Here is a 57,671-nt window from a genome sequence, read left to right on the forward strand (position 1 = left end):
AAAAGGATTCGAAAGAAGCTGTTAATGGAGGTCAGTTACATGATTACACAGAACAGCAGATGAAGACGGTTCTTGAAGATGCGAAGAAATATACGGATGATCAAGTCAATAGTTTTGTCAATAATGGCGTTAACGAGGCGAAATCCTATACGGATATGAAGTTTGAGATGTTAAATTATGCTGTTGAGGATGTTCGCAAGGAAGCAAGACAAGCAGCGGCGATTGGTTTAGCAGTGTCTAATTTACGTTACTATGACATACCAGGATCTTTAAGTGTTTCATTTGGTAGTGGTTTGTGGCGCAGTCAATCCGCGTTTGCTATTGGAGCTGGTTATACATCTGAAGATGGAAATATTCGCTCGAATGTATCTATTACGAGTGCTGGAGGTCACTGGGGGATAGGTGCTGGAATTACTCTGAGGTTGAGATGATAATAGAAAAAATGGCTGTTATTGTAAAAAAGAGAAGTATGTTAGTAACGGTTCTGTTCGCTCTTGCCTTAATAGGCAAGAGCGAAAGCTTTGCTAGCGAGAACAATAATATTTATACAGTGCATCCACCGCACTTATCGATACCTAAAGGAGAACCTGGTGAAACACGTCGAATTATTATGCAGTTTTATGATTGGACTTTGATTTGTGACGAAAAACAAAAGCTTAAACATAAGCAAGGTATATGTAATGTGACACAGACTGTTCATGATCAAGAAGGAAATACCATTTTTAGTTGGTCTCTTGTGTCTACGACAAGTGGTCAAGCAGTGATGCTTTTTCGAACATTGCCAAATTCTGATATAAATGTTCCGATTCAAATGTTTGTAAAAGGTGTTAAAAAACCTGTTCTTATTCATTATACGCAATGCAATGAAACCGTTTGTTTGGCCCAGTCGCCTGTAGGGCCGGTTTTGACTAAACAAATAGAGCAGGACAATAAAGTACGTATTTCCTATAAAATTAAAGAAGGAAAGGTATTTTCTTTTACTGTACCATTTAAAGGGTTAAATGCGGCACTTAATTCTTTACGTCCTTAGAATCCATCGAGTATTTTTAACAAGAGTCATTTTTTCATAAATCGTTGTATTATATTTTTGAGTGTAAATTATAAGGTCAAATAAGTAAGAATTTTTATATAATATGATATCGAGGTGATTTATTGGAAAGAGTGAGAGTTTTATGAATGTAAAGTCACAATAAGTTCTTTATATGTAATAGAAAATCAAGTTAGTATTTTCCATAAAGCTTAAAGAATGATTTCGTTAGTTATTAAAAGTAAAAAAGATTAGAAATATTCGATTTAAAATAATTAAAAAGATGGCTTCCTTACAATAATAAGTAGGCTCAATTCTTTTTTAAAGCTTAAAATGGATTTTCAGAGCGGTCTGATTAAGCATTAATATTTTTCAGATAAATTTATAATCCTAGAGAGTTTTTTGAACGACAGTTTTTATTGGTATTCACAAAATAACAGCTATAGTAATTGCATTTTGTAGTACTACAGAACTTTTATTCCAGCATAATCAAAGCCACTTCATTGCATACAACAAACGAGGCTTGTGTGTGGATAACGAGATTGAAAAAAAAGAAAAAATTTTTTATAAACCTTACTAATGTATAGGTTGTTGTGACCTTAAGAGTCAGCAAATAGTATGATAATGTAGGTTTGTTACAATAAAGGTGTGCTCCGTGTAAATGGTATAAAGAAAAGAGCAAAATTTATAAAAATTGATGCGAACGTAAACGATTAATTTATAGTTTTAAGTTCATAGAGGGAAGCATGATTTCACGGAAACAACCAAAAGATTATCAAAAATATGAATGATGCTAGCGTGGAAAATTTTAATGATAGGTAAAGAAAGAATGATTTTTTGTATTTATCATTTGATGCTGCATTGTTGCTTTATTTAGGAATGAACAGAAGAGTTTTCGCGTTTATTTATTGGGGGAAACGCTCAAGGGATAAGAGAAATGACCCCGTTAAATTATGGTTCAAAAGAGTTAAAGCGAGGAGAAATATACGATACCAAAGCAGATCAGTTGTATGATCAGTGCAGTAGTAATACAAATAATCGTTCCGCATTGTCACGAACAGAGGCGTACTCTGTCTTTGTTGATATAAAGAGACAACAGAGAAAAAAACATTATGAACAGAAACAGTTTTTTGTTCAATCTGAGACAGCTTTTGAGTTTCATAATCAGATAATGATAGGTGCTCAAAAAACAAAAAAACTCAAAGCGCCTTTTCTTCGACGGTTCCCTCCAGTAAAATCTCCACCTCTTTATGCGGCACTTGACCTCGGAACGAATAATTGTCGTCTTCTTATCGCATCTCCTAGTAAACCTGGATATTTTCGTGTTGTTGATGCTTTTTCTCGTATTGTACGATTGGGAGAAGGTTTAATAAATAACGGTTTTCTTAATACACGAGCTATGGATCGTGCGATTGAAGCATTAAAGATTTGTTATTTAAAGCTAAAACAAAGGCATATTAAGCGTTATCGCTTGATTGCAACAGAAGCTTGTCGTTCTGCAGAAAATGGTAGACATTTTATTCAGCGTGTTTTGGAGGAGACAGGTCTTGAATTGGAAATTGTTGATCGGCAAACAGAAGCGCGTTTTGCTGTTACAGGGTGTAGTACACTTGTTGAACCAAATACTGACGCAATTGTACTTTTTGATATTGGAGGAGGATCATCAGAAATTGTGCTACTTGATGTTTCTCAAAAGCGTTCTTTTCGTTTAGCTAGACAAATTATCGCTTGGACTTCTCTTCCTGTTGGTGTTGTTACGCTTGCTGAACGTTTTGGAGGGAAGAATATTAGCTTAGACGATTTTGAAAAAATGAAAAGCTATGTGCGAGGGTTATTAAATAAATTTTCAGATCGTCATAAATTAGGAGAGTTAGCGCAAGGTTCGAAGTTTCATCTTTTGGGAACCTCCGGTACGGTTACGACTTTAGCAGGAATGTATCTTAATTTAGAGCGTTATGATAGGAAAAAAGTGGATGGCACTTGGATGAATGATGCAGACATTACTCTTATGACACAACGCTTATTATCATGGGATATAGAAAAACGTGTCATAAGTCCTTTTATTGGGCGCGAGAGAGCAGATTTAGTTTTAGCTGGTTGTGCAATTTTAGATGTTATTCGGGAAGTTTGGCCAAGTCAGCGTTTAAGAGTTGCTGATCGTGGATTAAGGGAAGGAATCTTGATAGAGCTGATGTTACGCGATGGGGTATGGTGTCGTCATAGAAAGAGCAGAGATTTCAAGCGTTAGAGAATTAAATATGGAGACAATGAATAACGATGAAAAAAACAATAAAAACACCGAGGGGTGGCTACGGAGGTTCAGGGTCACATGAATTATATCAGCGCGTAAAAAAGAAAGCAGGAACCATTAAAGCTTCATCACGACGATGGTTAGAGAGGCATCTGAATGATCCTTATGTCCATCAATCAAAAGTAGATGGTTATCGTTCTCGTGCGGCTTATAAACTCATTGAAATTAATGAGCGTTATAAGTTTTTGAAAAAAGGTCAAAAGGTTATTGATCTAGGAGCAGCACCTGGGGGCTGGTGTCAGGTGGCGGAGCGTATAGTAGGGTCAAGCGATGAAGATCCTAGCGTTGTTGGTATTGATTATTTACATGTTGATCCATTGCCTAGAGTTGCCATGTTAGAAATGGATTTTTTGCATACAGATGCACCACAGAAATTAATTGAAACTTTAGGGACAAAACCGGATGTGGTTCTTTCTGATATGGCAGCGCCAACAACAGGCCATCGTCAGACAGATCATTTAAGAACGATTTATTTATGTGAAGTTGCGGCTGATTTTGCTCTTTCGGTTCTTAAGCCTGGGGGACATTTTTTAGCAAAGGCTTTTCAAGGAGGAGCAGAAAAAACTCTTCTCACGATACTAAAACAGCATTTTAAAAAAGTCTATCATGTTAAACCACCCGCAAGCCGATCAGAGTCAGTAGAACTTTATCTTCTAGCACTTGAATTTAAGGGAAAAACAAAAATACAAGAATAGCGCCTTCTTTTAAGAAGACTTAACTTTACTTAATCTATTTAGATGTGATGATTTTTTTCTCAAAGAGTTATCGGCGATATTGACAGTTTTTCTGTTATCAATGATGAAAAACTGGTAAAACTAATGTATTGCCTATAGAGGTAGAGAGATTGATTCCTCAGTGAGTGCTTCTAATGAAATTTCTTGATCAAGCTAAAGTTTATATTCGTTCTGGTAATGGAGGTTCTGGAGCAGTATCATTTCGTCGCGAAAAATTCATAGAATTTGGGGGACCTGATGGGGGGAATGGAGGACGGGGTGGTGATGTTTGGGCTCTTGTTGTTGATGGGCTTAACACGCTGATTGATTATCGCTACCAACAGCATTTTAAAGCAAAAACAGGGGGGCATGGCAAGGGTCGTAATATGACGGGTGAAAAGGGTGATGATGTCATCCTTAAAGTTCCGGTTGGGACGCAAATTTTTGAAGAAGATAACACAACGTTAATCTGTGATTTAACGGAAGTAGGACAGCGCTATCGTCTTGCAAAAGGAGGGAATGGCGGTTTTGGTAATCTTCATTTTACAACATCGACAAATCGAGCACCGCGTCGTGCAAATCCAGGTTTGGCTGGAGAAGAGCGCGCAGTATGGCTTCGCTTGAAGTTAATTGCTGACGCTGGGCTTGTTGGTTTACCCAATGCTGGAAAATCAACTTTTTTAGCTTCTGTAACGGCTGCAAAACCAAAAGTTGCAGATTATCCTTTTACCACTCTACATCCTCATCTTGGTGTTGTACGTATTGATGATCGTGAATTTGTTTTGGCTGATATTCCAGGATTAATTGAAGGAGCGCATGAAGGTGTGGGAATTGGAGATCGTTTTTTAGGACATGTGGAACGTTGTCACGTACTTCTTCATCTGATTTCTTCTCAAGAAGAAGATGTAGCAAAAGCATATCAAATTGTGCGTCATGAACTTGAGGCATATGGAAATAATCTAAGTGATAAGACTGAAATTGTCGCTTTAAGCCAGATAGATACTCTGACAATTGAAGAGCGTAAAACGAAACAGGAAGCTTTGCAAAGAGCAGCGGATCAACCTGTTATGATGTTTTCTGCGGTTAGCCGCGAAGGTTTAGAAAATGTGCTGCGTGCTGGTGCACATATTATTGAAATGTCACGCAAAGAGGAGATCAGTGTGGATAGCAAGGTTGATTGAGATGGCTGTTGGATCGCAAAAACTTACACACTATAAACGTATTGTGGTCAAGATTGGATCTGCCCTTTTGGTTGATCCTCAGACAGGTTTACGGGTTGAATGGCTTAAAAGCTTGATCAGTGATGTTGTTGAATTGCACAAAAAAGGCGTAGAGATATTGTTGGTGTCTTCAGGCGCTATTGCTTTAGGAAGGACATTGCTACATCTTCCTAAAGGGGCTTTGAAATTGGAAGAAAGTCAGGCATGTGCTGCTTTGGGGCAAATTGAGTTAGCGAAAACCTATAGTGATGCCCTTGCTCAATATGGGCTCAAAACAGGACAAATTTTGCTCACTTTATTTGATACGGAAGAGCGAAGGCGTTATCTTAATGCACGTGCGACGATTAATGTGCTTTTACGTTTTAGAGCGGTACCTGTTATTAATGAGAATGATACTGTTGCGACAAATGAAATTCGTTATGGTGATAATGATCGTTTAGCTGCACGTGTGGCAACAATGATGGGGGCAGATCTTTTAATACTTTTATCTGATATTGATGGTCTTTATACAAAGTCTCCCCATAGTGATCCAACGGCTGAATTTATACCTTTTGTTGCATCCATTACGCATGATATCGAAAAAATGGCAGATGTTGCTGTTTCAGAGTTTTCACGGGGAGGAATGAAGACCAAGCTTGATGCTGGAAAGATAGCTAATGCTGCTGGAACGGCGATGATTATTACCTCAGGCAAGCGTATGAATCCCCTTGCTGCAATTGACAAAGGTGAACGCAAGAGTTTTTTTGCGGCTGGTGAGAAATCTGTTAGTGCTTGGAAAACATGGATTTCTGGTCATTTAGATCCATCTGGTGTTTTGACGATTGATCAAGGAGCCATTAAGGCTCTTGAGTCAGGAAAATCATTATTAGCTGCAGGGGTTATTGCTGTTGAGGGAAATTTCCATCGTGGGGATACGGTTGCAATTGTTGATACAAATGGGGTTGAGATTGCACGTGGACTTGTAAGCTATGGCAAAGATGAGGCTGTACGCATTATAGGACGTAAAAGCGAAGAAATTGAATCTATTCTTGGGTATGAGGCGCGCTCTGCTATGGTGCATCGTAATGATATGATTCTACGTTTCTTGACCAATTCTGTTTAAAAAAGTTACTTTTGTTTTTATTGTTTTGGCAGAGTGGATAATACGATGACTTTAGAAGAACAAATGAAAGATATGGGACAAAAAGCACGTTATGCCGCTGCAGCATTGGCTGTTGCTTCTTCTGAGCAAAAGAACAATGCATTGGAAATGATCGCTTTAAGTCTAGAGGCTCAGTCAGATAAAATTTTACGAGCGAATTGTCAAGATTTAGAGAATGCTGCTCAGAATAATTTGAAAGCAGCAATGATTGATCGGCTAAAATTGGATGACTTGCGTTTACGTACAATGATAGACAGTGTTCGCCAAGTTGCTCGTTTATCTGATCCTGTTGGACAGGTCATGAGTGCGTGGAAACGTCCAAATGGGCTTCATATAAGTCGTGTACGAACACCTCTTGGTGTGATTGGTATTATTTATGAAAGTCGTCCAAATGTTACAGTTGATGCAAGTTCTTTGTGCTTAAAAGCAGGCAATGCTGTGATTTTGCGCGGTGGTTCGGATAGCTTTCATTCTTCTCATGCTCTTTATGGAGCTTTGGTACAAGGTTTAGAACGCTCTGGTTTACCCAAAGATGCTATTCAAATGGTTGGAACGACAGATCGCGCTGCCGTTGGGGAAATGCTCAAAGGATTGGATGGAGCGATTGATGTGATCGTACCACGTGGTGGAAAGAGCCTTGTTGCCCGCGTTCAGTCTGATGCACGTGTTCCAATTTTTGCTCATTTGGAGGGACTTTGTCATATTTATATTGATAAATCGGCAGATTTAGCTATGGCACGCAATATTGTTTTAAATGCAAAGTTGCGGCGGACAGGGATATGCGGTGCTGTTGAGACAGTTCTCATTGACAGCCAGGCATTAAAAAAGTTTCTTCCTGTTTTAACTGCTTTACAGGAGAAGGGGTGTGAAATTCGTGCCACAGAAGATATTGTTTTTCTTATGTCAGATGTCAAATTAGCTTCTGAAGAAGATTGGTCGCATGAATATCTTGATGCTATTCTTTCTGTTAAAACGGTTGAGGGTGTTGAGGGAGCCATTTCTCATATCAAGCGTTATTCATCAGGACATACGGAATCGATTATTGCTGAGGATTTGAAAGTAGTGAAGAATTTTTTTAATCATTTAGATTCAGCTATTTTGCTGCACAATGCGTCCACACAATTTGCTGATGGAGGTGAATTTGGTTTTGGAATGGAAATTGGTATCGCAACAGGAAAAATGCATGCACGTGGCCCGATAGGTGTTGAACAGCTAACTTCATTTCAATATCATGTTAAAGGAAATGGTCAGGTTAGAGCTTGAGAACACCATTTTTTCCATGGAAAAATTGTATGCCACATGTTGAAAGATCCAATGTTGTGGGTCTTTTTGGGGGGTCCTTTAATCCACCGCATGTAGGGCATCTTCTTGTTGCAAAAATTGCCATTCGGCGTTTGCATCTTGATCAGTTATGGTGGATGATCACTCCAGGAAATCCTTTAAAGGATTGTACACAGTTGCTCTCTTTAGAGGAGAGAATGCAATTAAGTTTTAAACTTATTGACCATCCGAAAATTCGCTTAACAGGTTTTGAACAGGCTATAGGGAGCAAAGTATCAGTAGATACAATTTTTCATATTCTTACCCATTACAGTGGCGTAAATTTTGTATGGATTATGGGGGCAGATAGTTTTACGACGATACATCATTGGTATCGATGGCATGATATCGTCTCTATGCTTCCTATTGCGATTATTGATCGTCCTTTAGGCAATCGGTCGGCACTTTTTTCTCCTATGGCACATATTTATCGTCGTTTTCGTTTGGATGAGAGAGAAAGTAAGCGATTACCTTTTATCAAGCCACCAGTTTGGACTTATTTGCATGGACCTTTATCTTTTCAATCTTCAACAAACCTGCGTTTGAAAAAGAATGATTTTTCTTGAACATTTCATAAGATTCTGCTTCTCTTTAGAGAAATCTCTTTTTTAGATTCCACAACGATAAGAAAGGATATTGATCTGAAAAACATTGCACATAAACACTCTTACAATAGTATGCCTTCAAAAGAAAAAAAAGTTTTTTCTGTTAGTGAGAGTCTTGAAGTTATTCTCAAGAGTTTAGAAGATACAAAAGCAGAAGATATTGTTGCTATTGATATTCGAGGGAAGTCATCTTTGGCTGATTATATGGTCATAGCTTCAGCAAATTCGCAGCGTCATGTATCTTCTGTTGCTGATCATTTATTACATACTTGGAAAGATAATGGGCAGGGGCTTGCGCGCGTAGAAGGGCTTGCTGGAGGTGATTGGGTATTGATTGATATAGGTGACATTATCATTCATCTTTTTCGTCCAGAAATTCGCCTTTTTTATAATTTAGAAAAAATATGGATCACTCCGGATTTAAACGATACAGCTTTGCTTCTCTTCGGAGATCATTAAAATGCAAATTTCTATTTTTGCGGTTGGCCGTATGAAAAGTGGGGCGGAGCAAAAATTAGTTCAGCATTATTTGGATCGTTTTTCTAAAATTTCTGGAGTTGTAGGCTTTCATTTAAAAAAGTTACAAGAGATACCAGAAAGTCGTGCTCAAACAGCGTGTCAACGTATGGAGGAAGAGGGGAGAAGACTTATTGAATTTTTACCTGAAAAATGTCGATTAATTGTGTTAGACGAGCGTGGAGAATCGATTTCTTCAACTTCTTTTTCTGAAAAATTGAGGTGTTATCGTGATGAAGGCATTCGAGATGTCGTCATTGCTTTGGGAGGACCTGATGGACATAATGAACAAATAAGGAAGCATGCTGATTTGCTTTTATCTTTTGGTTTGATGACGTGGCCACATCAAATTGCACGTATTCTTCTTACAGAACAACTTTACCGGGCTGTGACAATTGAAAATAATCATCCGTATCATCGTTTTTAATATTTTTGTGCAATTTTTAGCACTTATTTATATATTTATTAATATTGTTTTAGCTGACACCATTTAAAGCATCTCTAATGTATACGATGAGGTGTTGTGGTTGGGCAAATGAAAAAGCTTCTACATAGAAAGATGCTATATTTATATGGGGAATGCGTGATATTTGTCATTCTGCTCTTGAGTATGTTTTTTTGCTTTTCTGTATCGCATGCGGAAGATACAATGAGGAGTACAGAAGCACATAAAGAATTGGGAGAAATTCGCCAAAATATTTCACTTTCGCGTGAGCGTGTTGCTTTTCTTACGCATCAAGTTGAGCATTTAAAAAAAGATCAACGTGTTTTGAGTGATGCACTTATAAAGGCGGCTAAAGAAGAACGTACAGTAGCAGATGATATTGCTAAAAGGGAAGAAAAGCTTAAAAAAATGATAGAAAAGCGGGTACAAGTCTATCAAAGTTTAAAAAATCGTCGCGCTGAATTTGCGGAAGTTCTTGCAATTTTGGAACGTATGGGATTGAATCCGCCTCCTGCTCTTATGATACAGCCAGAGGATGCGTTGGCTTCTATACGTAGTTCTGTTTTATTAGGTACTGTTATTCCTCAGATGCAAGAGAAAACACGAGATTTAACACAGAAACTCAAGGAGTTGACCAATTTGAGTAATTCCATTACTACGGAATATACGGCATTAAAGACAAAACTGCAAAATCAAGCAGAGCAGCGAAAACGTCTAGAGCTTTTATTAGACAAAAAAAACAAACTACAAAAAAAATCAGAAAAAGAACTTACAGAACAGCAACAAAAAAATATTGCTCTTGCTAAAAAAGCGCAGTCTTTGGAAGAATTGATTTTAGAGCTCGACCGTCAGTCAAAACTTAGCTCTGACGCATCAGTACAGGTACGGAAAAGTTTGCAATTATTAGAACAGTCCAATTTTGAAAGCCGAAAAGGTTCATTACTTTTTCCTGTTTCAGGAAAAAGAATACATCACTCTAACAAAAGTTCGCAGATTACGCGCTTTGGTGAAACGATAGAAACAGAGTCAGGAGCTGTTGTTATATCGCCTGTGGATGCTTTTGTTGCTTTTGCTGGGCCATTTCGTTCTTACGGACAGTTAATTATTCTCAATGTTGGAAATGGTTATCATATCATTCTTACTGGAATGTCGAGAATTAATGTAAAACAGGGGCAGTTTGTTCTTTCAGGTGAGCCTCTGGGTATAATGGAGATGCAATTTATTTCAAACAGTGTTGCATTGGATATAGGAAAAACTTCTCCAATGCTTTACATTGAGTTTAGAAAGCAGGGAAAACCTGTAAATCCAACTCCTTGGTGGCAGACTGAAAAAATAAGAAGGAGCCAAAATGATTCGTAAAGTTATTCTTTTGGTCGCTGGGGTATTGCTCGGCGCCTGTTCAATGATTATGGTGCAGTCTGTTGCTGCGAATAATGAAGATAATGCATATAAAAAGCTAGCTATATTTGGCGATGTTTTTGAGCGCGTGCGTATGCAATACGTTACAGTTCCAGATGATAAAAAGCTTATTGAAAATGCTATCAATGGCATGCTCACATCACTGGACCCTCATTCATCTTATTTGAATGCTGAAGAAGCCAAGGATATGCGGGATTCTACGAAAGGAGAGTTCGGAGGTCTTGGTATTGAGGTCACTATGGAAAAAAACTTAATTAAAGTTGTTTCACCAATGGATGATACTCCCGCTTCAAAAGCAGGTATTTTAGCAGGAGACCTTATTTCAAAAATTGATGATGTACAAACGAATGGTCAAACATTGAATGAAGCTGTTAATAAGATGCGAGGTGCTCCTGGAACACCCATTACCTTAACAATTATTCGTTCTGGCGTTGATAAGCCATTTGAAGTGAAGATTGTTCGTGATATTATCAAGGTAAAAGCGGTGAAATATAGGGTTGAGGGTGACATTGGATATTTAAGAGTTATCCAGTTTTCTGAGCAGACATTGGGTAATCTTCTGGCAGCAATTAAAGATATCCAATCTAAAATTCCTGAAGATAAGCTAAAAGGTTACGTCCTCGATTTGCGGCTTAATCCTGGTGGGCTTTTAGATCAAGCTGTTAATGTTTCGAGTGCTTTTCTCAATAAAGGTGAAATTGTGTCGACTCGTGGGCGCAAAAAGAGTGATGTGACAAGATTTGATGCGAAGCCAGGTGATGTTATCAATGGAAAACCGCTCATTGTCCTTATTAATGGTGGTTCGGCAAGTGCTTCTGAAATTGTTGCGGGTGCATTACAAGATCATCGTCGTGCAACAATTTTAGGGACGCAGTCTTTTGGTAAAGGATCTGTTCAAACAATTATTCCTTTGGGTGAAAATGGAGCTTTACGCTTGACAACAGCACTTTATTACACGCCATCTGGTACTTCTATTCAAGGAACAGGGATCACGCCTGATATTATTGTAGAGCAACCACTCCCTGAAAAATATAAGGGTTATGATGTAAAAGTTGGTGAGTCTGCATTAAAAGGACATATCAAAGGAAAACGAGAGAGTAATAAAGGATCTGGTTCAGCTGCTTTTGTTCCGAAAGATCCTAAAGATGATATTCAATTGAATGAGGCCTATAAACTGTTACGAGGTGAAATGGCAAATGCAGCATTTCCACCAGATCCCAATAAGGATGTGTTAAAGTGAGAAATGATATCTATAGCTTGCGATTTTGAGGAATATTAAATGGATGCAGGTATTAATTTGAAGATTCTTCCATATCGCAAATGTGTTGGGATTGTTGTCTTTAATCATGAGGGGAAAGTTTGGGTTGGGCGCCGTTTAATGACGCCCATTCATGCAAATATTGACATATCTCATTGTTGGCAGCTTCCTCAAGGAGGGATTGACGAAGATGAAAAACCATTAGATGCAGCATATCGTGAACTTTATGAAGAAACGGGTATTCGATCTGTAAAGTTGATTAAAGAAGCACAAAATTGGTTCCACTATGATTTTCCACAAGAACTTATTGGATGCACATTAAGCAATAAATATCGTGGGCAAATACAAAAGTGGTTTGCTTTCCAGTTTACGGGAAAGCTTTCTGAAATTGCGATTAATCCGCCACCAGATGGTAATAAAGCGGAATTTGATCAATGGAAATGGATTGATCTAGAAACCCTTCCGTTGATCGCTGTTTCTTTTAAAAAGCATGTCTATATGAAAGTTGTCAGCGAATTTCGAGGTAGCCTTAGACCATTATAAAAGCTATATGATTATAAGAAAGCTTTTTTTATTAAGACGCTTTATATTATTTATAAACAATAAACATGTTTCTCTTTTATGTAAAGAACAGGAATATAAAATGAAAAAATTATTTAATTTACTTATAGTTTTTACTCTCTTGAGTATTTCATCCGTTGCATTTGCAACAAATTCAAAGCCTCCTGCATCAAAAGATGCGGCAGCGACATTGCCAAATGGAGCTTCTTCTTTGACTGAAACCTACGGTTTGTGGACTATTAACTGTGGTATACAAGAAGGGAAAAGAATTTGTTTTATGCACCGTCAAGAAGTGAATGAGCAGGGGCGTGTTGTTGTGGCTATGAGCCTTATTCTCAATGCTGAGGGTGTTGTATCTGGTAATTTAACAGTTCCTTTTGGTATTTTGGTTTCTAAGCCTGTTCGTTTACAAGTTGATGAGGGAAAAGCTGTTATCGAAACTGGTATTCGGACTTGTGTACCAGCAGGTTGCATGGTTCCTGTCGTTTTTGACAAAAATCACGTAGCAGCTTTACGTTCTGGAAAACAGTTAAAGTTGGCAATGACAATTGCTGCTACAGGTGAACCAGCTTTAAATGATTTATTTGTTCAGCTCAATGGTTTTAGCAGTGCTCTTAACCGTTTGACTGCTTTGCAGAAATAATTTTAAAAATAAAATAAAAGCGGCCTTTAAAAGGCCGTTTTTAGTTAGTTTGTTTTTTATATATTAATAATTAAAACGATGAGATTTAAGATTAATCCTATAAGGGATATTCAAATTTTTTGCTGTTTCTTCTATTTTCATGTACTATTTTTAATTTTGATATTTGTTTTCTAGCTGCATCGTCATTAAATAGAGAGATGAAGAATTTAGATGTCTGGTTTTTATTCAAGAAAAAAGAGTATTGAAGTATAAAACCATTTTTTGGTACACAAACCTACTTTAATGAAGGTTTTCTATACGCTCTTCTGTTTCCTTGATTGAAAGGGATGACGCATGATTTATGCATTGCTTCGAACGATTGATTTGATTTTTGATATTTATATTGATATTTTAATCGCTAGTGTCATTTTTTCTTGGCTTTATGTCTTTAATATCATAAATTCGCGCAATCGCTTTGTTATTTTGATAGGAAGCTTTCTAAATCGTCTTACAAATCCTGTTCTAAGCCGTGTCCGGCAAATTTTACCAAATTTTGGAACAATTGATATTTCACCTATTGTAGTGTTTATTATTATTTATTTTATTCGTACTTTCATGTGGCGCGTTTACGCAAACATGTATTTATAGAAATATTACTTGAGGCGAATACATGTTTTATCAAGTTGATAAAAATAACTTGATTTTGTTTGTATATCTCATTCCCAAATCATCCGTTGACAAAATAATAGGGGTTGAATGTAGGGATGGTGAAAAACAATATCTGGTTATACGCCTTCGTGCTGTTCCTGAAGATGGAAAAGCGAATAAAGCTCTCATTAAATTTCTTGCGAAGCAGTGGAGAATACCATCTTCTTCTATTTCTCTGAAAAACGGCACAATATCTCGATACAAACAACTTTACTTTTCAACACATTTAGAAGAGCTAAAGCAGATATGGCAATCCTTTAGAGATTGTATCTCGTAGAAAAAATAAATAATAAAGCTTATTAAAAAAACAGGCTTTATTTTATTAAAATCGTTATATTTTTTTATTGCGCTCAACAGCCTGCTTAATTAATTCATAAGCAAAGTTTTTATCACGCCATCCTTCAATTTTGGCCCATTTCCCAGGTTCCAGATCTTTGTAATGCTTGAAGAAATGTTCAATTTGTTTGAGTGTAATCTCGGGCAGATCTGTATAGTCATGAATATTGATATAGCGTTTTGTTAATTTTGGAGTGGGAATGGCAATAATTTTTTCATCTTTACCACCATCATCTTCCATCATCAGAGCTCCTATGGGGCGAACATTGATAACACAACCAGGGATAAGTGGACGGGTATTACAGATAAGGACATCAATAGGATCACCATCATCTGAAAGCGTATGAGGGACAAAACCGTAATTTCCAGGATAAACCATTGATGTATGAAGAAAACGGTCAACAAATAATGCGCCCGACTTTTTATCCATTTCATATTTTATTGGTTGACCACCAAGAGAGACTTCCACAATAACGTTAATATCTTCTGGTGGATTCTTGCCTACGGGTATTTCTTTAATATTCATAGAGACATCCTTTCTGGGATATAGTGAGGCTCAATACAATTAAATATTTTACCAAAGAGATTATGAAATTAGCTTAAAATTGATGCACGTGTTTTTTCAAAACGTTTACGTTCATTAGGATCAAGATAGAGTTTGCGGAGACGAATATTTTTAGGGGTTACTTCCACAAGCTCATCATCTTGTATCCACGATAAGGCACGTTCTAATGTCATTTTAATGGGAGGCGTTAGCTTTACGGCTTCATCTTTTCCGGAAGCGCGCATATTGGTGAGTTTTTTTCCTTTTAACACATTAACTTCTAAGTCATTATCTCGTGAGTGGATGCCAATAATCATACCTTGATAGACTTTCACACCCGCATCGATGATCATAGGTCCACGATCTTCAAGATTAAAAAGAGCATAAGCGACAGATTCACCATTGTCATTTGAAATCATAACACCATTAACACGACCAGCAATGTCTCCTTTATAAGGTTCATAAGCATGGAAAAGGCGATTCATAATTGCTGTACCACGTGTGTCCGTTAAAAGTTCAGATTGATAACCAATGAGTCCTCTGGTTGGCGCATAAAAAACAAGTCGGACACGATTTCCCCCAGAAGGGCGTAATTCCACCATTTCGCCCTTACGTTCCGACATTTTTTGTACAACAGTACCGGAATATTCTTCATCAACATCGATAACAACTTCTTCAACTGGTTCAAGAGTTATTCCATTTTCATCTTTTTGCATAACAACACGTGGGCGTGAAACACTAAGCTCAAATCCTTCACGGCGCATATTTTCAATGAGAACTGCAAGCTGTAATTCTCCTCGTCCTGAAACGTAGAAAGAATCTTTATCGGCTGATTCTTCAATTTTAAGAGCGACGTTGCCTTCTGCCTCTTTTAACAATCTGTCACGAATGACACGACTTGTTACTTTATCGCCTTCAGTTCCAGCAAGGGGACTATCGTTGACGAGAAAACTCATAGTAACAGTAGGAGGATCAATTGGTTGGGCAGTAAGGGGTTCATTAACAGTAGGATCACAGAAAGTATCAGCAACGGTACCTTTTTGTAGACCTGCAATCGCAACAATATCACCAGCACTTCCTTCTTCAATAGGTTGCCGTTCTAAGCCACGAAATGCTAAAATCTTTGAAATACGCCCAGTTTCTAAAAGTTTTCCATCTTGTCCAAGAACCTTGACATTTTGGTTGGGTTTTAGAGAGCCAGAATGAATCCGCCCTGTAATAATTCGTCCCAAAAACGGATCCGCTTCAAGAATAGTTCCAATCATGCGAAACGGTCCTTCTGCTACACTAGGAGAAGGGACATGCTGCGTCACAAGATCAAATAAAGGACCTAATCCCTGATCTTTTGGTCCCTCGGGGGCTTCAGCCATCCATCCATCGCGTCCAGATCCATAAAGAATAGGAAAATCAAGCTGTTCATCGGTTGCATCAAGAGCAGCGAAAAGGTCAAAAACCTCATTAATGACTTCATCAACGCGTGCATCAGGCCGGTCAATTTTATTAATAGCAACAATAGGGCGCAACCCCACTTTCAATGCTTTGCCAACGACAAATTTTGTTTGTGGCATTGGTCCTTCAGCAGCATCAACAAGTACAATGGCTCCATCAACCATATTTAGAATGCGTTCAACTTCTCCACCAAAGTCGGCATGTCCTGGTGTATCAACAATATTAATTCGAGTATCTTTCCAAACAACAGATGTCACTTTCGCTAGGATTGTAATTCCACGTTCTTTTTCAATATCGTTTGAATCCATCATACGTTCGCTTGTACGCTGATTATCACGGAAGTTTCCTGATTGCTTGAGAAGCCCGTCTACAAGCGTTGTTTTCCCATGGTCAACGTGGGCAATGATGGCAATGTTACGCAATTGCATAAATTTTCTTCTTTTCGTTTAATGAAATTTCATTTGAGGCAAAGTCTTTACATTCCTTGCCTGACTATTATAAAACCTTTTACATGTTTTTTTATAATTTTGGAAGATGGAGGTAATATTTTTATGGTAAAACTATTCATCCAAGTCTTTAAGGCTCTATTAAGCTTCAATTGCTGGAGCTTCTTTTATAGTACGGATGTTCTATTCTCGAGCTAAAATTGTCCATAAAAATCACCGTCAATTTGATTTTTATCAATATGATGTAAGGAATTTATATGAACGCTTGTAAGAATAAATAAGTATAAAGCTAGCTGTATTATTATTGTTGTTGTTTTGCAAAGAGACTGATAAAAATCCGGAATATCTCTTAATCCATAGCCAATTTATTGACGACTGTACGGATATTTTTATTCTAACAAAGCTTTTTCTTATTCTATAACTTGTCAATCAAAATCCAGATTTAATGCTAGCGTGTATTTGAGGTAAATATTGAGACGATTAAGCATTTTATAAGATTTTAGATTTTGTATGCCAGATTGGGGCAAGAGTTATATCTGTTTTATTTATGAAACCGGAATACAGTCTTATTTAGAAAGAATATGAAGGCATCAAAAGAAAATTCTTATCTTTGCCGTTAAGCCAAATTTATGCTTTCAAAAGCATCTAAGCAATATAAACCATGGGGATAGTGCATTGCCTCACACTTTTGTTAATCGCATTCTCTAATAGGAGTATGCTTTTCATGCCAAACAGAACGCTTTAAACAGAATAGACCTGTTGTTGCATATTTATGTACTTAAGAGAGATTTTTGAACATATACTACATCCATTTCATGATAGGGCTCATAAATGATATAATATACGCGAATAGTATACTATCAACACCGTTGTGAAGAAATATAAAGCCTATTGTGCATATCATTATTATTCTTTCTCAGCTATCAATATTGCAACAGTTTTTGATACGAGAGAGAGAGGATATAAGAAGTATTTATTTTTTCTTGAATAGTTTTTAGCTATACACCAATCCCGTTTGTGACAAGCAAGAAGATAACTTTAATTCATTTAATATGAAAAGCTTTATGATGAGGCAAATTTACGATATTCGGAGCTGTTATTCAATAAAAATAATAAATTGTCTACGGAGCGGTGCGCTAGAAAATAAATTAATGGAGCTTATTCTCTTCTGGAAAGATCTTAGGTTACATGACAAAGTCTTTCCAGAAGAAAGAGTTTTTACTTTACATGTTTAAAGAAGAGTTCCTGACAAAATGATGGAAGCTACAGAAAAATAGATTATAATGCCCATGACATCTACTAAAGTTGCCACAAAAGGAGCAGAAGCACTTGCTGGATCAAATTTTAAGCCTTTAAGAATAAAAGGCAGCATAGATCCAGAAAGAGAACCAAAGGTAACGATTCCGACTAAAGCTGTACCTACTGTTGTCGAAACAGCAATCCAATGTTGCCCATAGTCGTAGATACCGAATTTTTGCCAGAGAGCAATGCGCGTAATGCCAATAATTCCAAGTAAGAGACCAAGAGATAGTCCTGTTGGAATTTCACGAATGAACACTTTCCACCAGTCTTTCAACGTGAGTTCACGTAAAGCCAATGCACGGATAATAAGGGATGTAGCCTGTGAGCCGGAATTTCCTCCTGAGCTCATAATGAGAGGTATGAACAGTGTAAGAATAATCGCTTTTTCGAGTTCTGTTTCGAAATGTTGCATAGCACTTGCTGTCAGCATTTCACCGACAAAGAGTAAAGCGAGCCATCCGCCACGTTTTTTCATCATTTCAGGGAACTTAATTTGCATATAGGGCTTATTAAGCGCTTCCATACCTCCAAATTTATAGGCATCTTCATTCATCTCATCAACCATAGTATCAAGTACGTCATCGACGGTTACAATGCCAATGACATGGTTACTTTCATCAACTACAGGCACAGAGAGAAGATCATGGCGCTGGAAAAGGCGTGCGATATCTTCATGATGTGTGAAGGGCGATATTGTAATGGGCGAGTCATGGGTAGGGACATTAAGAATTTGTTCATCAGGTGAGGCAAGAATAAGGTTACGCAGTGAAACAGCTTTGAGAAGAATACCTGTTTTAGGGTCAATTACATAGCTGGTATAAACGGTTTCACGTGTTCGCTCGACCTCACGAATGTGATCCAAAGTTTTTTGTATAGTCCAGTTTGAAGGAACGGCTATAAATTCTGTTGTCATCAGTGCCCCTGCTGTATGATCAGGATAACTGGTGAGTTTTTTAAGTTCAGCGCGCGTTAAGGGCTTAAGCAAGGCATAAAGTCGTGTGCGGGTTTCTTTATCCATTTCTTGAAAGACGTCTGCAGCAGCATCGGCAGACATGCCATCAAGAATTTCAACAGCACGATTTATAGGGAGAAGTTCTAGGATGGAAGCAGGTTGTTCAAGCTCTGGTTTATCAAAAAGTTCGATAACATAATCAAGAGGCAGAAGACTAAGAATGGTTACACGTTCCATGATATCGAGGTCATTGATGATATCAATAGAGTCTGCAAAATGCTGATTTTTTAACTTTTCAGCGAGAGCTTCAGGAGAAAAATTTTTGAAGTCGAAGGTCGTTTTGATTTCAGTCATGATAAAGTACCTCCTGAAGAGTTGGAGAGTTGTAAATCTAGATAATAGATGAGATAATAACAAAAAGTTTATGGAAGATTTAAAAAACTCCCCAGCTATATTCCCAATTGTTAATATTTTGAGTAAAGTCAAGGGTGAATTATAAGTTATAAACAAGTTTCTGAATCGCTAAAACGAGAATACAGCTTAATTTGAGGATAATATAAAAGCATAAATGTAAAAATCAGTTCTGATTTTTACCATCATTTCTTTAATGTAGTTTTGTGATTTTCAAAAGAATCTACAGCAATATTTTGTGAAGAGTGGAGATTATGCCTTTCTTCAAGTGTTTTTTTAATATGCAATTCTATTGTGAAGTGTGAGCGAATAATCTTTATTTCTCCAATATAATATGTTTTGAAATGAAAGAATTTTACGATTTCTAGGTTTTTTATTCAATAGCGTTTGGAAAGGTCGTTTTGAAACTCACGAAATAGTTTTAGTATATTATCAATTTGTGTCGTAAAGATAATTGTTACAGCTTAAATTTATAATGGAGACATAAAGTATTATGACAAAAGCAGCAGTGCTGGACTGGAAGGGATTTTCAGGTCTTCCTGATTTTTCTTCTATAAGTGATGAAGATTTTAAACCCGCTTTTGAACAGGCACTTAAAGAAACCGAAGAAGAACTAGAGGCGATTGCGATGGTGCAAGAACCACCAACGCTTGAGAATTTTTTGCAGCCTTTTGAGCTTTGTGGCAAAGCGCTTGATCGTGTCTGTTCAATATTTTTCTTGCGCACCAGTGCTCATACGAATGTATTAATTCAAAAGCTAGAGCAAGAGTTTGTTGTAAAGCTTTCTCGTTATTCTTCAAAAATGATGATGGATGCACGGATATTTGCGAAAATAGATGTGCTTTATAAACAGTCGCAGCTGGGTATATTTGAGAGTGAAACAACACGTGTTCTTGAATTATGGTGGAAAAAGTTCGTTTGTCATGGGGCACAACTCGATGAAAAAGCTAAGAAACGGCTTTTGGAAATTAATGAAAGACTTGCTTTTTTAAATGCTACTTTTGGACAAAATGTCTTAAATGATGAAGCTGAATGGATTCTGTTTTTAAAACAAACCGACTTATCTGGTTTACCGCAAGATATCATTGATTCAATGAAGGAAATTGCGTGTGAAAGAGGTAATGAAGAAGCGTATGCATTAACACTAGCACGTTCGATTGTTGAACCTTTTTTAAAATTCTCTGATCGTCGTGATTTGCGTGAGGTTGCATTCCAAGCTTGGGCTAAACGTGGTGAAAATAATAACAAGAATGATAATAAAACAATTATTGTAGAGATTGTTGAGCTTAGAGATGAGCAGGCTAAATTATTAGGATATAAATCTTTCGCAGATTTGAAACTCGATAATACCATGGCTAAAAGTGTTGATTCCGTTATGGATTTGCTTATGCCTGTATGGGAGCGCGCAAGAGCGAAGGCTTCTACTGAGCAAATTGAATTACAAAATTTTGCCAACAATCAGGGCAGCAATGAATCTTTAGCTGCTTGGGATTGGCGTTATTATGCTGAAAAACTTCGTACTGAAAAACTTTCTTTCGATAGCGCTGAGATTAAATATTATTTTCAGCTTGATCGTATGATTAAAGCGGCTTTTGGGGTAGCAGAAAAACTCTTTGGCATTACATTTGAAGAAAAAAACGCTGTTGCACTTTGGCATCCTGATGCACGTTTGTGGGAAGTAAAAAAGTTTGATGGAAGTCTGCTTGGGCATTTCATTGGTGATTATTTTGCACGTTCTTCAAAACGGTCCGGTGCGTGGATGAGTAGTTTGCAATCACAATATAAATTGGATGGCGGACAAAAGCCTATTATCTACAATGTTTGTAATTTTGCTAAACCACCCAAAGGGGAGGTTGCTCTTTTATCACTTGATGATGCGCGTACGCTTTTCCACGAATTTGGGCACGCATTGCATGGTTTGCTTTCTGATGTTACATGGCCATCTGTATCGGGAACATCGGTTTCGCGTGATTTTGTTGAGCTGCCTTCTCAACTTTACGAACACTGGTTAACTGTACCAGAGATTTTACAAACTTATGCTACGCATGCAAAAACAGGACATCCTATGCCGCAAGCATTAATGGATAAGGTTTTGTCAGCACAGACATTTAATGCTGGCTTTGCTGCAGTTGAATTTACTTCATCAGCTCTTGTAGATATGGCTTTTCATAAAGGACAAAAGGTAACTGATCCAACAGTGTTTGAACGCCAAGAATTAGAAAAGCTGCAAATGCCTGATACAATTATTATGCGCCATCGTCCTCCACATTTTACGCATATATTTTCAGGTGATGGTTACGCCGCTGGTTACTATTCTTATATGTGGTCGGAAGTCCTTGATGCTGATGCTTTTCAGGCTTTTGAAGAAACGGGAGATGTTTTTAATTCAGAGCTTGCTGATAAGTTGAAACGTTTTATTTACTCTGCTGGGGGAAGCCGTGATCCAGAGGAGCTTTATAAAGCTTTTCGGGGACGGATGCCTTTACCAGAGGCAATGATTAACAAACGTGGACTATAAGATATAACGGTATGGTTAATACCATGCCGTTTTCATATTATTCGAAAAATGCAGTTGTGATTTATGCAAATTTTCTCTTCATTATAGCTCTGTAAACAGAGTTTTTTATCTTATTCGCTTGTTTATGGAGAAAATTAGATTTTGTATTTTAAAGAGACATTATGGGAAAGAAAAATTATCAGCTCGATCTTTTTGATGCCCATTTGGTGGAAACCATGATTTTTTTATAAAACTTGACTTTCTTTTGCCTAAAAGGTGAGTGTTTTGTTGTGCCATATCATCGAGGCTCATTGGAGGCTGACGCATAATATTACTCCGCTCTTTATTCTCTGATTCTTGTATAAGTTTTTGAATAGCTTGATCGGTTGAGTAAGGATTTTCATGAGAAAAGGCATAAAAATTTAAAATATTTTTCAATGGTTTTTCTAAATAAGAGGCAAGTTTTTTCTTTCCTTCAGAGGTGAAATGCATGCCATTATTGGTGCGTAATTTGGTTATTTTTCCATTAATATCATAGCCTGAAAAAGAAAAATTTCCTTCTTCATCACTAAAGCCGCTCCAGATATCGAGGAAATATCCTCCTGCTTTTTCTGTTTCTTGTTTATAGAGCGCATTAAAAATTTTCATTTTTTGTGTCAAAAGGTCATTTCTAAAGGCAGGTTGACTTATCCATAGCCATGATTTTCTAGAGGCATGAAGACTTTCAGCAATTTCGATAATTCTTTGTTTGTAGATGTGCATCCATTCTGATTGATCTGTGTTAATTGTGCTATAAGGGTCTGTGATTGGTTGATTATCATTTGCACCGATCATCATGATAATAACATCGGGGTTATTTTGATCAATGAGTTTAGAAATATTACTTTGCCAAGAATAATAATCCGTTCGAACTAAACCGGAAGCTGGCATTGTGTTGTTCATGATAACGATATCGCTGTTATTTATAAAAAACTTCTTAAGTGCATCGGCAACAGCAGAAGCTGTAAAATCCCCTATGACAAGAATGCGCTTTGCATTCTCATTTTTTAGCTTTTGTATGTTTTTTGGGGTTACGATCTTTTTTTGCGGCTTGTCTATTTTTTGTTCGATAATTTGCGGTGGTTGTTGCGTCTGTTTGTTATGTTGTGATAACCATTTGAAGAAGTTCGTTGCTTTACTTGGGGATGGCTGTATGATCCCCACAATGGAAAGTGAAAATAGCAATAATGTCAAGTATATCAGGCGAACAGAAGACAAAATCCAAGTCTCCATTATTGTTTGCGAAGGAGAAAAAGCACTTGAGATGATGGATATCCATTTGCTTTTAGACCGTGACGTAGTTGAAAGGCTTTAATTGCTTTGCGAGAGGCTGTTCCGATTTTTCCATCAATATTCCCTTTATAATAGCCCAGTGCTATTAAGCGAGATTGCAGTTCTTTGCATTCTTGGAAAGTAAGAGGTCGAAAAGGTCTTTGCCAATCATGCACCAATCCAGGATACCCAGCGATGCGATCAGCAAGAAGAGCAACAGCAAACGCATAACGATCTGCATTATTATAATGTTTCAGAACAAAGAAGTTTTTTGTGACTAAAAATATAGGTCCTTTTGCTCCATCTGGATATTTTAATATTGCTTGTTCAGTTAATGTAGGAAGAGGATGCCCATTTGCGTGTTTTACACCTAATTTTTTCCATTGTTCAAAGGAATACCACCCTACAGGAAGGTTTTTCCCCTGCGGCACTTTTACCTCTACTCCCCAAATAAGATTAGGTTGCCAGCCATTTTTGTGGAGAAGGTTAGCAGCAGTAGCCAGAGCATCTGGAACAGAGTTCCAGATATCACGCCGTCCATCTTGGTCCATATCAACTGCATAGGCGAGATAACTGCTTGGAATAAATTGTGTATGCCCCAATGCACCAGCCCAAGATCCAGTGAGTTGAGAGCGTTTAATTTCGCCACTTTGTAGAATTTTCATAGCAGCAATCAGTTGTGTATATGCATATTTTGCACGTTTTTTATCAGCATAAGCTAGAGTTGCAAGAGAGCGAATGGTATCACGCATTACACTTTTATTGGCTAAAACTTTCCCATAGTTGCTTTCCATTGACCAAATAGCAAGCAGAATATTGCGGTCAACACCAAAACGTTTTTCAATTTGAAGAAGCCATTTGTTCCATTTTTGAGTTTGGCGCCGTCCTTCTACAATTGCAATATCATGGACACGATTATCGAAATAGTTCCATGAAGGAGCAACAAATTCCGGTTGGTATGCGGCGCTTTTTAGAACTTTTGGATCAATAGCATTAACACCTTTAAATGCCATATGAAACGTAGAAGAGGTAATATTGTGAGCAATAGCTATTTTTTTAAATTCTTTAATCCAGTGTTTAAATCCGCTATCCGCATATGAAAGGGATACAAAAAACATTAAAAAAGCAGAAAAAATAACGGCAGAGCCAGTGAGAAGAATTCTCCAAGTTATTGACTTCTCTAAAAAAGAGAAAGTCTTCAATTCTGTTTTTTGCATTTTGAAATCCCCATTAATATTCAATTTATTAGATGTGCAATAACTTTATTGCAATAACTTTATTTTGTATTTAGTTTAATCGATAATATGATCAAGAAGAGGAGAAAACTGAAATAAATAATTCGTTTTAATACTTGCAATAAATTCTCATATTCTCTTTTACATTTTTGATTGTCCATTATAATGATAATCAAAACAATAAGATATCTTTTTTACCATTTCGTAAAAACATATGTTAAATAAAACAAAAAATATATGAATTCATCGAGGAGGGTGAGTGTGCGTAAAATCCGGAAAGCTGTATTTCCAGTAGCAGGTCTTGGTACGCGTTTTCTTCCTGCGACAAAAACAATTCCTAAGGAAATGCTAACAGTTGTTGATAAACCTGTTATTCAATATGTTGTGGATGAGGCGAGGGAGGCTGGTATTGAGCATTTTATTTTTGTGACTGGACGTAACAAAGCAGTCATTGAGGATTATTTTGATGCGCAAGTTGAATTATACACGACACTGGCTGAATGTGGAAAGAAAGAAGATCTTGCACATTTATACCGTTTACAGCCATTACCAGGGTCAACTTCTTTTACTCGGCAACAGCAACCTTTGGGATTAGGGCATGCTCTTTGGTGTGCACGTGAATTAGTTGCAGGGGAACCTTTTGCTTTGTTATTACCCGATATGCTGATTCAAGCCAAAAAGGGATGTCTTTCTGAGATGATTAGTCTTTATGAAAAGGTGGGTGGGGGAAATATTATTGCTGTTCAGGAATGCGATCTTGAAGAAGCACATAAATACGGTATAGTTGGCAAAGGTAAACAGATTGCAAATGGTTTTAAAATCACAAAAATGGTAGAGAAACCAGTGTTAGGAACGGCACCATCAAATTTGTACATCAATGGACGTTATATTTTGCAGCCAGAAATTTTTAATATTCTTTCCACTCAAGAACGAGGAACAGGAAATGAAATTCAATTAACAGATGCTATGATACGGCTTTCAAATGAGCAAGATTTTTGGGGTTTGCAAGTAGAAGGGCGCACTTTTGATTGCGGTTCTAAAGCTGGTTTCATTGAAGCCAACGTTGCATTTTCTTTGGCACGCGCTGATATGCACAGCCATGTTTCTGCCTCATTGAAAAATTTACTGGAAACCATTAATATTGAGAAATGATATAGATCTCTCATTTAATTTCATTGATCGAATTTGATTATGATAATACCGTCTCCTCATATGGCTTTGCAAGGTGCAGTTGCATCAGCACTTAAAACACTTACCAGTGAAAAGCAGGGGCTTGAAGCTCTTGAAAAATCTCTTCTGGGAACCCTTTCTTCTTCTGTTGAAGCGGCTGTTCAAACTATTAGAAATGCTCGTGGACATGTGGTCATTACTGGTCTTGGGAAAAGTGGTCATATAGGGACAAAAATTGCAGCAACCTTAGCTTCAACTGGAACGCCCGCCTTTTTTGTTCACGCTGCAGAAGCCAACCATGGTGATCTTGGTATGATTGGATCTGATAATGTTATTCTTGCTTTATCATGGTCTGGTGAAACTCAAGAGTTAAGTGGTATTATGAGTTATGCGGCGCGTTTTCGTATCCCCCTTATTGCGATGACATCAAGTGAGTACTCTGTATTAGGACGACAAGCTGATATTGTTTTATTATTACCAAAGATAGAAGAGGCTTGTCCCCATGGTTTAGCTCCTACCACTTCAACAATTATGCAATTGGCAATGGGAGATGCATTAGCGGTTGCTCTTTTAGAAATGCGTGGTTTTACTGCAACGGATTTCAAAATATATCATCCTGGTGGTTCTCTTGGTGCAAGCCTTAAATACGTGTGTGATATTATGCATGAGGGTGATAATATTCCTTTGGTTATGCAGGGAGCATCTATGACTGAAGCGATGAATGTTTTGGTGGAAAAGCATTTTGGTTGTGTTGGTGTTGTGAATCAAGAAGGTGAACTAATCGGAATTGTAACTGATGGCGATCTTGCACGTAACATTCATTTTAATTTATCAAAATTTAATGTTGACGAGGTGATGACCAAAGCTCCTAAAGTTGTAAAACCAAATACACTTGTTGGTGCAGCAACAGCTTTTATTAATGATCATCATATTGGTGCATTTTTCGTGGTTGAAGATAAAAAACCGATAGGAATTGTTCATTTTCATGATCTTTTGCGCATTGGCGCTGCTTAGATTAAAGTTCCCTATCAAATAAAATGTTATTTAGGTTAAAATAGATTGAATGATACAAAGTAATAATTTTATTGTAAGGTGGCTTTACTGATATTTTGTGGAAGAAAATGATTATTTTACGCATTTCATAATGTTTATAAAATTTTCAAAGTAAAGATTATATCAGTTTCTTTGCGTATTTTAGAGAAGATTTTCTATCAGGAGGAGAAAGGGTCACCTCCTGCTTAATGTATGTGCTTCCTCTGTTCTTAAGAGAGGCTTCCCTTGTACTTTGTCTAAGATTTTCGCTTAAGGAAAAACTGTGCTCCTGTATGTGAGGTGCAGAGAAGTTGTGTGGTGTCATATGACACTGTACAATTGACTCTAGAAATTGTTCCACGGAGAATAGAGCGTATTTCAATTTCTATATTTTGGGCATTGAGATAATTATATACCCCTTCTGATAGTTTTTCTTCTGTATCTGCTGCACGTGTTTCAAAAACACCATTATGGAAAGAAGAAATAATACCATTCTCATCAACCCATTTTCCATCAATTCCAGTTGGCATATTTGAGTTATAGTATTGCGAAAAGCTACAGGCACTTAACAGCAAGGTGGTAATTGTAAGACATAAAATATGATAGGTATGTTTCATTTATTGCACTCTATTTAGATTATTTTGCTCTCTAGTTTTTATAACATTATTAAATTACCCCATGAGTCAATATGAAAAATTTGATGAAAATCAATGAAAAAGCAAAAAAATGGAAAAAAATGCCTTAATGTTGTATTTAATTAACAGCTTGATGAAGTTCGTAAGTGAAACACAAGAGGTGAAATATTTCTTATGGTTTACAACAATTTTTATATTAAGCTGCTGAGTAGTCTCAAAGGAGATTATTGACATTATGGTTGGTCCCATTCTTGTTGCGAGTGAAGATTATGGAAGACGTATAGAACTTTCTGCTATGCTACGAGGTTTTGGTTATCGTGTCATTGAAGCAGAAAATGGTCTCCGTACAATTGATCTTTTACACAGGCGTAAAAACATTGTACTTGCACTCCTTGATGTCGTTATGAGTGATTTGAGTGTGAGCGATTTGATTAAAATGATTAGAGTTGCTGGTGTTTCTGTTCCTATTGTCGTTATAGCACAACAAGAGAATCAGGATTTACTCCAGAAAGCTTTAACAGCCGGAGCTATTGATTATTGGATTCACCCAGTAACATTATTACGCGTAAGGGTTACTTTGGATATTCTTGCTCTTATTTCTGCCTTGGAGCATGAAGTTCGAGATATTCGGCGAAAAAAAGAGAATCATTTACGGTTTTCTGATCTTTGCATAAAAAGTAGAGCTATGCAGGTAGTGTTAGAACAATCGAGACAAGCAGCAACTTCTTTACAGAATCTTTTGATAGAGGGGGAAGTTGGAACAGGACGTGAGACATTAGCTCGGATTATTCATCATGAGGGATTATTCTCAGAAGGTGTTTTTATTCGCTTTCAATGTTCAGCCATCGTTGATCCAGAAGAAGAAAATCAGCAGTGGTTTAAAGAATTCCTACCATTGGTTTCTTCTCTTGAAAAAGGGACACTTTGCCTTTGTGATATTGATCGACTTGAGCCCATACAGCAAAAACGGTTTGCTCATTACCTTAAAGAAAGGGAAAGGGATACAAAAGGAGAGTTTTTCCCTTTTCGGATCATTGCTATTTCAACATCGCGTTTAAAGGATTTGGTTAAAGAGAACTTTTTTTTGCATAGTTTGTTTGAACAATTTTCTCACTTGTCTATTAGCGTCCCTGCTTTACGAGAATTAAGGGATGATTTTCCAGAGATCACACAACGTTTGATTGATCGCATTATCACCGAAACAGGGCGGTCACATGTCCATGGTCTAGCAGGATCTGCTCTTTCCTTGCTTATGCAGTATGATTGGCCTGGCAATAGAAATGAGCTTGAAAACTTTTTATTTCGTGCGATTTTACTCAGTGAAGGACCGTTATTAACTGTTCGAGATTTTCCGCAATTAATGGGAAATCCATTAATGAATGTTCCCAATATCATTGAGGATAATATGCAAGAAGATAATGAACAAGAATCTATAAAATTTTTGAATACTGATGGGCATGTGCGTACTTTTGCAGAGATGGAACATGATATTATCGAGAAAGCGGTTAAACATTATAAAGGACATATGAGTGAGATTGCGCGCCGCCTTCATATTGGTCGCTCTACACTTTATAGAAAAATGGAAGAATTGCGAGCAATAAGAAATCAAGAACGAAAGTAAAATTCATAACAAATCTCTCTTCATGACAAGTATGAGTTTCAAAAAAAATAGAGTGGATTTTGATAAAGTCCGTGGGGGGGGGGCTTAAGAAAACAATCATTTATTGTAAAATTTATCTATAGAGGATGATTTTGTAGATTTAAATCAAATATAAATTTTATGTAACTATTTTAATCGTCTTTTTCAGTTTATACAATTTTAGTTGAGTTTACATTTATTAAAGCAGAGAGGCATTTTTAAAAACTTTTAAATACTACCGCTAAAATTTTTGTATCATCAATATTAAATTTATACTCTCTTAAGCAAGAGGTGGCATTTTATCTGCTACACGGTTAAGATAAAGTGATTGTTATTATTGTTTGCATTACTGATGATGCGATAGCTTAAAATAGAAAGTTTGTCCTCTTTGACTCTTTTACATATTGTTATTGGTTTTGTCCTCTTTTTTTTTATTGCATCTATGTTGGCAATCTACACCTATGGGCGTTTTATGAAAAATGCTAGGGGGCAATGTTCTTATGCGCTACCTATTCAGAAAGATGAAACTAAGCTTGATCGTATCATTAGTCAATTAGCTGAGGAAGAAAATGGATTGGGGATTGATAAAGATGCCCTTTCCCTCATTATCAGCAATTTGGATGCGTTTTGTGTTCGTGCAATAGGAGCTGCAGAGGCTGGGCGTAGCCTTGATCTGATGTATTATATTTGGGATGATGATTTAACAGGGCGTCTATTATTAAGTGAAATAGTTAAGGCAGCGGATCGGGGTGTTCGGGTACGGCTTCTTTTGGATGATATTAACGCTCAAGCACGTGATCCAGCTTATATTGCGCTAGATAAACATCCTCATATCGAGGTGAGAGTGTTTAATCCAGGACGATCGCGTAAAGGTGGATTACGCCGTGGTTTAGAGATTATATTACGGGCGATTACTGTTACACGTAGAATGCATAATAAAGCTTTTATTGTTGATGGTAGGATCGCTTTTGTAGGAGGACGTAATCTTGCAGATTCTTATTTTGATGCTGGTGAAGAATCCCATTTTCGAGATTTAGATTTGATGTTAATCGGACCCTCTGTTAAAAAAGTGGAAAGTATTTTTGATGATTTTTGGAATAGTGCTGTTGTTTTGCCAATTCATACTTTGGTTGTTCCTAAAAGCGCAAGTGATCTTAGCTATTGGAGGGATAAATTACAAAAATTTCGGGATTCCAAGGTTGCAAAAGTTTATTTAGATTATGTCAAAGAGCACATTAATTTTGATTGTTTTATTCAAACAGGAAGGCGGTTATTTTTAGCAGACAAAGTTGTTGTTCTTTCTGACCCTCCAGAAAAAGCATTGCGTAAAAAAGCAAGCAATTGGCTTATGAAGGCACTTTCAAAGGTTATTGGAAATGCCCAAAAAACGGTTCAGATTACGTCACCTTATTTTGTTCCTGGTAAGGTTGGAACGCAGAATTTTAGTAATTTGGTTTCAAAGGGTGTTGATGTCAAAATTCTGACGAATTCTTTAGCAGCTACTGATGTAGCATTGGTGCATGGTGGTTATGTATCGTATCGTAAGGCGTTGTTGAAAAGTGGTGTTAAGCTTTATGAATTAAAAGCGGAGGGCAACACCCATGGGTTACGGTTGTTTCGATCGAGTAAGGCAAGTTTACATGCCAAAGCTTTTTTAATTGATCGTAAAACAGCTTTTATTGGATCTTTAAATTTTGATCCCAGATCAGCATCATTAAATACAGAAATGGGCATTCTTTTTGAATGTGCTCCCATTACAGCAAGATTAGATTTGTTGTTTTCTGAAGAAACCACAGGGGAAATGAGCTATCATCTGCGTCTTGGTAATAATAATCGTATTTATTGGGATTTTATTGAAAATGAAAAAAAATATAGCATTGACCATGAGCCAGAAAGCAATTTTTGGCGTCGCGCATTTGCAAAAATAATAAGTTGGTTACCTATTGAATCACAATTGTAAATTTTTATAAACCACACTTAAAAAAATATTTATTTTTCTTTTCATTTTGTTTGTAGCATGGCATAATTTTTTGCCAATCTACAATGTATGAGAACCGCAGTTGTATTTTAAAGCTCCTTGCGGTGTTTTATTATAAAAGGAATTTTGCTATGGCAAAGATTGTTGAAACGGGGACAGGTGCATTGGCACTGACTTTTGATGATGTACTTTTACAGCCCGGTCATTCTCTTGTTATGCCTAGTCAAGTGGATCTCAGTACGCGCATTGCAGCGGATATTAAGCTCAATTTGCCATTGCTTTCTGCTGCAATGGATACGGTAACAGAATCGCGTTTGGCAATTGCTATGGCTCAAGCTGGAGGTCTTGGGGTTATTCATCGTAATATGTCTCCTGCAGAGCAGGCAGAAGAAGTCAGACAAGTAAAAAAGTTTGAATCTGGTATGGTTGTTAATCCAGTCACAATTGGACCAGATGCAACACTTGAAGAAGCGAAATCTTTGATGCGCTCTCATGGCATTTCAGGTATTCCGGTTGTTGAAAATAGTGTTAAAGGTGAAACAGCGGGACGACTTGTTGGCATTTTGACCAATAGAGATGTCCGTTTCGCATCGGATCCAAAACAAAAAATTTATGAATTAATGACGCATGAAAATTTGATCACAGTGCGTGAAAATGTCCAACTTAATGAAGCAAAATATCTTTTACATCATCATCGTATTGAAAAATTATTAGTTGTGGATGAACAAAATCGTTGTGTCGGACTGATAACAGTTAAGGATATTGAAAAAGCAAAATTAAATCCAAATGCTGCTAAAGATTCTCAAGGGCGCTTGCGTGCTGCAGCGGCCAGTAGTGTTGGGAATGGAGGGATTGAGCGTGCTGAACGCCTCATAGACGCGGGTGTTGATGTGTTGGTCATTGATACAGCGCATGGACATTCTCAACATGTGCTAGAAACTGTTGAACGAATTAAAAAGATGGCTTCCTCTCCAGCTGTTATTGCTGGGAACGTAGCGACTGCTCAAGCAACGCAGGCATTGATTGATAGTGGTGCAGATGCTGTAAAAGTTGGTATTGGTCCTGGCTCTATTTGCACAACGCGTATTGTTGCTGGTGTCGGTGTTCCTCAACTGGCAGCCATTATGAATGCTGCAGAAGTTGCTGAAAAAGCGGGCATTCCCATCATTGCAGATGGTGGAATCAAAGCATCAGGTGATTTTGCTAAAGCTTTAGCTGGTGGGGCTTGTGCAGCGATGATTGGATCTCTTTTAGCAGGTACAGAAGAAAGTCCTGGTGAAGTTTATCTTTATCAAGGTCGATCTTTTAAAGCCTATCGTGGTATGGGATCTGTTGGTGCTATGGCACGAGGATCGGCAGATCGCTATTTTCAAGATGATGTTCGTGATGAACTTAAGTTGGTTCCTGAAGGTGTGGAGGGGCAGGTGGCGTATAAAGGTCCTATAGCATCAGTTCTACATCAGCTTGCTGGTGGACTCCGTGCTTCAATGGGGTATGTTGGAGCAAAAGATCTCGTAGAGTTTCGTGAAAAAGCAACGTTTGTACGTATTACGAATGCGGGACTTCATGAAAGTCATACGCATGATGTTTCTATTACACGGGAGAGTCCCAACTATCGTGGGCCAGTTTAAAGATATAAGAGCATAATGTCATATCGCATAAATATAAAATCTTCCGAGAACAAGAAAAAGAGACTGCACTTTTTTCTGTTTGTGATTTGGTGTAATAATCCCAAAAAGGAAAGAATTAGAGGTCAAAACTCTAACTCTTTCTGTTAAGACTATATGAAATAAGTTATATAAAATTAGAATTAACTTTTTGTAGTCTTCCGTCCTGTCTTTGACGCACGTTGGCGAGTGTTTGTCTGATCACTTTGGACGGATTTCTTTCCGTTGTTTGAGGGCATTGTGTTATGACGGCTTTTAGATGAAGTTGTTTTTTCATTATTATAAGTCATTATTTTCTCCTTTTAAATTGTCTGGCAGTTGCCAGTAGAGTAAAAACGGTCATGCCAAATAGTGGTTCCAAGCATTTTCTAAAAAGTTAATTTTTTGGTGAACGTAAGATAAACTTGCTTAATTTTATGAGAAGATTTTTTCTATTTTTTCAGAAGGATAGCCATAAAAGATGGGAGATATTTGATTTTTTCTGTTATTCAGATAATCCTCATAAATTTTATTTAAAGAGTTTATTTTTTTCGTAATTCATGGCGGAAATAAGTTCTTTATGGATAACTGCGTATCTTTTAGTATAAGAGGTAGAGGGATAAAAAAGTGAATGGGCAGAAGATGAAAGGAAAAATCTAGATACTCTAATATTGGATCTTATAAAAAGTATGATCAGATCATTTTAATGTTGAATGTAAATTTTTAATGGCTTTGAGAAGGTTTTATTGGCAAGAAGAAGATAATATTATTTTTTTAGATGATTTAAAATTTTATTATTTTAATGGGAGAAATGAATGCGATTAGGTGGGCGTTTGCAAGCAGCAATAGATGTTCTCAAAGAGATAGAAATGAAGCATCGCCCAGTAGGAGAAGCTTTAAAGGATTGGGGTCTTTCTCATCGTTTTGCTGGAGCAGGTGATCGCGCAGCTATTGGTACAATCGTTTATGATGTTTTAAGACGACGCTATTCTTTACAATGGCGTATGGAGAGTGATGATATCCGAGATATCGTTTTTGGTGCCTTATTAGATTCTGGAAAAATGACGCTGGAGCAAATTGACGGTGAGTTGGCAGAAGATCGGTTTGCGCCGCAGTTATTAGGAGCTAAACAGCGTAAATCGTGGCAAGGTCAGCAATTAGTGGATGCTCCAGACTATATTCGTGGTGATATTCCGCAATGGTGTCAAGCGCATCTGCGTCCTTTATTTGGTGATAATTGGATCACTGAAGCGGCTGCGTTAGCAACGCGTCCTTCTTTAGACCTACGGGTAAATAACCTAAAGGCAACACCAGAAAAGGTGTTGAAAGAATTAGCAAAAACCAAACTTAAATCTTTGCCATGGTTTGGGCAAGCTTTAAGAATTGCACCGATTGAAAAGTTTAACCGTCATCCTAATGTTCAAGTGGAACCAGCTTTTCAAAAAGGACACTTTGAAATACAGGATTTAGGATCTCAAATTGTTGCTCACCTTGTGGAAGCGCAAGAAAACATGCAGGTATTAGATTATTGCGCAGGTGCTGGGGGTAAAACATTAGCTTTAGCTTCCGATATGAACAATCGTGGGCAAATTTATGCTTATGATTCGGACAAAGCTCGTTTGGCTCCTATTTTTGATCGTCTTCGACGCGCTGGTGTTCGTAATGTACAAACACGAGTGCAAAGAGAAGAATTAAAACCATTAACAGGTCAGATGGATAGAGTTCTACTAGATGCACCATGTAGTGGGACAGGAACATGGCGTCGTCGTCCAGATGCGAAATGGCGTTTAACATTAGAACAGGTGAAACAACGCCAAACAGAACAGAGGGCTATTTTGAATGAAGCGATAGCTTATCTTAAGCCAAATGGGCGCCTAGTCTATATTACCTGTTCTCTTTTTACAGATGAAAATGAGGAACAAATTTCCCGTTTCCTTCAACAACATTCTCATTTTGCTCCAATAGATATGCCAGCGCTTTGGCAGAAACATTTTAGTTTTTCTCCTGTGCAACCAGTTTTTTCAAATTATGGACTTACTTTGTCGCCGGCCACAACACAAACAGATGGGTTCTTTTTATCTGTGTTGCAAAAAAAACATTGATCCATATTTTTGCATTTTTTATCATAAATTTTACGAGAATAATCTTTTTCTTAAGAAAACAGGCTTGTGAAAAGAGAAAGATTGAATCATAACTCTCATGAGTTTTCTTTTACAATTGTTGATTGGTTTTCTATGAGCATATCACATCCAGACACTGTTCTTATTATTGACTTTGGTTCACAAGTTACACAACTTATTGCACGACGGGTACGAGCAATGGGGGTATATTGTGAAATTGCTCCTTTTCAATTGGCTTTAGAAGCTGTGCGACGCATAAATCCTAAAGCTATTATTTTATCAGGGAGTCCTTATTCCGTTATTGATGAGGGCTCTCCGCGTGCTCCAATGGAAATTTTTGAGGCGGGTATTCCGATTCTGGGTATTTGCTATGGGGAACAAGTCATGTGTGTTCAGCTTGGAGGAAAGGTTGAAGCTGGACATGAGCGTGAATTTGGGCGTGCTTTTTTAGAAGTGCAAGAAGAGAGTGCTCTTTTTGATGGAGTGTGGGAAAAAGGTTCTCGTTATCAAGTATGGATGAGCCATGGTGACCGTGTGGCAGCTTTACCAGAAGGTTTTCGTGTCATAGGGACCTCAAACGGAGCTCCTTATGCGGCTATTGCTGATGAAAAAAGACATTTTTATGCAGTACAGTTTCATCCTGAAGTTATCCATACACCAGATGGTACAAAACTTTTGCAAAACTTTATTCATAAAATCTCTGCTATTAAAGGTGGTTGGTCAATGGCTTCTTATCGTGAGCAGGCAATTGCTACGATACGACAAAAAGTTGGGAAAAGTCGTGTGATTTGTGGTCTTTCAGGGGGGGTAGATTCATCTGTTGTAGCGGTACTCCTTCATGAAGCCATAGGAGATCAACTGACATGCATTCTGGTAGACCATGGGCTGATGCGCAAGAATGAAGCTGAAGAAGTTCTCACGCTCTTTCGTGATCATTATAATATAGAGCTTATTCACGTTAATGCTGCCGATATATTTCTTAATGCTTTAGAGGGTGAGACAGATCCAGAAAAAAAGCGCAAAACGATTGGTCGCCTTTTTATTGAAGTTTTTGAAGAAGAAACTAAAAAAATAGGAGGTGCAGAGTTTTTAGCACAAGGAACACTTTATCCAGATGTTATTGAGAGTGTGTCTGCTATTGGTAAAACGGTAACCATTAAAAGCCATCATAATGTGGGTGGGCTGCCAGAACAGATGAATATGCAACTTGTAGAACCGTTGCGTGAGCTCTTTAAGGATGAGGTTCGCTTGCTAGGGCGAGAGTTAGGATTACCAGAGCAGTTTATTGGTCGCCATCCCTTTCCAGGTCCAGGTCTTGCAATTCGCTGTCCAGGTACTGTGACCCGTGAAAAATTAGAAATTTTACGTGAAGCAGATGCTATCTATCTTGAGGAAATCCGTAAAGCCGGTCTTTATGACGAAATTTGGCAAGCTTTTGCTGTTCTTCTTCCTGTTCAAACTGTTGGCGTGATGGGGGATGGTCGCACTTATGAATTTGTTTGTGCTCTTCGTGCCGTCACATCTGTAGATGGAATGACTGCTGATTTTTATCCCTATGATATGGCGTTTTTAGGTAAGACGGCAGCACGTATTATTAACGAAGTTAGAGGGATTAATCGTGTTGTATATGATGTAACCTCAAAGCCTCCTAGTACTATTGAATGGGAATAATTAAAATGAAGAATAAGTCTTTTTAAGAATAAAATATGACTGAGGGTTTGATATTCGAAAAGTGTAGAAAAAATCATTTAAAAATGATTGTGTATTTTCATATGATATAAGCCTTTATCTGGCAATCTGTACGCTAATATCGTTTAAAATTGAGAAGTGTGGAATTTTGCATGTCTGAGAAAAAAATTGTTGCACACCGTGGTGGAGCTCATCTTTATCCTGAAAATACTCTTTCGGCATTTAATAATGCTATAGCGTTAGGTGTTGATGAAGTTGAGTGCGACGTCCATTTGCTGAGAAGTGGTGAAGTGGTTGTCTTTCACGACTTCCGTCTAGACCAATTGGTTGGAAAAAATGGGTATATCCACGACATTGATAATGAAACACGCAAACAACTCTGCGTAAAAGGAAGCCAAGAAGCACCTCCCTTATTAGAAGAGGTGCTTGATCTTTTAGCACCAACGAATATCGCATTGCATCTTGAAATCAAGACATGTGGTGAAGTGGAGCGTGAAACAATATTATCCCAAAAAGCGCTTGCGCTAATAAAAAGCCGAAATTTATCAGAACGGGTTTCTGCAATTAGTTTTGATCCTTTGATCCTTCGTCCTTTTATTGAAGCGGGAATACCATCTGGTCCATGTGTTGATAATTTTGAAGGTGATATGTACCTTCATTTTTCTGAATGGAAGCAATTAGGTTATTCTGATCTAAGTTTAGATGGCTCTATTGTTTCACAGGACTTTATTGAATCAGCTCTTGAGGCTGGTTTTACTGTAGGGGTATGGACAATTAATGGAAAAGCTCGGTTATCACATTGGCTTGACATGCCTGTACATTATATTACGACAGATCAACCCAATCTCGCATTGCAATTGCGTGCACAAAGGTAAAAATACATCAATACAAAGGGAACTATATATCCTCATAAAGTTAGTGTAATGAAAGAAGAAAAATTATCTAATATATAACAATAATACATTGATTTATAATGATAATTAATGGTTTCTTCATGCAAATAAGAGGACTTAATACGTAAGATTTTCTTATTTCAAATCATTCGTTTTCACATTACAAGCAGGGTTGGTGTGTGGATAAAAAATTATTGAGAAAAGAATAAAAATATTCATTTAACGTATTTCAAATGCAAGACTTGTTGAAGCCTTAGGGTTGCATATGATGATGTCGTTTTGTACTTTTATGAAGTATAAAAATGATGGCATACAAAAAGTCTTATATAATTTGATGGAGAGGCTTTATGGCTTATTTTATAGGAGCTATCATGTAATGTAGATGTATTGAAAGATTTTTTAACAACATGAAAATTGATAAAACAATGTCATTTTGTTTTGCGTGAGGGGCGTGATCTCACTACAGGAAAGGGGACAATTAAGCGCTTCAAAATGATTTTCTTAGTTTTAAGAAAAATTCTATTTTTCTCTTCGTTAAATTCAGTAGCAACATCGTGTTAAAGTTATAAGTCGAAAGTTATAAGACAAATAACAAAAGAATAAACAATTCTTTTTAAAAAAGTAAATCCATATATTAAAATAGTCATTGAATGAAATTTGCGATCTATATCTTTTTACCAATTGACTTTGCTTATTTTAGTCATCTCACTTTTTTCAGATAGTTACAAACGCATATCTCGTTAATACATAAGAAAGCTTATAAAAGAAAACGAATAAATTTAAACAAATTCATTTGACCTTTTGGTGGTTCCTGTTTAAATGAGAGAATATATTTCTGAAATAAAACTGTCATAGCATGTTCATATGTAATACTATAGATTTAGGGGTAGTTTGTATTCCATCACTTCAGAAAGGGTGAGCCATGAGTCGTTTTTATTTTTCCATAGCGGCCACGGTTGCTATCGTAATGTCTACAGCGGGGATAACAGCAAGTGTTGCGCAGACAAAAATCAGCTTTTGGCATTCTATGAGTGGTGAATTAGGAAAGCAAACTGAAAGTCTCATTAACGATTTTAATGCAAGCCAATCTGAGTATAAAGTTATTCCTTCATTTCGCGGTGAATATGAAGAGGGATTGATTTCACTCATTGCAGCATTTCGTGGAAAGAAACAGCCAGTGCTTGCACAAATTTATGATGTTGGTACTGGAACTATGATGGCTGCAAAAGGCGCAATCTATCCATTTTATCAACTTATGGCTGATACAAAACAAGAATTTGATCCTACAGATTATTTCCCTGCTATTAGTGGTTATTACTCCGATGAACAGGGACGTATCATCTCTATGCCATTCAATATTTCAACTCCCATTCTTTATTATAACAAAGATATCTTTAAAAAAGCGGGGCTTGATCCGGAACAGCCTCCTAAAACGTGGCAAGATATAGAAGACTTTTCCAAAAAAATTCTTGAGACTAAAGCGGCAACTTGCGGTTTTACAATGGCTTATGCCGCTCAATGGATTGGTATAGAAAATTTTTCAGCGTTGCATAATGTTCCTTTTGGAACCAAGGAGAATGGTTTTAAAGGACTTGATTCAGAACTTACATTTAATGGACCTTTACAAGTGCGTATGTGGTCTGACCTGAAAAAGTGGTCTGATCAAGGTATTTTCCGTTATGGTGGTCCAGCGGGCGCATTGGATTCAACACCAATGTTTATGGCACAAAATTGTGCAATTTTTATGCAATCTTCAGGATCACATGCTGGAATTGTTTCTGAAGCTCAGTTTGATGTGGGAGTTGGTATGCTACCGTATTATAAGGATGCAGAAGGGACACCACAAAATTCAGTTATTGGTGGAGCTTCTATTTGGGCGTTCAAGGGACATACCCCAAAGGAATATGCAGGGGCAGCCGCTTTTCTTAAATTTCTTTCAAAAACTGAAAACCAAGCAAAATGGCATCAGAAAACAGGTTATCTTCCAACCACAAAAGCGACTTATGAATTGAGCAAAAAACAACATTTCTATGAAAAAACGCCAGGTGCGGATATAGCTATCAAACAGATTAATCTTAATCCACTAACAGTTAACTCGAAAGGGATAAGATTTGGTAATTTACCACAAATCCGTGCCATTCTTGATCAAGAGTTGGAAGCTGTTCTTAGTGGTTCAAAAACACCGAAAGATGGTTTAGATGAGACCGTTGAACGTGGAAATAAACTCTTGCGTGAATTTGAAAAATCTAATCATTAATCTCGTTTTATTGTTAAACATTAAAGACTCAACAAAAACAGTTGAGTTCTTTTTGTTTATCTTTTTTAAGTCTCTACATTTAAAGAGCCCTACGAATGCAAGAAAAACATGCATATTTTAAAAATAGTCTACTTTCTTACGGACTGCTTTTTCCTCAGCTTCTTGTGACTTTTTTATTTTTCTTTTGGCCTGCTGCTCAAGCAATAAAATCATCTTTTGAGCGTGAAGACCCTTTTGGCTTTACAACAACCTTTATTGGTTTTGAAAATTATCTAACCGTTCTTTCTGATCCTACTTATCTGCAATCACTTCTTACAACCGCAGTATTTTCCATCTCAGTTACTGTCGCTTCAATGACAATATCACTTCTCTTAGCTGTCTGTGTTGATCGTGTCATCCGTGCAAAAAAGGCTTATACAATGCTTTTGCTCTGGCCCTATGCTGTTGCTCCAGTATTGGCAGGTATATTATGGCTGTTTATCTTTCATCCCACTATCGGAATTATCCCTTTTCTTCTCGAGAAAATAGGGGTGCTATGGAATTATCGTATTAATGGCACTCAAGCAATGATTCTTATTGTCATAGCGGCTAGTTGGAAACAAATTTCTTATAATTTTCTCTTTTTTCTTACAGGTCTTCAGTCTGTTCCGCGTTCTCAAATAGAAGCAGCCGCCATTGATGGTGCTGGTCCCTTTAAACGATTTTGGACTGTGGTTTTCCCGCAAATTTCACCAACGACGTTTTTCCTTCTTATTGTCAATGTCAATTATGTTATGTTTGACACCTTTGGTATTATTGATAACACAACTTCTGGAGGTCCTGCGCGTGCAACGAGCATCCTCGTCTATAAAGTATATGACGATGGCTTTAGAAATCAAATAATCGGTGCATCAGCAGCACAATCAACAATATTGATGTTGATGGTTATTGTCTTAACCTTTATTCAGTTTCGCTGGATTGAGCGCCGTGTACAATATTAGGAAGTAAATTATGGTTGAAAATCGCCCTATTTTGAAATTTCTAACCCATATTACTCTCATTGTTGGCATTATCATTATTTGCTTTCCAGTTTATGTTGCTATCATTGCATCAACCCATAGTTCAGCAGCATTCAACTCAGGAACACTTCCTCTTTTACCTGGGAAATATGCTTTGGAAAATTATAAAACAATCTTTGGTGATGGCCTTGCACAACTCGGTCTTCCCAACCTCTGGCCACTCTTAATGAATTCACTCATTATGGCTCTTGGGATTAGTATTGGGAAAATTATTATTTCACTTTTATCTGCTTATGCAATTGTTTATATGCGTTTTCCTTTCCGAAAAACTGCTTTTGTTCTTATTTTTGTTACATTGATGCTCCCTGTCGAAGTTCGTATTCTTCCAACCTATGAGGTTGTTGCGAAATTGGGGATGATCGACACCTATAGTGGAATGATTATTCCACTTATTGCATCTGCAACCGCTACATTTTTATTTCGCCAGTTTTTTTTGACTGTTCCAGATGAACTCTTAGAGGCAGCACGTGTTGATGGTGCAGGCCCAGTTAAATTTTTTAAGGATATTCTTCTTCCTCTTAGTAAAAGCAATATCGCTGCTTTATTTATCATTATGTTCATTTATGGATGGATACAATATCTCTGGCCTCTTATCATCACAACGGATCAAAATCATCAAACGATCCTTATTATTTTAAAACAGCTTATTGTCGAATCACTTCAACATGATCCTCAATGGAATATACTCATGGCAGTATCGGTTGTTGCCATGGTTCCCCCTGTTCTTGTTGTTATCTTCATGCAACGGCTTTTTATCAAAGGCCTTATTGAAACGGAGAAGTAATTATGGCCATAATCCAGTTATCAAATATAAAAAAACGGTATGACAACGGCATTCTGGTCATTGATGATTTAAACTTAACTGTTGCTGATAAAGAACTTCTTGTTCTTGTCGGTCCTTCAGGGTGCGGAAAATCAACCTTATTGCGTATTATAGCAGGACTTGAACAAGTTACCTCAGGTGAATTATGTATTGATAACGAATGTATCAATGATCGTGAACCAGCTGATCGTGATATTGCTATGGTTTTTCAGAATTATGCTCTTTATCCCCATATGACAGTTCGTGGAAACTTAGAATATGGTCTTAAAAATCGTAAAACTCCTAAAGAAGAAATTAAAAAACGCATCGCACATGCTGCAAAACTTTTGGAGATAGAATCATTTCTTGATCGTAAGCCACGACAATTATCAGGAGGACAACGTCAGCGTGTTGCAATGGGGCGTGTGATTGTACGCCAACCCCGTGTTTTTCTCTTTGATGAACCTCTTTCAAATCTTGATGCAAAATTGCGGGCGCAAATGTGTATTGAAATAAAAACACTACAGCGTTCATTAGGAACGACTAGCCTTTATGTTACCCATGATCAACTAGAAGCTATGACATTAGCTGATAGAATAGTCGTTTTGAATAAAGGAGCTATCGAGCAAATTGGAACACCAATGGAAATTTACGACACTCCAGCAACAACATTTGTTGCTGATTTTATTGGTTCTCCTCCTATGAATTTTCTTGATCGCCATGTCTTAGAACAACATTTAGGGCATTCATTTTCTTATGGCAAAGAAACTGATCTTTTAGCATTCAGACCTGAAATAATCTTATTGGGCGAATATCCAGATAAAGGACCTGTCTTTCACACAAAAATTGAGCTTATCAAGCCTATTGGAACAGGTTGCCATGTTTTAACGCGTTGGAATGATATCATCTTTACGATTGAAATAAAAGAACGCTTGACATACGACTATGGTCAAAAACTAAGTTTCACTGTCGCTCATCAGAATTTTCATACTTTTAACAAAAACACTGGAAAGCGCACAAATAATAAGTAAGCATTAATTGATGTGACAAGGCTTTCTTTTATGTTGCGTCATGATAATGTTGCGTTTCGACTTTCTCGATTACATTTACAAAATAAGGTTGTAACCGATGGGATTAAAAACAAAATTTTAAAAGTTTTGATAATGATCCATTGTCCCATGGCGCTGAGAATGTCAAAACATTTATATGAAGAAAATGTGCATTGTCACGGTCTGTGAGAAGAATATTATTTTCAAATCTCAAACATAATAAAATTATTTTCATTATAAAAAATATTAATATAAAATATAACCATTTATTAACCATATTTTGCTAATTTATAATTTTTTCATAAAAAAAACAATATTTTATCATATGTTTCTTGATGTAATAATTTATGTAACTTATAAAAAGTAAATGAGAGAAATAGAGGGAAACAATAATTCACAGATGAGAGGGGATGCGCCCCCTATCTTAGCTTTGATCCCTAACATAAGAAGTCTATTTGATCCAAAAATACGACGCTGTTCTAAATAGTTTGTACGAGAATAGGTATATTCTATTTTACCGCTGGCCATATGATCTTAAATGGTTTCAGAGCTCCTATAAGAAGTTTTTGTTTTTTCTACCAATCACATAAATTAGAGAGAAGCCTACGCGCGTATGCTGCAAGTTTATTTTTTCTCATGTAAATCACTATGCAATTCTCAGCGAGGGTATCCGATCAGTTGCAAAAGAAATCACTGAGAGATAGAAGGCGCGCTTGTTTTACAATTTTCATTACTTTTAATGATAAAAGCAGATGAAACACATCTGTAACATCCCATCGATCTTTCTATATTCTTGAGTTAAAAAATTGCCTATAGACCATCCTTAAACAGATCTTTATGAATATGACAGAAGGGATTGGTGCGAACAGCTATAAGAATCAGCAGGGATAAAGATAGTTATCTTATTGTTTTACAAAGCATTTTATGAAAGCTGGTATATTTTTTCAATATATTGCCAGTCTATTAATGGTTTTATGATATTGCTTTCTTGTAAAGTGCGTGCTTTTTTGTTGCTTATAAATCAACCTAAACTTTATACAGCAGTATGTTTGAGACAAAAATATGAAGACGGTTCAGTGCTGTATTCAGTTTTTGTATATCAGAGTGGAATAAGCTTATCTTCTTATGTAATTTCTAAAATGAGGAGACAGCTTAATTTAGGGGAATATGAAAGCATAAAGATAAAAATAAAAATAGTTTCTATCTTCAGCATCATCTTTTAATTTAATATTGCGACTTTCAAAAACGTCTGAGCCAATGTCTCTTGCATAATGGAGACTGCGCATTGCCGAACACATTTTTTTATTACGTTCTTTGAATAGAATTGCATCTCTCATACAAAACAAAATACCTAAAAAGAAGGCTCTTAGGTTGCCAATTCACGCACTTGTTTTAAAAAATATTTTGCAAGGTTATTCCAACTATTTTTTCACACAGTCGTTTATGAGTAGTATAACATAAACTCCATTGTGTATCGCCATCTTTATGCTTATAAAAATGCAAGCTGGGGCCATCATCATACTCTCTGCCAGTCTCTAACATTGCAACAATTATTGTGTTGAGACTCTTCATAAGAGGCATTTTTTCTTCAAGATGTTTTTATTCATACACTCATTCTACTTGCATGTTATAAATGGAGTTGGGTAGATAAAAATACTTTAAAAAAGAGACCGCAAATGCTTTTTATGGATCGTTTCAAGTGTCGAGAGTTATTGTAAAAGAAGCGTTGGAAAATAGAATGATGCCGTTGACGATCTGGGCACCATGAGGCAATAAATCCACTTACTTTATCTATCTTAGCATCTATTGAGTATAAATTTCTCTGTAAAAGTAACTTTATTTTATATCAATGTTATCAATTATAGATTGTTGGGTATCATTAGTAACATAATCATAGACTTACGATTTTATGAACGCTTTTTTATCTCTTTTGTAGAAGATCTTAATGTTTTGTGATGGCATCAATGATGGTATTCACATTATGTTCCATCATATCGAGATAAGTTGCTGCGGGGCCATTTTTATTTGACAATGCATCAGAATAAAGTGTTCCACCAATTTTTAAACCTGTTTCTTTTGCAATCTGTTTTATGAGACGGGGATTAGAGATATTTTCAACGAATAGTGCAGCTGCTTTATTCGCTTTAATTTGTTTGATAAGTTTAGCAACATCGGCTGCGGTTGCTTCAGCTTCTGTTGAAGCACTTTGGGGGGCAAGGATAGTAAAGCCATATTCTTTGGCAAAATAGCCAAAGGCGTCATGAGATGTGATAATGATACGTTTATCTTTAGGGATGGTAGCAATTTTTGTTTTCAGGGTATCTTGTGCTATTTTAAGTTTTTGGATGTAGGTTTCGGCATTTTTTTTGTAGCTGGTGCAGGATTGTGGATCGATTTTACAAAAAGCAGCAGCGATATTTTTCACATAGATTTTGACATTGGGAATTGTTTGCCAAGCGTGTGGATCAATAATGCTGTGGTGGTGATGGGCATTATGTTCTTGATTTTTCATTTTGAGGGAGGGAATGTTAGCGCTAACTTTGACAAGAAGTGCTTTTGTACCGCTTGCTGTAATGAGGCGATCAATGAATCCTTCTAAATGAAGTCCGTTGATGAAAATAATTTGAGCATTTCTAAGAGCTTGAGCATCATGGGGGGTAGGTTCATAAGTGTGGGTATTCGCATTGGGACCTACAAAAGTGGTCATAGAGATATGGTTATCTCCTACATTTTTTACGAGATCTGCGAGAATAGAAAAGCTCGCAACAACTTTGATTTTATTGTTTGCAGAAGCAGAAAATGGCGAAAGGGAAAGCAATAAAGCTCCAAGAAGAACAAATTTTTGAGCAAACTTAGGCACATTTTTTTCCTTAAAGTGAGGAGGTATAAAAGAGGTGGGGAAACCATGTTACAATAAAGCCACGTGGACTCATCAAGCAGGAAAAAAGATAAATAAATCCTGCGGCAATGATGATAGCAGGGCCGGAGGGAAGTGAAAGATGAAAAGAAAGCAGGAGACCACATACGCTAGAAATGATTCCAAAAAGAGTGGAAAGCGCGCAAATAGGGCCTAGCCGTGAAAACCAAAAACGGGCTGTAATAGCTGGAATCATCATAATGCCAACGGAAAGTAATGTTCCTAGTGATTGAAAGCCTCCAACCAGATTCAACACCACAAGTCCAAGCAATAAAATATGAATATATTTACTTAATGGAGAGAGTGATTTAAAAAAGAGGGGGTCAAAGCTTTCTAAAACGAGTGCACGCCAAAAAATACAAAGGCTGCATAGTGTAATCAGCATTATAGTAGTGATTAACCAGAGGGCTTGTGCATCAAGTGCAAGAACCGATCCGAATAAGAGATGAAGCAGCTCAATTGTTGAGTCTTTTAGTGAGATAATGATGACACCTGCCGCGAGTGCAATAAGATAAAAGACAGTCATGGATGCATCTTCTTTCTGAAAGCTATTTCGTGAAATTAAAATGGTTGCTAAAGCAACAATAATACCAGCGAAGATGCCACCAAGTGTCATAGATATGAGGGAAAATCCACAAATCAGAAAAGCAGTTGCAACACCAGGAAGAATGGCATGAGAGATAGCATCTCCTGTCAAGCTCATTCCACGGAGCATCAAAAATACACCAACAGGACAAGCGCTAATAGATAGGAAAATAGAACCGATAAGGGCGTTTTGCATAAATTGGAAATCAACAAAGGGGGCAAGAAAAAATGCATACACGTCTTATAACCTAAGAAAGAGAGGATCATTGATGGGAAGATTTTGTTTTTGTGCGCTAATAGGAAAAGAATTGGATGTGAGAGATGGCATAACGTGATGAATAGTGTTGTTTAAAAACTGTGTTGTTTCTCCATAAAAGGCGTCTTGTTGATTAATTTGAATCATTTGGGGGAAAAATTCTTGCACGATGAGAGGGTTATGGAGTGCTGTGAGAACTGTGCGTCCTTGTTTTTGCCAGTATGTGATCAGTGCAAGAAGGTCTTTTTGGGTATTATGATCTACACCATTGAAAGGTTCATCAAGCAAAATAATATTGGCATCTTGCACAATGATACGTGCAAAAAGAGCACGTTGTAATTGCCCGCCTGATAATGTTTCAAGCGAACGGGGTGCGAGTTCTGTAAGCCCAACCATTTCAAGCGCATTTTGAATCTTAGAATCATAAGGGCGCTGGCTTTTCCATAATCCACAAAAAGACCACAGTCCTGTTTTTACAAGCGTTTTCACATCAATTGGAAATGTTTGATCTACATCACATTGCTGAGAAAGATAAGCAATGCGGCTTTTTTTTGGTTTTGTAATTTTTCCCTTAAGAGGTTTAATCAATCCGGCGATGGCTTTTAGCAGTGTCGATTTTCCAGCGCCATTATCACCTGTTATTGCAACCAATGAACCAGCTTTTAACTTTGCTGAAAAGTTCTTTATTGCTATTCTATTTCCATAGCCTAATGTTGTCTTATTGAAGTGCAGATCCATATTTTTACCATCGTTGCTTATCATTTTGGAAACTATGTAATAATATAACATTTGTCAATAAAATGTTATATTATTACATAGTTTTGAGGACTGAAAATTTTAGTGGGAAGATCGTGGAAAATTAAAAATAATAATTGAATTCACCTTGACGAAAGAGAGAGAGTATATACTATATATAGTATCAAAATGATTGGTGATTCTAAATAAGCACAAGAGAGGGTGTTAGTGTGTTTCGTTTGGTATCTAAGTTATTTCCATTATTGTAAAGAGTTTATTGACCAAGGGCATAGCAGTGTTTTTGCTGAAGGATCTCTTTTGGAAGGATTCCTTTCGTTTTTGTAATTGATTTTTGCCGAAAAAGAGTAAAACAGAGCTCTTGAAAAACGGTAGTTTAGAACGTTAGTTTTTTAGACAGCAGGAGGGAATTGTAATGCAAGCAAAAGATTGTTTTATAACTGGGGGGCTTTGCCATTTAAGTTATAGAATAATCGCTTATTCTCATCATAGTCTTTGAAGTTATTCGATGAGGAATTCTGTTATGTTCAGGAAGCTGTGTACTATTTTAAAATAACCACATGTTTTGCGTACAATTTCTGTTTTTTGTTATTCTTGAGTACTTATAAAATTATTAGATTGACCTTTTAGGGTTGATTGTTTTGAATTGTGAAAGTTGAAGAAAATGTCGATCACTATTTATAGCAAACCATCTTGTGTCCAATGTGATGCTACACGCCGCGCTTTTGATGCAAAAGGCATTCATTATCGTGTTGTTGATATTTCTTGTGATGAACAAGCATACAGTTTTGTTCAATCTCTGGGGTATCGTCAGGTTCCTGTCGTTGTTTGTGGTGAAAATCATTGGTCTGGTTTTAGACCAGATATGATTAGTGGTCTTTGTGCTTAATGGGGCTTATTGTTTATTATTCGAGTGCAACGGGTAATACAGAACATTTTGTCTCGCAACTTGGTCAACGACTCTTCAAAATTGATAAAAGAAAGCCTTCTGTATTGGTTGGTGAACCTTATGTACTGGTTGTTCCTACATATGCAGATGGTGAAGGAAGAGGAGCAGTGCCGAAAGCCGTTATCCATTTTCTTAATGAAGCTGAGAACCGAAAATTAATTCGTGGTGTCATTGGTGGTGGGAATCGTAATTTTGGTTGTTATTATAATTTAGCAAGTAAAATCATTGCTGAAAAATGTTGTGTACCTTGCCTTTATCGTTTTGAACTGCGTGGAACTGATGAAGACGTTATTTATGTAAAAAAGGGATTGGAAAGATTTTGGAAACAATTGGTATAGGACAAGCGCAGAAATCGGAGCAGATTACTGATTATCATGCGCTGAATGCAATGCTTAATCTTTATGATGAAAATGGTCATATTCAATTTGATATGGATCGGCTTGCCGCACGGCAATATTTTCTTCAGCATGTTAATCAAAATACAGTTTTTTTTCATAATCTGAAGGAAAAAATAGACTACTTAATAGAAGAAGGTTATTACGAAAAAGCTTTATTTGAGCTTTATGACTTTTCTTTTATTAAAAAGCTTTTTAAGCGTGCTTATGCATTTAAGTTTCGTTTTCCTACCTTTTTAGGCGCATTTAAGTACTATACCAGCTATACATTAAAGACTTTTGATGGGAAACGTTATCTTGAACGTTATGAAGATCGTGTCTGTCTTGTAGCTTTATATTTGGCACAAGGGAATAAAGCTCTTGCTGAAAGTTTTGTGGATGAAATTATTACAGGACGGTTTCAGCCGGCAACACCGACATTTTTAAATGCTGGGAAAAAACAACGTGGTGAATTGGTTTCGTGTTTTTTGCTACGTGTTGAAGATAATATGGAATCGATAGGTCGTTCGGTTAATTCGGCTTTGCAGCTTTCAAAACGTGGTGGAGGTGTGGCGCTTTGTTTAACGAATTTGCGGGAAGCTGGGGCACCAATTAAGCAAATAGAAAATCAGTCCTCAGGAGTCTTACCGGTGATGAAACTCTTGGAAGATTCTTTTTCTTACGCCAATCAGCTTGGGGCACGACAGGGGGCTGGAGCTGTTTATTTGCATGCTCACCATTTAGATATTATGAAGTTTTTGGATACAAAGCGTGAAAATGCTGATGAAAAAGTTAGAATCAAAACGCTTTCGCTTGGTGTCGTTATTCCTGATATTACTTTTGAGCTTGCACGGAATAATGAGGACATGTATCTCTTCTCATCTTATGATATCGAGCGTGTGACAGGTAAGCCCTTTAGCGATATTTCTTTAACGGAGCATTATCGTTCTTTTGTTGATAATGCAAAGATTCGTAAAAAGAAAATAAGTGCACGCATTTTTTTCCAGACATTAGCAGAAATTCAATTTGAGTCGGGTTATCCCTATATTTTATTTGAGGATACTGCTAATCGATCGAACCCAATAGCTGGGCGCATAAGTATGAGCAATTTATGTTCAGAAATTTTGCAGGTGAGTGAAGCAAGTGAACTGGAGACAGATTTAACTTATCGCACGATTGGAAGTGATATATCCTGTAATCTTGGATCCATGAATATTGCCAAAGCAATGGAAAGTCCTGATTTCGGACAGACCGTGGAATCTGCTGTTCGTGCTCTTACTGCGGTTTCGGATATGAGCAATATTGCTTGTGTGCCTTCCATTGCGAAAGGCAATGCTGAAAGTCATGCGATTGGTTTGGGACAAATGAATTTGCATGGGTTTCTAGCGCGTGAACAAATCTATTATGGGTCTCCAGAAGCGATAGATTTTACTAATATCTATTTTTATATTGTGACATATCATGCCATACGGGCTTCCAATTTGATTGCACGTGAACGTCAAGAAATGTTTGCAGGGTTTGAAAAATCAGCTTATGCAGATGGACGTTTTTTCGAAAAATATATTGAAAAAGAATGGAAACCGCAATTTGCTCTTGTGCAAGAGCTTTTTGCACGGAACAATATTGTTATCCCAGATCAAAAGGATTGGCAGGAACTCAAAAAATTAGTCATTGAGTATGGGCTTTATAACCGCAATTTGCAGGCGGTTCCACCTACGGGATCTATTTCCTATATTAATCATGCCACTTCTTCTATTCATCCAATTGCTTCAAAAATTGAAATTCGCAAAGAGGGAAAAATTGGGCGCGTTTATTATCCTGCTCCTTATATGGATAATACGAATTTGAATTTTTACCAAGATGCTTATGAGATTGGTCCTGAAAAAATTATAGATACCTATGCTGCTGCAACACAGCATGTTGATCAAGGTCTTTCATTAACATTATTTTTTCCTGATACCGCTACCACACGTGATATTAACCGCGCACAAATTTATGCCTGGAAAAAAGGTATAAAGAGTATTTACTATGTACGATTACGGCAAGTAGCATTAAGTGGAACAGAAGTTGATGGCTGTGTTTCGTGCAGTTTATAGGAGATCATCATATGACAAAGATTACAACCAAAAATCCTGTTGTGTGCGCTGTTAATTGGAATAGATTACATGATGAGAAAGATCTTGAAGTATGGAACCGCTTAACTGGGAACTTTTGGTTACCTGAGAAGGTTCCACTTTCCAATGATATTCCCTCATGGTCAAGCTTAACAGATGAAGAACGTAAATTAACAATTCGTGTTTTTACAGGACTAACGCTTTTAGATACAATTCAAAACACTGTCGGAGCCATTTCGCTTCTGGCTGATGCAATAACAGAGCATGAGGAGGCAGTGTTGACGAATATTGCTTTCATGGAAGCGGTTCATGCACGTTCTTATTCCTCTATTTTTTCAACCCTTTGTTCAACGGTTGAAGTTGATGATGCGTTTAGATGGTCAGAAGAAAATATTCATTTGCAGAAAAAGGCTAGATTAGTACTTGAGCGTTATGAAGCAAATGATCCACTTAAGAAAAAAATTGCTTCGACTTTGCTGGAAAGCTTTTTATTTTATTCTGGTTTTTATTTGCCCATGTATTGGGCTAGTCGCGCTAAGTTGACCAATACAGCAGATCTCATTCGATTAATTATTCGTGATGAAGCAGTCCATGGTTATTATATAGGTTATAAATTCCAATTGGGCTTTGCAAAGCTTGATGAAGCCAAAAAGAAAGAAACTAAAGATTTTGCTTTTAACCTGCTCTTTGACCTTTATAATATCGAGTGCAAATATACTGAAGATCTTTATGATGCACTTGGATTGACAGAAGATGTTAAAATTTTTCTTCATTATAATGCTAACAAGGCTTTAATGAATTTAGGTTTTGAAGCTCTTTTTCCCCCTGAGGTTTGTCGTGTTAATCCCGCTATTTTGGCAGCTTTATCACCAAACTCTGACGAAAATCATGACTTTTTTTCAGGGGCAGGTTCTTCTTATGTCATTGGCAAGGCGGTTGCTACCACGGATGATGATTGGGAATTTTAATGTTTGCATGCAAATAGAAGTGCGCGGGGTATTCCACTTAGATCTTTACGCACTTCTAGACATTGAAAACCATTTTTTTCAAATAAATTACAGACTTCATTTTCTTGAGAGTAACCAATTTCAACAGCGACATAGCCGTTTTCTTTTAAGTAGTTGGCTGCTTCATGGGCGAGTTTTCGATAAAAATAAAGTCCATCTTCCCCTCCTATCAGGGCGCGCAATGGGTCATGTAAGCGCACTTCTTTTGCAAGTTTTTTGATATCTTGTGCGGGAATATAAGGTGGATTGGAAACAATGAAATCAAAGCGATCTGCGACAGCATCAAACCAGTTGCTAAGAAGAGGTGTGAAGCGGTGTGCTACTTCAGCATTCTTTGCATTTTTTTTCGCTGTTTTAAGGGCATCTTCAGAAATATCGACTGCCACCGCATAGGATTGGGGAATTTGTTTAAGGAGTGTAATGGCAATGGCGCCACTTCCTGTTCCCATATCAAGGAATGTTGTTCTTCTCAAATTTTCGACCTGTTTTTGGAGAAAAGGGAGAACAAGATCTATCAGCGTTTCTGTATCAGGACGAGGTTCTAACGTCTCTTGAGACAATGTAAAAGATATACCATAAAATTCTCGCGCTCCTATAATACGGTAGACGGGTTCGCCTGCAATACGCCGTTGTAAAACCTGTTCTATTTGTATAATATGCTCAGAAGACAGATGCATATCTGGTTTAGAAATTCTTTCAGCAGCATTTATTCCTGTTATCCATTCAATGAGTATTTTCGCATCGAGATCGGCTTCAGCAATTCCATTCGTGCGCAATTTTTCTTGCATTTGTTGGATGACATTCTTGAAAGAATATTTGCTCAATTATTATCCATTTCCATCAGTAATGTTGTTTGATGATCTGAGATGAGTGCATGAAGAAGCTCATCAAGATCTCCCTCTAGAATACGATCAAGCTTATACAAGGTTAGATTAATACGGTGATCCGTGACACGTCCTTGTGGAAAATTATAGGTACGAATACGTTCTGAACGATCACCAGAACCAACTTGGCTTTTACGAGAAGCTGAACGTTCACTTTCCGCTTTCTGTCGTTCGATATCGAATAAGCGTGCCCGTAAAATTTGAAGGGCTCGTGCTCGGTTTTGATGTTGTGATTTTTCTGCTTGTACGACCATAATTCCTGTTGGAATATGCGTGATACGAACAGCTGAATCCGTTGTATTAACATGCTGTCCTCCTGCTCCAGATGCACGCATTGTGTCAATACGAATATCTTCAGGGCGAATATCAATATCAATTTCTTCAGCCTCCGGAAGGACTGCAACGGTAGCAGCAGATGTATGGATACGTCCACCGGTTTCTGTTTCGGGGATGCGTTGCACACGATGAACCCCTGATTCATATTTCAATTTAGAAAAGACACCTTTTCCTGAGATAGTAGCAATAATCTCTTTATATCCGCCAACTTCTCCCTCACTGAGTGAAATGACTTCTACTTTCCAATGGTGAGCATGGGCATAACGTTCATACATGCGGAAAAGGTCACCAGAAAAAAGTGCTGCTTCTGATCCACCCGTTCCTGCTCGAATTTCAACAATAGCGTTTTTTTCATCAGCAACATCTTTAGGCAAAAGCAGAATCTGGAGTTCTTTTTCAAATTGTTCTACTTTTTTATATAACAATGTTAGCTCTTCTTGGGCAAGATTACGCATCTCTATATCTGTTTGTTTATCATTGATAATCATTTCTAATTCTGTAATCTCTCCGTAAAGAGCATTTAATGCGCGTATAGAGGCAATAACGGGTTGTAGTTCTGCATATTCAGAAGCTAATTTGACATATGTTTCAGCATTTGGATTAGTCGTCATTTGGCTTTCAATTATTTCAAAGCGCTTTTCAAGCTGTCTCATACGATCTTGTGGCAAAGAAACCATGATAATATTAGCCTAATTTTTCGTAATACAATTTTATAATTTTTTGTTATAATACTGGCAAAGAATTACCGTATAGCATCATACAAAAAGAGGGAATAGAGCAAAATTTTTTTTTGCCAATAAAAACTATTATATTTTAAAGGTAAATTTTTATAAAACTTGATTTGCCTGAGGTATTTTATCTAATGATATATAATCACTTTTTTAAGAGTTTTTTTTTCCATAAAGTTCAAGGCGGTGATGAATAATATCATAGCCAAGGGACTTTGCAATTTCCTCTTGCAGCTTTTCAATAACATCAGAATGAAACTCGATAACTTGTCCTGTTTCTATATCAATGAGATGATCATGATGTTGCCCATCTGCTTGTTCAAAACGAGATGGACCACCACTAAAGCTATGGCGATGAATTGTTCCATTTCCTTCTAATGTTTTCATGGTTCGATAAACAGTTGAGAGTGAAATACTCGAATCTATTTTGTTTGCACGCTGAAAAATTTCAAATGCATTGGGATGGTCATTTGTATCAGTCAAAATATCAAGAATAACTCGTCGTTGACGTGTTACTCTTAAACCAGCTGTGCGCAATTCTTGCTCATAATTTCGCTTTTTATTCATTTTCATAGTTTGCTTTTCAAACAAAGGCTCCATGACAGTGTTTGTATTTTTTCTCTGAACCACAAGGACAACGCTCATTACGTCCAACTTTTCCCCATGTGGTTATATCATTAGGGTCACGATCTTGTGGATTAACAAATCTATTTTCTTGTGATCGTGCCCATAAGGTGGGAGCATTTTCTTGACTTTGATCATTAAAGACAGAAGAAGCAGCATCAGTTTGCTCAGGCATGGCTGGTTCTGTAGGTTGTTGAATGATTTCAAAGCGCATAAGCTTAGAAGTGACAATTCGGCGCAAATTTCTCAACATACTTTGAAAGAGTTCAAAAGATTCTGTCTTATATTCATTGAGCGGATCCCGCTGCGCATAACCACGAAAACCAACAACAGAACGCAAATGGTCTAAACTCACCAGATGTTCACGCCATAACGTGTCAATAGTTTCGAGTAATACTGCCTTGTGAAAATAAGCCATAACTTCTGGAGAATAGCGTTCAGTACGTTCATTTTCAAGTTTTGTAACAGCATCTGATACACGCTCCAAAATTTGCTCCTCGGCAATTCCATCTTCTTTTGCCCATTCTTTTACTGGAAGCTCAAGATTAAAGAGTTGTTGAAGTTCTTCTTCGAGAGTTTTTACATTCCATTTTTCAGAATATGTCCCTGATGGAATATAAGCCTCTACGAGATCCTCTACGACTTCATTGCGCATTTCAAGGATCATTTCTGATAAATCATCTGCGTTCATGATCTCCATACGCTGTTCAAAAATAACCTTGCGTTGATCATTCATGACATCATCATATTTTAGCAGATTTTTACGAATTTCAAAGTTTCGTGCTTCGACCTTTTTTTGTGCTTTTTCAAGGGCTTTATTAATCCATGGATGGATAATAGCTTCATTTTCTTTCAATCCAAGTTTTTGAAGCATACCATCCATACGATTGGAGCCAAAGATACGCATAAGATCATCTTGAAGAGAGAGAAAAAATTTTGAGCGACCTGGATCGCCTTGGCGACCAGAACGTCCACGAAGCTGGTTATCAATACGACGGCTTTCATGACGTTCCGTTGCAATAACGTAAAGACCACCAGCCGCTAAAGCTTTGTCTTTAAGCCTCTGAACATCTTTTTTTATTTCTTCAATTTTAGCTGTCCGCTCTGGACCTTCGGGGATATCCTGTAACTCTTGTCGAATGCGCATTTCAACATTACCACCAAGCTGTATATCCGTACCGCGTCCTGCCATGTTGGTTGCGATGGTAAGAGCTCTAGGAACTCCTGCTTGCGCAATGATGTACGCTTCTTGTTCGTGATAGCGAGCATTTAAGACTCTAAAATCGGTAATGCCTTCTTTTCGCAAACGCTCTGCCAATTGTTCTGACTTCTCAATAGAGGTTGTTCCAACAAGAATAGGCTGTTCTTTTTCGTGTGCTTGACGGATATCACGTACAATTGCCCGATATTTCTCTTCTGCTGTTCGATAAATTTCATCATCTTCATCAATACGTTGTATTGGCAAATTTGTAGGGACTTCGACAACGTCAAGACCATAAATATTTCTGAATTCTTCGGCTTCTGTTGTTGCAGTTCCAGTCATTCCAGATAATTTCCTATACATACGGAAGTAATTTTGGAAAGTGATGGAAGCAAGTGTCTGGTTTTCTGGTTGAATAGCAACATGCTCTTTAGCTTCTAACGCTTGATGAAGTCCTTCAGAATAACGCCGCCCAGGCATCATTCGCCCTGTAAATTCGTCAATAATAACGATTTCATCATTGCGAACAATGTAATCTTTATCGCGAGCAAACAGTTTATGAGCTTTTAGAGCATTATTGACATGATGAACGATAGCGACATTTTCTATGTCATAAAGACTTTCACCTTTAAGATGTCCAGCTTGTTCGAGCATTTTTTCAATTTTTTCAGTACCAACTTCGGTAAAAGTCGTTGTTTTTTGTTTCTCGTCTATTTCATAGTCTTCTGGAGTTAAGGCAGGAATAAATGTATCAATGAGGTTATAAAAGTCAGTACGATCTTCTAGAGGACCGGAAATAATAAGTGGTGTACGGGCTTCATCAATAAGAATCGAATCAACTTCATCAACAATTGCGTAATGATGTCCACGTTGGACCATTTGACTACGATCGAAGGCCATATTATCACGCAAATAATCAAAACCTAGTTCATTATTTGTGGCATAGGTGATGTCGCATGCATAGGCCTCTCGGCGGGCATCACTATCAAGATCATGAAGAATCACGCCTGTTGTAAGCCCTAGAAAACTAAAAATTTTCCCCATTGTTTCAGCATCACGACTGGCGAGATAATCATTTACTGTCACAACATGAACGCCTTTACCTTCCAATGCATTGAGATAAATTGGTAAAGTTGCCATTAATGTTTTACCTTCACCAGTACGCATTTCAGCTATGCCACAGTCGTGAAGGACCATTCCACCAATAAGTTGCACGTCAAAAGGACGCATGTCATAAACACGTTTTGCGGCTTCACGAACAGTTGCGAAAGCTTCTGGTAAGAGCAAATCAACACTTTCACCTTCACTAAGACGTTTACGAAAGGCATCTGTTTTTTGGCAAAGCTGCTCATCACTTAATTTTACAAATTGTTCTTCCAAAGCATTAATTTGTGCAACTTTTTGGCGGAGTGCTTTGAGACGTCGCTCATGAGCTGAACCAAAAAACTTACGGGCAAAAACACCTAAACTGACCATCTCTGGCCCTTTCTTTTAATTGTTGTCACTCTTGTTGGGTAATTCATACGCTTTCCCCGTACTCTACATTTTCTTCAAGTTATCTGATATGATTAGAGACATCATGAAACGCAGATGGTACCATTATACTTGTTGGTGTGCAATTTTTCACTTTAATTGTAAAGTAGAGATAAGAGGCTAAGCGCTCTATGTCAACTTTAGGTACGCTATTTAACTGATACAATACAAAGTAATTTAAGATACAATATGTCATTTTTCTCTATTATCATGTTTTTCATCTGCATTAGATAGGATTGGAGCAACTGAGATAAAAGGATAATTCTATACTTTTTTAAAATAAAATTACTAATTTATTTCTCTATGTTTAAAGGTTAAAGTGTTATGGTAAAGAAAATTGGAATCTTGAACCTGCCTTCATTTTTAAGGAGTATATTTATGAAATTTAAATTTATCACGCTTTTTTTAGCATCAACTTTATTGGCAAGTACAAGTTTAGGAGTGAGAGCCCAAGAAGGTTTGAATTCATCGTCGAATGATTTAAAGACTTTGGAGAAAGCTTCTGAAAAAGCCGTTTCTCCTTCTCATGTTATGGCGGTTATTGATGGGAAAAATATTACAGCAGGCCAATTAGATGATTTAGCGCTTGAAATAAATCCTAATTTAGTACGCTTTCCTGATGAACAACGCCGTATGATGGTTCTAAAAGCTTATTTAGATATGCAGGCACTTGCAAAAGAAGCAAGAAGCAAAGGTCTTGATAAGACAGAAGCTTACGATAAACGTATGGCAGTCATGCGTGACAATGTTCTTCAACAGCTTTATTTTAAACAGGCGATTGTTGACAAAATCTCGGATACTGATTTGGAAGCTCTTTATAAGCAAGAAGTCGCTGCTTTACCTAAAGAAGATGAAGTTAAAGCGCGCCATATTTTGGTCAAAACGAGAAAAGAAGCAGAAGCTATCATTAAGCATTTAAATAAAGGCGAAAATTTTGAAGAGATTGCAAAGAAAAGTTCAACAGATGGTTCTGCTGCCGTTGGGGGTGATCTTGGTTATTTTAGCCATGGTCAAATGGTCAAGCCTTTTGAAGATGCTGCATTTGGTTTGAAAATTGGCGAATACACTAAACAACCCGTTGAAAGTCCTTTTG

At 37.2% G+C, this 57,671-nt stretch carries 48 protein-coding genes (1 of these 48 running past the window's edge); 34 read left to right on the plus strand and 14 right to left on the minus strand.

Features of this window, described 5'->3' with window-relative positions; all coding sequences use genetic code 11:
* The 16 genes from ACFINF_RS02170 to ACFINF_RS02245 all read left to right on the plus strand — a co-directional run.
* Positions 1–431, plus strand: a 431-nt coding sequence (locus tag ACFINF_RS02170) for a YadA-like family protein (RefSeq protein ID WP_375619475.1), incomplete at its 5' end; no start/stop codon positions are given.
* Positions 428–1,030, plus strand: coding sequence for an invasion associated locus B family protein (locus tag ACFINF_RS02175; protein ID WP_375619476.1), 603 nt, complete (start codon positions 428–430; stop codon positions 1,028–1,030). The genes ACFINF_RS02170 and ACFINF_RS02175, both read left to right, overlap by 4 nt.
* Positions 1,031–1,964: 934 nt before the next feature.
* Entirely contained in the window at positions 1,965–3,275 is a 1,311-nt protein-coding gene (locus ACFINF_RS02180) for a Ppx/GppA phosphatase family protein (RefSeq protein WP_375619477.1), read from the plus strand.
* A gap of 29 nt (positions 3,276–3,304) precedes the next feature.
* A complete protein-coding gene (locus tag ACFINF_RS02185; protein WP_375619478.1) occupies positions 3,305–4,033 on the plus strand; it encodes an RlmE family RNA methyltransferase in 729 nt (242 codons plus the stop codon).
* A 173-nt stretch (positions 4,034–4,206) separates the two neighbouring features.
* On the plus strand, positions 4,207–5,232 hold the full coding sequence (gene obgE / locus ACFINF_RS02190; RefSeq protein ID WP_375619479.1) for a GTPase ObgE: 1,026 nt from the start codon (positions 4,207–4,209) through the stop codon (positions 5,230–5,232).
* A 1-nt stretch (position 5,233) separates the two neighbouring features.
* Positions 5,234–6,373 (plus strand): glutamate 5-kinase, encoded by a 1,140-nt coding sequence (gene proB / locus ACFINF_RS02195; protein ID WP_375619480.1) that lies wholly within the window; start codon positions 5,234–5,236, stop codon positions 6,371–6,373.
* A gap of 45 nt (positions 6,374–6,418) precedes the next feature.
* Complete coding sequence (locus tag ACFINF_RS02200) at positions 6,419–7,675, plus strand: glutamate-5-semialdehyde dehydrogenase (protein ID WP_375619481.1); 1,257 nt, start codon at positions 6,419–6,421, stop codon at positions 7,673–7,675.
* A gap of 29 nt (positions 7,676–7,704) precedes the next feature.
* Positions 7,705–8,298, plus strand: coding sequence for a nicotinate-nucleotide adenylyltransferase (locus ACFINF_RS02205; protein ID WP_375619482.1), 594 nt, complete (start codon positions 7,705–7,707; stop codon positions 8,296–8,298).
* 111 nt (positions 8,299–8,409) lie between these two features.
* On the plus strand, positions 8,410–8,796 hold the full coding sequence (gene rsfS / locus ACFINF_RS02210; RefSeq protein ID WP_375619483.1) for a ribosome silencing factor: 387 nt from the start codon (positions 8,410–8,412) through the stop codon (positions 8,794–8,796).
* 1 nt (position 8,797) lies between these two features.
* On the plus strand, positions 8,798–9,280 hold the full coding sequence (rlmH, locus tag ACFINF_RS02215) for a 23S rRNA (pseudouridine(1915)-N(3))-methyltransferase RlmH (RefSeq protein WP_375619484.1): 483 nt from the start codon (positions 8,798–8,800) through the stop codon (positions 9,278–9,280).
* Positions 9,281–9,376: 96 nt separating this feature from the next.
* Positions 9,377–10,657, plus strand: a complete 1,281-nt coding sequence (locus tag ACFINF_RS02220) for a murein hydrolase activator EnvC family protein (RefSeq protein WP_375619485.1) — start codon at positions 9,377–9,379, stop codon at positions 10,655–10,657.
* On the plus strand, positions 10,647–11,957 hold the full coding sequence (locus ACFINF_RS02225) for a S41 family peptidase (RefSeq protein WP_375619486.1): 1,311 nt from the start codon (positions 10,647–10,649) through the stop codon (positions 11,955–11,957). The genes ACFINF_RS02220 and ACFINF_RS02225 overlap by 11 nt, the downstream gene beginning before the upstream one ends.
* A 39-nt stretch (positions 11,958–11,996) precedes the next feature.
* Positions 11,997–12,518 (plus strand): RNA pyrophosphohydrolase, encoded by a 522-nt coding sequence (locus ACFINF_RS02230; protein ID WP_375619487.1) that lies wholly within the window; start codon positions 11,997–11,999, stop codon positions 12,516–12,518.
* A gap of 100 nt (positions 12,519–12,618) precedes the next feature.
* A complete protein-coding gene (locus ACFINF_RS02235; RefSeq protein WP_375619488.1) occupies positions 12,619–13,179 on the plus strand; it encodes an invasion associated locus B family protein in 561 nt (186 codons plus the stop codon).
* 333 nt (positions 13,180–13,512) lie between these two features.
* Positions 13,513–13,806 (plus strand): YggT family protein, encoded by a 294-nt coding sequence (locus ACFINF_RS02240; RefSeq protein WP_375619489.1) that lies wholly within the window; start codon positions 13,513–13,515, stop codon positions 13,804–13,806.
* Positions 13,807–13,828: 22 nt separating this feature from the next.
* Entirely contained in the window at positions 13,829–14,143 is a 315-nt protein-coding gene (locus ACFINF_RS02245; RefSeq protein WP_375619490.1) for a DUF167 domain-containing protein, read from the plus strand.
* A 54-nt stretch (positions 14,144–14,197) separates the two neighbouring features.
* Here ACFINF_RS02245 and ppa read toward each other — a convergent pair whose 3' ends face one another.
* From ppa to mgtE, 3 genes are all read right to left on the minus strand, one after another.
* Entirely contained in the window at positions 14,198–14,728 is a 531-nt protein-coding gene (gene ppa / locus ACFINF_RS02250) for an inorganic diphosphatase (RefSeq protein WP_375619491.1), read from the minus strand.
* Between the two features lie 68 nt (positions 14,729–14,796).
* On the minus strand, positions 14,797–16,623 hold the full coding sequence (gene typA / locus ACFINF_RS02255; protein ID WP_375619492.1) for a translational GTPase TypA: 1,827 nt from the start codon (positions 16,621–16,623) through the stop codon (positions 14,797–14,799).
* A gap of 1,249 nt (positions 16,624–17,872) precedes the next feature.
* The gene (gene mgtE / locus ACFINF_RS02260) at positions 17,873–19,249 is read right to left on the minus strand and encodes a magnesium transporter (RefSeq protein ID WP_375619493.1); all 1,377 of its coding nucleotides are present in this window, start codon (positions 19,247–19,249) and stop codon (positions 17,873–17,875) included.
* 550 nt (positions 19,250–19,799) lie between these two features.
* Between mgtE and ACFINF_RS02265 the strand changes: the two genes are divergently transcribed.
* Positions 19,800–21,824, plus strand: a complete 2,025-nt coding sequence (locus ACFINF_RS02265; RefSeq protein WP_375619494.1) for a M3 family metallopeptidase — start codon at positions 19,800–19,802, stop codon at positions 21,822–21,824.
* Positions 21,825–21,983: 159 nt separating this feature from the next.
* Here the strand turns inward: ACFINF_RS02265 and ACFINF_RS02270 are convergent, their stop codons facing one another.
* A complete protein-coding gene (locus ACFINF_RS02270) occupies positions 21,984–23,060 on the minus strand; it encodes an SGNH family hydrolase (protein ID WP_375619495.1) in 1,077 nt (358 codons plus the stop codon).
* A 14-nt stretch (positions 23,061–23,074) separates the two neighbouring features.
* Positions 23,075–24,331 (minus strand): lytic murein transglycosylase, encoded by a 1,257-nt coding sequence (locus tag ACFINF_RS02275; protein WP_375619496.1) that lies wholly within the window; start codon positions 24,329–24,331, stop codon positions 23,075–23,077.
* Positions 24,332–24,610: 279 nt separating this feature from the next.
* Here ACFINF_RS02275 and ACFINF_RS02280 point away from each other — a divergent pair, with 279 nt between their 5' ends.
* Positions 24,611–25,501, plus strand: coding sequence for a UTP--glucose-1-phosphate uridylyltransferase (locus ACFINF_RS02280; protein WP_375619497.1), 891 nt, complete (start codon positions 24,611–24,613; stop codon positions 25,499–25,501).
* 39 nt (positions 25,502–25,540) lie between these two features.
* Positions 25,541–26,533: an SIS domain-containing protein gene (locus ACFINF_RS02285; RefSeq protein WP_375619498.1), complete on the plus strand. Its 993-nt coding sequence runs from the start codon at positions 25,541–25,543 to the stop codon at positions 26,531–26,533.
* 275 nt (positions 26,534–26,808) lie between these two features.
* Here the strand turns inward: ACFINF_RS02285 and ACFINF_RS02290 are convergent, their stop codons facing one another.
* Positions 26,809–27,168 carry a hypothetical protein gene (locus ACFINF_RS02290; protein ID WP_375619499.1) on the minus strand — a complete coding sequence of 120 codons (360 nt, stop codon included), beginning with the start codon at positions 27,166–27,168 and terminating at the stop codon, positions 26,809–26,811.
* A 253-nt stretch (positions 27,169–27,421) separates the two neighbouring features.
* Here ACFINF_RS02290 and ACFINF_RS02295 point away from each other — a divergent pair, with 253 nt between their 5' ends.
* The 3 genes from ACFINF_RS02295 (at position 27,422) to guaB (ending at position 32,434) form a co-directional block, all read left to right on the plus strand.
* A complete protein-coding gene (locus ACFINF_RS02295) occupies positions 27,422–28,807 on the plus strand; it encodes a sigma-54-dependent transcriptional regulator (protein ID WP_375619500.1) in 1,386 nt (461 codons plus the stop codon).
* 406 nt (positions 28,808–29,213) lie between these two features.
* Positions 29,214–30,785, plus strand: coding sequence for a phospholipase D family protein (locus ACFINF_RS02300; RefSeq protein ID WP_375619501.1), 1,572 nt, complete (start codon positions 29,214–29,216; stop codon positions 30,783–30,785).
* Between the two features lie 149 nt (positions 30,786–30,934).
* A complete protein-coding gene (gene guaB, locus ACFINF_RS02305; RefSeq protein ID WP_012754596.1) occupies positions 30,935–32,434 on the plus strand; it encodes an IMP dehydrogenase in 1,500 nt (499 codons plus the stop codon).
* Between the two features lie 179 nt (positions 32,435–32,613).
* Here guaB and ACFINF_RS02310 read toward each other — a convergent pair whose 3' ends face one another.
* Entirely contained in the window at positions 32,614–32,760 is a 147-nt protein-coding gene (locus ACFINF_RS02310; protein ID WP_169728634.1) for a hypothetical protein, read from the minus strand.
* A 504-nt stretch (positions 32,761–33,264) separates the two neighbouring features.
* On the opposite strand from ACFINF_RS02310, the gene ACFINF_RS02315 reads away from it, so the two are divergent.
* The 7 genes from ACFINF_RS02315 (at position 33,265) to ACFINF_RS02345 (ending at position 42,299) form a co-directional block, all read left to right on the plus strand.
* Positions 33,265–34,551 carry an RsmB/NOP family class I SAM-dependent RNA methyltransferase gene (locus tag ACFINF_RS02315; protein WP_375619502.1) on the plus strand — a complete coding sequence of 429 codons (1,287 nt, stop codon included), beginning with the start codon at positions 33,265–33,267 and terminating at the stop codon, positions 34,549–34,551.
* A 132-nt stretch (positions 34,552–34,683) separates the two neighbouring features.
* A complete protein-coding gene (gene guaA, locus ACFINF_RS02320) occupies positions 34,684–36,240 on the plus strand; it encodes a glutamine-hydrolyzing GMP synthase (protein WP_208438601.1) in 1,557 nt (518 codons plus the stop codon).
* 170 nt (positions 36,241–36,410) lie between these two features.
* Positions 36,411–37,133 (plus strand): glycerophosphodiester phosphodiesterase, encoded by a 723-nt coding sequence (locus ACFINF_RS02325; RefSeq protein WP_375619503.1) that lies wholly within the window; start codon positions 36,411–36,413, stop codon positions 37,131–37,133.
* 940 nt (positions 37,134–38,073) lie between these two features.
* The gene (gene ugpB / locus ACFINF_RS02330; RefSeq protein ID WP_375619504.1) at positions 38,074–39,408 is read left to right on the plus strand and encodes a sn-glycerol-3-phosphate ABC transporter substrate-binding protein UgpB; all 1,335 of its coding nucleotides are present in this window, start codon (positions 38,074–38,076) and stop codon (positions 39,406–39,408) included.
* Positions 39,409–39,503: 95 nt separating this feature from the next.
* Positions 39,504–40,388 (plus strand): sn-glycerol-3-phosphate ABC transporter permease UgpA, encoded by an 885-nt coding sequence (gene ugpA / locus ACFINF_RS02335; protein WP_012754601.1) that lies wholly within the window; start codon positions 39,504–39,506, stop codon positions 40,386–40,388.
* Positions 40,389–40,398: 10 nt separating this feature from the next.
* A complete protein-coding gene (ugpE, locus tag ACFINF_RS02340; protein ID WP_375619505.1) occupies positions 40,399–41,250 on the plus strand; it encodes a sn-glycerol-3-phosphate ABC transporter permease UgpE in 852 nt (283 codons plus the stop codon).
* Positions 41,251–41,252: 2 nt separating this feature from the next.
* A complete protein-coding gene (locus ACFINF_RS02345) occupies positions 41,253–42,299 on the plus strand; it encodes a sn-glycerol-3-phosphate import ATP-binding protein UgpC (protein ID WP_375619506.1) in 1,047 nt (348 codons plus the stop codon).
* Positions 42,300–44,259: 1,960 nt separating this feature from the next.
* Here ACFINF_RS02345 and ACFINF_RS02350 read toward each other — a convergent pair.
* The 3 genes from ACFINF_RS02350 to ACFINF_RS02360 are packed head-to-tail and all read right to left on the minus strand — an operon-like array spanning position 44,260 to position 46,813.
* Positions 44,260–45,177, minus strand: a complete 918-nt coding sequence (locus tag ACFINF_RS02350; RefSeq protein ID WP_375619507.1) for a metal ABC transporter solute-binding protein, Zn/Mn family — start codon at positions 45,175–45,177, stop codon at positions 44,260–44,262.
* A 10-nt stretch (positions 45,178–45,187) separates the two neighbouring features.
* Positions 45,188–46,057, minus strand: a complete 870-nt coding sequence (locus ACFINF_RS02355) for a metal ABC transporter permease (RefSeq protein ID WP_375619508.1) — start codon at positions 46,055–46,057, stop codon at positions 45,188–45,190.
* 3 nt (positions 46,058–46,060) lie between these two features.
* Complete coding sequence (locus tag ACFINF_RS02360) at positions 46,061–46,813, minus strand: ABC transporter ATP-binding protein (RefSeq protein ID WP_375619509.1); 753 nt, start codon at positions 46,811–46,813, stop codon at positions 46,061–46,063.
* Positions 46,814–47,492: 679 nt separating this feature from the next.
* Here ACFINF_RS02360 and nrdH point away from each other — a divergent pair.
* From nrdH to nrdF, 4 genes are read left to right on the plus strand one after another with little or no spacing between them, the layout of a single operon-like run.
* Positions 47,493–47,717: a glutaredoxin-like protein NrdH gene (gene nrdH / locus ACFINF_RS02365; RefSeq protein WP_005774163.1), complete on the plus strand. Its 225-nt coding sequence runs from the start codon at positions 47,493–47,495 to the stop codon at positions 47,715–47,717.
* Positions 47,717–48,115 (plus strand): class Ib ribonucleoside-diphosphate reductase assembly flavoprotein NrdI, encoded by a 399-nt coding sequence (gene nrdI, locus ACFINF_RS02370; protein WP_375619510.1) that lies wholly within the window; start codon positions 47,717–47,719, stop codon positions 48,113–48,115. Before nrdH ends, nrdI begins: the two co-directional genes overlap by 1 nt.
* Positions 48,097–50,247 carry a class 1b ribonucleoside-diphosphate reductase subunit alpha gene (gene nrdE / locus ACFINF_RS02375; RefSeq protein WP_375619511.1) on the plus strand — a complete coding sequence of 717 codons (2,151 nt, stop codon included), beginning with the start codon at positions 48,097–48,099 and terminating at the stop codon, positions 50,245–50,247. Before nrdI ends, nrdE begins: the two co-directional genes overlap by 19 nt.
* Before the next feature lie 11 nt (positions 50,248–50,258).
* Positions 50,259–51,233 (plus strand): class 1b ribonucleoside-diphosphate reductase subunit beta, encoded by a 975-nt coding sequence (nrdF, locus tag ACFINF_RS02380; protein ID WP_375619512.1) that lies wholly within the window; start codon positions 50,259–50,261, stop codon positions 51,231–51,233.
* Here nrdF and prmC read toward each other — a convergent pair.
* From prmC to secA, 4 genes are all read right to left on the minus strand, one after another.
* Positions 51,230–52,096, minus strand: a complete 867-nt coding sequence (prmC, locus tag ACFINF_RS02385) for a peptide chain release factor N(5)-glutamine methyltransferase (RefSeq protein WP_375619513.1) — start codon at positions 52,094–52,096, stop codon at positions 51,230–51,232. The two genes, nrdF and prmC, sit on opposite strands and share 4 nt — an antisense overlap.
* Complete coding sequence (gene prfA, locus ACFINF_RS02390) at positions 52,093–53,169, minus strand: peptide chain release factor 1 (RefSeq protein ID WP_375619514.1); 1,077 nt, start codon at positions 53,167–53,169, stop codon at positions 52,093–52,095. The genes prmC and prfA overlap by 4 nt, the downstream gene beginning before the upstream one ends.
* 204 nt (positions 53,170–53,373) lie before the next feature.
* Complete coding sequence (locus tag ACFINF_RS02395; protein WP_375619515.1) at positions 53,374–53,865, minus strand: Fur family transcriptional regulator; 492 nt, start codon at positions 53,863–53,865, stop codon at positions 53,374–53,376.
* Positions 53,804–56,521, minus strand: a complete 2,718-nt coding sequence (gene secA, locus ACFINF_RS02400; protein WP_375619516.1) for a preprotein translocase subunit SecA — start codon at positions 56,519–56,521, stop codon at positions 53,804–53,806. Before secA ends, ACFINF_RS02395 begins: the two co-directional genes overlap by 62 nt.
* 435 nt (positions 56,522–56,956) lie before the next feature.
* Between secA and ACFINF_RS02405 the strand changes: the two genes are divergently transcribed.
* Positions 56,957–57,671: the 5' portion of a peptidylprolyl isomerase gene (locus ACFINF_RS02405; protein ID WP_375619517.1), read on the plus strand. Its footprint extends 239 nt past the window's final position; 715 of the gene's 954 nt are visible here — the first part of the coding sequence; the start codon lies at positions 56,957–56,959; the stop codon falls past the right edge of the window.

This window comes from Bartonella sp. TS25HLJMH (genome assembly GCF_042193505.1).
In the GTDB taxonomy this organism is placed as follows: domain Bacteria; phylum Pseudomonadota; class Alphaproteobacteria; order Rhizobiales; family Rhizobiaceae; genus Bartonella; species Bartonella grahamii.

Excerpts from the sequence above, each read along its gene's own strand:
- ACFINF_RS02285 (WP_375619498.1), top strand. The coding sequence starts at position 25,541 with ATGATAATACCGTCTCCTCATATGGCTTTGCAAGGTGCAGTTGCATCA.
- ppa (WP_375619491.1), bottom strand. The coding sequence starts at position 14,728 with ATGAATATTAAAGAAATACCCGTAGGCAAGAATCCACCAGAAGATATT.
- ACFINF_RS02345 (WP_375619506.1), top strand. The coding sequence starts at position 41,253 with ATGGCCATAATCCAGTTATCAAATATAAAAAAACGGTATGACAACGGC.
- obgE (WP_375619479.1), top strand. The coding sequence starts at position 4,207 with ATGAAATTTCTTGATCAAGCTAAAGTTTATATTCGTTCTGGTAATGGA.
- guaB (WP_012754596.1), top strand. The coding sequence starts at position 30,935 with ATGGCAAAGATTGTTGAAACGGGGACAGGTGCATTGGCACTGACTTTT.
- ACFINF_RS02200 (WP_375619481.1), top strand. The coding sequence starts at position 6,419 with ATGACTTTAGAAGAACAAATGAAAGATATGGGACAAAAAGCACGTTAT.
- rsfS (WP_375619483.1), top strand. The coding sequence starts at position 8,410 with ATGCCTTCAAAAGAAAAAAAAGTTTTTTCTGTTAGTGAGAGTCTTGAA.
- mgtE (WP_375619493.1), bottom strand. The coding sequence starts at position 19,249 with ATGACTGAAATCAAAACGACCTTCGACTTCAAAAATTTTTCTCCTGAA.
- prfA (WP_375619514.1), bottom strand. The coding sequence starts at position 53,169 with ATGGTTTCTTTGCCACAAGATCGTATGAGACAGCTTGAAAAGCGCTTT.
- ACFINF_RS02245 (WP_375619490.1), top strand. The coding sequence starts at position 13,829 with ATGTTTTATCAAGTTGATAAAAATAACTTGATTTTGTTTGTATATCTC.
- ACFINF_RS02275 (WP_375619496.1), bottom strand. The coding sequence starts at position 24,331 with ATGCAAAAAACAGAATTGAAGACTTTCTCTTTTTTAGAGAAGTCAATA.
- ACFINF_RS02185 (WP_375619478.1), top strand. The coding sequence starts at position 3,305 with ATGAAAAAAACAATAAAAACACCGAGGGGTGGCTACGGAGGTTCAGGG.
- ACFINF_RS02290 (WP_375619499.1), bottom strand. The coding sequence starts at position 27,168 with ATGAAACATACCTATCATATTTTATGTCTTACAATTACCACCTTGCTG.
- rlmH (WP_375619484.1), top strand. The coding sequence starts at position 8,798 with ATGCAAATTTCTATTTTTGCGGTTGGCCGTATGAAAAGTGGGGCGGAG.
- ACFINF_RS02240 (WP_375619489.1), top strand. The coding sequence starts at position 13,513 with ATGATTTATGCATTGCTTCGAACGATTGATTTGATTTTTGATATTTAT.
- ACFINF_RS02235 (WP_375619488.1), top strand. The coding sequence starts at position 12,619 with ATGAAAAAATTATTTAATTTACTTATAGTTTTTACTCTCTTGAGTATT.
- ACFINF_RS02295 (WP_375619500.1), top strand. The coding sequence starts at position 27,422 with ATGGTTGGTCCCATTCTTGTTGCGAGTGAAGATTATGGAAGACGTATA.
- ACFINF_RS02225 (WP_375619486.1), top strand. The coding sequence starts at position 10,647 with ATGATTCGTAAAGTTATTCTTTTGGTCGCTGGGGTATTGCTCGGCGCC.
- guaA (WP_208438601.1), top strand. The coding sequence starts at position 34,684 with ATGAGCATATCACATCCAGACACTGTTCTTATTATTGACTTTGGTTCA.
- ACFINF_RS02230 (WP_375619487.1), top strand. The coding sequence starts at position 11,997 with ATGGATGCAGGTATTAATTTGAAGATTCTTCCATATCGCAAATGTGTT.
- ACFINF_RS02395 (WP_375619515.1), bottom strand. The coding sequence starts at position 53,865 with ATGAGCGTTGTCCTTGTGGTTCAGAGAAAAAATACAAACACTGTCATG.
- ACFINF_RS02360 (WP_375619509.1), bottom strand. The coding sequence starts at position 46,813 with ATGGATCTGCACTTCAATAAGACAACATTAGGCTATGGAAATAGAATA.
- proB (WP_375619480.1), top strand. The coding sequence starts at position 5,234 with ATGGCTGTTGGATCGCAAAAACTTACACACTATAAACGTATTGTGGTC.
- ACFINF_RS02265 (WP_375619494.1), top strand. The coding sequence starts at position 19,800 with ATGACAAAAGCAGCAGTGCTGGACTGGAAGGGATTTTCAGGTCTTCCT.
- ACFINF_RS02310 (WP_169728634.1), bottom strand. The coding sequence starts at position 32,760 with ATGACTTATAATAATGAAAAAACAACTTCATCTAAAAGCCGTCATAAC.
- secA (WP_375619516.1), bottom strand. The coding sequence starts at position 56,521 with ATGGTCAGTTTAGGTGTTTTTGCCCGTAAGTTTTTTGGTTCAGCTCAT.
- ACFINF_RS02325 (WP_375619503.1), top strand. The coding sequence starts at position 36,411 with ATGTCTGAGAAAAAAATTGTTGCACACCGTGGTGGAGCTCATCTTTAT.
- ugpA (WP_012754601.1), top strand. The coding sequence starts at position 39,504 with ATGCAAGAAAAACATGCATATTTTAAAAATAGTCTACTTTCTTACGGA.
- nrdH (WP_005774163.1), top strand. The coding sequence starts at position 47,493 with ATGTCGATCACTATTTATAGCAAACCATCTTGTGTCCAATGTGATGCT.
- ACFINF_RS02175 (WP_375619476.1), top strand. The coding sequence starts at position 428 with ATGATAATAGAAAAAATGGCTGTTATTGTAAAAAAGAGAAGTATGTTA.
- ugpB (WP_375619504.1), top strand. The coding sequence starts at position 38,074 with ATGAGTCGTTTTTATTTTTCCATAGCGGCCACGGTTGCTATCGTAATG.
- typA (WP_375619492.1), bottom strand. The coding sequence starts at position 16,623 with ATGCAATTGCGTAACATTGCCATCATTGCCCACGTTGACCATGGGAAA.
- nrdF (WP_375619512.1), top strand. The coding sequence starts at position 50,259 with ATGACAAAGATTACAACCAAAAATCCTGTTGTGTGCGCTGTTAATTGG.
- ACFINF_RS02180 (WP_375619477.1), top strand. The coding sequence starts at position 1,965 with ATGACCCCGTTAAATTATGGTTCAAAAGAGTTAAAGCGAGGAGAAATA.
- nrdI (WP_375619510.1), top strand. The coding sequence starts at position 47,717 with ATGGGGCTTATTGTTTATTATTCGAGTGCAACGGGTAATACAGAACAT.
- ugpE (WP_375619505.1), top strand. The coding sequence starts at position 40,399 with ATGGTTGAAAATCGCCCTATTTTGAAATTTCTAACCCATATTACTCTC.
- ACFINF_RS02315 (WP_375619502.1), top strand. The coding sequence starts at position 33,265 with ATGCGATTAGGTGGGCGTTTGCAAGCAGCAATAGATGTTCTCAAAGAG.
- ACFINF_RS02205 (WP_375619482.1), top strand. The coding sequence starts at position 7,705 with ATGCCACATGTTGAAAGATCCAATGTTGTGGGTCTTTTTGGGGGGTCC.